Genomic DNA, 57,671 nt, shown 5'->3' on the forward strand with positions numbered 1-57,671 from the left:
CAATGGCTGATTCCTCACAAACTACCGATTCTCAGACACAGTCGCCCGTTCAGGAAGCCCAGGCCGACAAGGCCTCGCAGACGCCTGGCGCAGGTGATAAAGCACGTAACGGCACGGCACTTTAATCTACTCCTATGGCAACTCTGACGCATCACGAAAGCGTTACGGCTGAATACCTGGAGGTTTCGCCGAATGCTCGTAAGAAGTTTATCATGATCATCGTAGCCGGTGTCATTGTTCTGGCAATCGGCTTACTGCTGGCTGCTCTGGGCATTGGTGCTGAGCATCACGAAGGAACGGCCGCTGCACACGGAGCTACTAGCCATGGTGCTGGTCCCGCAGCCGGTCACCACGGTAGTCCCGCTTGGCTGAAGCGCCTGATTGTGAGCCTATGGCATAACAACGTGTTCTTCACGGGAGTGTCGGCTATCGGTACGGTGTTTATGGCTATTCAGTACGTCGCCTACGCAGGCTGGTCAGTACTGATTAAGCGCATCAACGAAGCTTTGAGTGCTTGGCTGCTTCCTGGCTTGGTAATCATGGTTGCCGTTTTTCTGGTGAGCCTGATTAACAACGACATTTTCCATTGGACCATGCCTGGTATTATGGAAAAGGGCAATGCCAACTATGACGCAATCATTGCCGGGAAATCAGGATTTTTGAATATCCCCTTCTACCTGATTCGGATGGTGCTCTTTTTGGGTCTGTGGGCATTCTTCACCAAACGCCTGCGTGATCTATCCCTTGCTGAGGACCTGAATGGTGGTACGGAGTACTTCCACAAAAGCATCAACGTATCGGCCTTGTTCTTGGTAATCTATGCCGTTACGTCCTCAATTTCTGCTTGGGACTGGGTAATGTCGGTTGACACGCACTGGTTCTCAACCATGTTTGGCTGGTACGTATTCGCCTCGTGGTGGGTATCAGGTATTGCTGCAGTAACGCTGTGCACCATTTTGCTTAAGCAAGCTGGCTACCTCCGTTTCGTAAAAGAAGGCCACCTGCACGACTTGGGTAAATTCATGTTTGGCTTCAGCATCTTCTGGACCTACGTGTGGTTCTCGCAGTTCATGCTGATTTGGTACGCTAACTTGCCCGAAGAATCGGTGTACTATAACCAGCGCTTGGGTGGGTTTAATGGCCAGTACACTTGGATGTTCTTTGCCAACCTGGTTATCAACTTCGTATTCCCCTTCCTGGTGCTGATGACTCGGGATGCCAAGCGGCAAATGATTATGCTCAAAATCGTGAGCATTGCCATCTTGATTGGCCACTGGTCGGACTTCTATCTAATGCTGATGCCCGGAACGATGAAGGCTGAAAACGGGTTTGTAATTGAGATTGGTACGGCTCTAATTTTCTTAGGAGCATTCTTGCTTCTGATGACGAAACGCCTTTCACAGGCTTCACTGGTACCGGTTCATCATCCGTTCCTGGATGAAAGCGTACACCACACCACCTGATTTCAGACGCTGAGTTGGGAGTGGTGAGGAGTAAAGCTCTTCGCTCCTCACCACTCACTCTCAGTACTCACTTCTACCTCCTGATAATGACTACTCTTGGTATTCTTCTGGTGCTGGTGTTGCTGCTGGTCGTGTTTGGCCTGCTGTTCCGCCTCCAGATTCTAACTTCTATTTTTTCGGGTAGCTCAACCCGGGAAGTAGGGGTTAGCAACCGCGTAAACGCCATTCTTTTCATCATTTTCCTAGTTGTTGGCGGAGCAGCCTTTGCTTGGTCCTTTGTTGACAACTACGACAAGATGAACCCGCCCATTGCTTCTGTGCACGGTCATGCTACCGAGCGGATGTTCTGGACCACTATGATTATTCTGGGCATTGTATTTACGCTGACTCAGATTCTGCTGTTCGTGTATTCCTACAAGTACCAGCACAAGGAAGGTCGTCGCGCCTTCTTCTTCCCGCACAACAACAAAATCGAGGTAATCTGGACGCTGATTCCTGCCATTGTAATGGCTGGTCTAGTGTTCGCCGGTTGGAAAGAGTGGACCCGCATTACTGGCCCGGCCCCGAAGGACGCCGTGGTAGTAGAGGTGATGGGTAAGCAGTTTAACTGGTTGGTTCGTTACCCCGGCCGCGACCAGAAGCTTGGCGTCGTAAACTATCGTCTGATTGACGCTACTAACGAGTTCGGCTTTGACTTAAGCGACCAGAACGGTATCGACGATTTTGTGGCACCTGAAATTCACGTTCCCAAGGGTCACCCGGTGTTGTTGAAGATTCGTTCACGCGACGTATTGCACGCTGTATACATGCCGCACTTCCGCGTGCAGATGTACGCTGTACCTGGTATGCCGACCAAATTCTGGTTCACGCCAACCATGACCACGGACGAGATGCGCGCACAAACTGGCAACCCGAAATTCACTTATGAGTTGGCTTGCAACCAGATTTGCGGTCGTGGCCACTTTGCTATGAAGCTGAACATTGTGGTGGATGAACCAGACGACTATGTTGCTTGGTTTGCTCAGCAGAAATCCTTCTCGGCGCAAAACCCGGATGTGCTGGCTAGCTTTAAACAGAAGTCGAATAAACTGGTTGAGAAAGCAACTACCCCAGCTGCCGCTGCTGTAGTTCCTGCAACAGCTAAGGCTTCGCTCTAATCTCATTTAATTGCACGCTTCTACTATGGCTGCTAATCTTCCTACTCAAGCGCAAGTGCAAGGCGGCGCCGGTGTAACCGAGCCGGGCATTTCGCATGACGAGCACGCGCACCACGACGAGCACCACGAGCAGAGCTTTCTGCAGAAGTACATCTTCAGCACTGACCATAAAGTAATTGCCAAGCAATTCCTGATTACAGGTATTATCTGGGCTATTATTGGTGGTACGCTGTCGAGCCTCTTCCGTCTGCAGTTAGGCTGGCCTGAATCCACCTTCGAATGGCTTTCGCCTTTCTTGGGTAAATGGATTGAAGCCGGTAAGCTGAACCCAGAGTTCTACTTGGCGTTGGTGACGATGCACGGCACTATCATGGTGTTCTTCGTGCTGACGGCTGGTTTGTCGGGTACATTCTCTAACTTCCTCATTCCGCTGCAAATTGGTGCCCGTGATATGGCTTCGGGCTTCATGAACATGCTCTCGTACTGGTTCTTCTTTGCTTCCAGTGTGGTTATGTTCGTTTCGCTGTTCCTGGAAACGGGTCCTGCCTCTGCTGGTTGGACAATCTATCCTCCGCTGAGCGCTTTGCCCCAGGCTATTCCCGGCTCAGGTGCTGGCCAGACGTTCTGGTTGGTGTCTATGGCGCTGTTCATTGTTTCGCAGTTGCTAGGTGGTGTTAACTACATTACCACGGTTATCAACCTGCGTACTCAAGGCATGAGCATGAGCAAATTGCCGCTCACCATCTGGGCCTTCTTCTTGACGGCTATCCTTGGGTTGCTTTCGTTCCCAGTGCTGTTCTCAGCAGCCTTGTTGCTGATCTTCGACCGTAGCTTCGGTACATCGTTCTTCCTCTCTGACATCTATATTGCTGGCCAGGCACTGCCTAACACGGGTGGTTCACCTATCTTGTTCCAGCACTTGTTCTGGTTCCTGGGTCACCCTGAGGTGTACATCGTAATCATGCCTGCCATGGGTATGGTGTCCGAAATTCTGGCTACGAATGCTCGTAAGCCTATCTTCGGCTACCGCGCTATGATTGGCTCCCTGTTGGGTATTTCGCTGCTCTCCTTCATTGTATGGGCTCACCATATGTTCGTGACGGGTATGAACCCCTTCTTGGGTTCGGTCTTCATGTTCTTGACGCTCATCATTGCTGTGCCTTCGGCCGTAAAGACCTTTAACTGGCTGGCAACTCTGTGGCGTGGTAACATCCGCTTCACGTCGGCCATGTTGTTCTCCATTGGCTTCGTGTCGCTGTTCATTGCTGGTGGTCTAACGGGTATTGTACTGGGCAATGCCGCCCTGGACATCCAGATGCACAACACGTACTTTGTGGTAGCTCACTTCCACTTAGTAATGGGTTCGTCGGCTTTCTTTGGTTTGTTCGCCGGTGTGTATCACTGGTTCCCCAAGATGTTCGGCCGCATGCTGGACGAGAAGCTGGGCTACGTACACTTCTGGTTGACTTTCCTCGGGGTATATCTGGTGTTCTTGCCGATGCACTACGTTGGTATTGCCGGTTTCCCCCGTCGTTACTACGCTTGGACGGGCTTTGATTCCTTCAGCCAGTTTGCTGACCTGAACAAGTTTATCTCGGCTGCTGCCATCATTGCCTTCTTCGCGCAGTTTGTCTTTATCTTCAACTTCTTCTACAGCATCTTCCGGGGCCGTCGGGCCACCGAGAACCCCTGGAACTCGACGACGCTAGAGTGGACGACGCCGGTAGTACCTGGCCACGGCAACTGGCCCGGCGCAATTCCGGCCGTACACCGCTGGCCCTACGACTACAGCAAGCCTGGGGCCGCTGAGGATTTCATTCCCCAGCACATACCATACTCGCAGACGCAGTCGTCGAACCTGCCGTACGAGAAAGAAATGGAATAAGTGCTTCGAGCACTAGCCTTCTAAAACGGGCCGCTGTACTAACGGCGGCCCGTTTTATTTGCCTGCAGAAAGGGAAATCCGGACCGGCCGAGCCGAGCCGAATTTCCCTTTGGCTTTTAAGCAAAAAACCGCTTCGGCGGTTTGTAAAGTAGATACTTTCGCCTAGTAACGTTGAGCATGTCAGCCCCCATATTCGTACGCCGCTTTCGCTTTGTTGGAATCCTGACGGTAGCGGCCGTGTACGTTCTAATTCTGGTTGGTGGTATTGTCCGGAGCACTGGTTCCGGCATGGGCTGCCCCGATTGGCCGAAATGCTTTGGTACCTGGGTGCCACCTACCCACATTAGCCAGCTTCCGGCCAATTATAAAGAAGTGTACACCGCCCAACGAGTCGAGAAGAACAAGAAGCTGGCGGCGAAGCTGGAACGTATGGGTTTTCACCAAGTGGCCGGCGACATTTTCGCTCATCCAACGCAGTACATCGAAACTGACTTTAACCCGGTCAAAACGTGGATCGAGTACGTAAACCGGCTGGTAGGAGCCCTAATTGGCGTGTTCGTATTCGGCACGGTGTTATTTGCCTTGCCGTACTGGCGCCGCGACCGAGCAGTTTTCTGGCTGGCATTTGCATCTTTTCTGTTAACCGGCGTGCAGGGCTGGTTGGGCTCACTGGTCGTTTCCACGAACCTGCTGCCGATTATGGTAACAATTCACATGGGTTTGGCCCTGGTAATTGTAGCCATGCTGCTGTACGCCGTTGACCGGTCGCAGCGGGGGCGGGAAGTCGTGGTTCAACCCGTGCGGGAGGTAGCAGGCCTAGCCGGCGTCTTGTGGGTGGCCGTGTTGCTTACCTTCTGCCAGATTGTGCTGGGTACGCAGGTGCGGGAGCAGATTGACTTGGTTGCTTCAGCGGCCAACTACCTAGATCGGGGCAGCTGGGTAGAACAGCTTGGTAACGTGTTCCGCTTACACCGTTCTTTTTCGGCGCTGCTGCTAGTGCTAAATCTGTATCTGGCGTATCGACTGTACACGTTGCCCTCGCGCCGTTTGCACGGTTTAGCTACGGCTATTCTGGTGTTGATAGGAGGGGAAATACTAGCGGGCGTTGTTTTAGCTTACTTCTCTTTTCCGGCTGCGGTACAGCCTATTCACCTTACGCTGGCTACCCTGCTCTTTGGCGCTCAGTTTTTAGCGGTAGTAGCGTATCGGCAGGCCACGAAGTTGCGGCGGCAGGTGGCTACTCCGGCCGTTGTTGCGTAACTTTGCGGCCCCGTTTGGCGGATTTTCTCGCCGCACACTCTGTTCCACCCGTTGATGAGTAAGGCTAGGGCTTTTTTCCAGTTACTTAAATTCCGCTTAGCGCTTACGGTGGCCTTTTCCAGCGCCATTGGCTACTTGCTGGGCGCCCACGAGCTGAACTGGGGACGAGCGGCGTTGGTGATGCTGGGGGGCCTAGCTATTACAGGGTCGGCTAATACCATCAACCAGATTTTCGAGATAGATCTGGACAAAATGATGAAGCGCACGGCCCAGCGGCCACTGCCTTTGGGAATCTTAAGCGTTCGGGAAGCCTGGGTATTCACAGTTGTCCTGGGGGTAGCAGGGCTGGCTTTGTTGGCTTACTTTTTCAATCCTGTAGCAGCTGCTCTGTCCCTGATATCCCTGATTTTATACGGTTTCATCTACACCCCCCTCAAAACCATTTCGCCTATTTGCGTGGCGGTGGGAGCCATACCAGGCGGTATGCCGCCGCTAATTGGCTGGGTGGCCGCCACGGGCTTCCTGGGCTTGGAAGGATGGATTTTGTTTGGAATCCAGTTTATGTGGCAGTTTCCGCACTTCTGGGCCATTGCCTGGGTGTTGGATGATGATTATAAAAAAGCGGGCTTCAAAATGCTGCCCACGCCCGGTAAAAAAGACCTGCGTACTGCGTTTCAAATCATGACGTACACGCTGGTATTGATTCCGCTAAGCTTACTGCCGTTCTACTTCGGTATGACCAGCACAACCTACCCCATGGTAGCGGCTATCTGTGGCGTGTTGTTTCTGATGCAAACATTTTACCTCATGCGCACCATTAGTAAGAAGGCGGCCATGAGCATCATGTTCGGCTCCTTTCTCTACCTGCCTATTGTGCAGATAGCGCTGGTGCTGGATAAGATATAATCAGGTCCAGAGTGCAAACTAAGGCATGAGAACAGGGACAAAGCAGCTCCTACTCATGTTCAGTAACTGACACTCTTTCGTCCTACAACTCACTTCTCTACTATGCATTCTTCCGAAGCATTAAACACCAAGCAGCCGGCCACGGGTATCCACCCGTTGCGGTTTGTGCTGGTGCTGATGATGGTCAGCATCTTCATGATTTTCGCGGCGTATACCAGCGCCTACATTGTGCGTCGTAACGAAGGCAACTGGCTGGAATTCGATTTGCCCTTTGGCTTTCTGATTACAACCCTGATTCTGGCCGCCAGTTCTGTAACAGTGCAGTGGGCTTGGTTTGCGGCTCGTAAGGATGAGCTCAAGCAAGTACGCACGGCCCTCATTCTGACCACCGTGTTGGGCATTGCCTTTCTGGTCGGGCAGTGGGAAATGTGGGGGTTGTTGGTGGGGCAGCGCATCTTTTTTGCGGGCGTTGATGCCAACCCTTCCGGCTCATTTCTGTATGTATTAACCGGCGTCCATGCATTTCACCTGGTTACGGGACTTATCTTTCTGCTGATCGTATTGCGTAAAAGCTTTAACTATCAGGTGCATTCCCGGCAGATGCTTTCCATTGGCAACGTCACGATCTACTGGCACTACCTCGGCGCGCTTTGGTTGTACCTGTATTTGTTCCTACTTTTGAACCACTAGAATTTCGTCAACCCCCGCACGCTATGTCCACCATTTCCACGACGCAGGTAATTTCTGATTCCGCCCTGGATAAGCCGCGCACCGGCACCTGGGACGGCGGGAACGAGCCTTTCAAAGCAAGCTACGGCAAGCTGATGATGTGGTTCTTCCTGTTGTCGGACGCCTTCACGTTCGCCGCCTTCCTGACCACCTATGGTCTGATTCGTCACCGCCACGGCGTGTACGAGGGCACGGCCGAAGCCTTCAAGTTCTCGTCCAACTACTGGCCCATCCCCGAGAAAGTATTTGATGCTTTCCCCGGCTTGCACGGTATGCACTTGCCTTTGGGTTTCGTGGCTTTAATGACGATGATTCTCATCTTCAGCTCTGTAACGATGGTACTGGCGGTAGAAGCTGGTCACCGTTTCGACAAGAAGGACGTGCAGAAATGGCTGCTGTGGACGATTCTGTTCGGGGCTACCTTCCTGAGCTGCCAGGCCTGGGAATGGAGCCACTTCATCCACGGCACTGAGGAGGGCACTTTGATGAACGACGGCACGGTATTTCACGGCGCTAATCTGGCCATGAACCAGTACGGCCCGGTGCTCTTTGCCGATTTGTTCTTCTTTATCACGGGTTTCCACGGCACCCACGTATTCTCGGGTGTTTGCCTGCTGATCTGGGCGTTCATTGCTACCACGAACGGCACGTTTGAAAAGCGCGGCCACTACGAGATGGTGGAGAAGATTGGCCTGTACTGGCACTTTGTAGATCTGGTGTGGGTGTTCGTTTTCACCTTCTTCTACCTCGTTTAATTTGATTGAGTACCGGAGCGAGCAACTGCACAAGTTGTTCGCTCCGGTGTTTACTTCCCTTAGCTACTGCACTACCATGGCTCAGCACGCAACGCACGATACTGCTCCGACGGGCGAAATTCCGAAGCCGAATACCGCCTGGATCTGGAAAACCTTCTGGATTATTTCCGCTATTACGGCCCTGGAATTTGTTATTGCCTACATCATGCCCGCCAGCACGTTCCGCAATTCCATCTTCATCATCCTGACCATCTTCAAGGCTTTCTTCATTGTGGCCGAGTTCATGCACCTGAAGCATGAGACGAAGGGGTTGATCTGGACCATTCTGATTCCCATGTCTCTGCTGATCTGGCTGCTGGTGGCCCTGATTACGGAGGGGTCTTACATTGGCGAGGCAGTTCAGAACCTAGTTAGCTAGCTGCATGCGGCCCCAACAAGTATTAGTGTTGGGCCTGATTCTGCTGGTTCCGGTTCTGGCTTTCCTGTTTCTCAAAAGCTTCGGTACCAACCGTTACGCGCTGCCAACTTTCCTGCCCGACCGAGTAGACTCTACTCAGGTGGCGGGAAGGTGGCAGCGCGATACTGTTTATCACCAAATCGGTGACTTTCGGTTAGCGTCGCAATCAGGCCGGGAAGTGACGGGGGAAGAGCTGCAGCGGAAGGGCCTGTACGTAGCCAATTTTTTCTTTACCACCTGCCCCGGCGCGTGCCCGCGTGTAACCAGCCAGTTGATGCGGGTGCAGGAGAAGTTTCGGCAGGAGCCCCGCGTAGCCCTGGCGTCATTTACCGTAGACCCTGCCCACGATTCCGTAGCAGTGGTAGCGCGCTACGCCGAGGAGTACGGCGCCATTGCGGGCAAATGGTTTTTCCTGACCGGTGACAAAACGGTTGCTACCCGGTTAGCTACGCAGGAGTTTCGCCTGGCGCCGAGCACTGACCCCGGAAGCCTGCACAGTCAGCAGGTGTTTCTGGTAGACCGCGCCGGGCACGTGCGCGGCCGCTACGACGGGGCCAGCGAGCGGGACGTGAATCGCCTCATCACCGAAATAGAAGTGTTGCTTTACACCTATGACCACCAATAATTCCGCCGTTAACCCCGGCAACTTCACCAAGTACAAAATAGCCGCTGGCATTCTGGGCGCCGTGGTGCCCCTGGCAGTGGCCGTGCTTTACTTTCTGCCGGGCGTTTTCCGCATTCCCGGCGCCAATGTGAAAATGCTGCCCGCCGTCAATGCTGTGCTTAATTCCCTCACGGCAGTTTTTCTGATGCTGGGCTACTACTTTATCCGGCGCAAGCAGGTAGCCAAGCACCGCGCCATGATGGGCATGGCCTTCTTGCTTGGTTCTTTGTTCCTGGTTTCGTACGTGGCGTACCACTCCCAGGGCATTGTAACGAAGTACGGTGGGGTAGGGCTGATGCGGGGCGTTTACTACTTCATTCTGATAACGCATATTCTGCTGGCCGCTATAACCGTGGCGCTGGTGCTGTTTACGCTGTACTTCGCCCTGACCGAGCAGTTTCAGAAGCACCGCCGGATTGCCCGCTGGACTTACCCAGTGTGGCTCTACGTTTCCATTACGGGCGTAATCGTGTATTTCATGATTTCGCCTTACTACACCTAACCCGTTCGGAAAACACCCTTCAGATAAGGTCTCTGCTAACGAACCAGGAGGTCATCCGAACGGTTATTCTAGCAACGAAATCAGTTGATATCATGAAGAAAGTAGTTTATAGTGGACTGGTAGCCTTGTTTCTGGGAGTGTTGCTGAGCGTACTGCCCCTGAGCGTGCAGGCCCAATGCACCATGTGCAAAACCCAGGTGGAAGCCTCGCGCCAGGAGAAGGACGGCTACGACACAACCGGCCTGAACAAGGGAATTCTGTATCTGATGACGATTCCCTACGTACTGATTGGAACGGTTGGTTATTTCTGGTACCGTCACAGTCAGCAAAAGAAAAAAACGGCGCATGGCTAACTCCGATTCTACCCTGGTCAGTGTTCTGCAGCAGCGCTGTCCGCGCTGCCACCAGGGGCAGTTGTTCACCCATTCGGCCTTGAATCTGGCGCATTTCACCGAGATGCCGCCCGCCTGCCCCGTGTGTGGACAAGCCTACGAACCGGAACCAGGGTTTTATTGGGGCGCCATGTACATCAGCTTCGCCTTTTCCACGGCCATTATGCTGGTAGTGGGCTTTGCGGTGTACTACCTGCTCGATGACCCGGATACTTGGGTGTACATTACGGCGGTGGCTATTTTCTCCCTGCTGCTTACGCCCGCCAGCCTGCGGTACTCCCGCACGCTGATGCTGTATCTGTTTGGGGGCGTGCACTATGATGCCCGCTACGCCGCGACGCGCCGCTAAACCTGTTCTATTATAGCCTGAGCTAGGAAATGCCGCCGTAGGGCGGCATTTTTGTTTGGTATCAAGGTTGCTACTGTCCCGATTCCATCATTTCTCCTCCCGTTGAAATTTTTCCGCTTTCCCCCGGTCTGGCTGCTGTCCCTGGCCCTGCTTTGCTTCGGGGCCGCTTACCTCAGCAACCGCTACAGTCAGAATCCGGAGGTAGTACTGCAGGCTTCCGCTACCCGCCTGCAGGAGCTGCTGATGGAGGCCGAGCTTACGGGGGAGCGGGAGTCGACGGATGTGCTGCAGCGGCTGGCAACGCGCCAGGTCAGCTTTCAGAGCCTGACCAGCCACACCACCTACCCAACCTTCATTTTCCGGGGCGAGCAGATCGTCTACTGGTCGGACCACAGCGTGCGGCCCGATCCGGAACAGGCTCTGCAGCGCTACCACGAGCGGCTGCTGGAAACCCGGTTTGGCAAGTTCTTAGTGCTGCGGCATACGGAAGGCGACTATGTCGTTCTCACGTACATTCCGCTCGAAATCAGCTACGGCATCAGCAACCGTTACCTGCGGGAGGGCAACGGCCAAGGGCTGTTCCAGGGCCAGAACGTGCGGCTGGTGGTCGAAAAGACTACCTCCACTCTCCCGCGGATAGTTTCCAACGAGGGTAATTACCTGTTCTCGGTGGAAAGCCTGCAGGCCGACCCCATTACCGGCAAGTACGTGCCGCTGCTGCTGCTGTTACTCGGGTTCGGGTTTTACGTGGCCGGGTGGAGCTACGTGGCCCGCCAGCAGTTTGCGCAAGGAAAGGCGTGGGCCGGCGCCCTGGCCGTGGTAGTGCCGTTGGTGGTGCTGCGGGCCGTGATGCTCTCCTTGGGGCTGCCGTTTTCCTTTCTGGAAGTTCGCCTGTTTGACCCGCGCGTGTACGCGGCCTCCTGGATTTCGCCTTCCCTGGGCGACTTGCTCCTGAACGCCGCGCTGTTTGTAGTGTCCTCGTACTACGTGCTGCTGCTTTTCCGGCGCTACGGCGTGCTGCGCATCACCCAACGGATTCGGCGCTGGCCCCAGCGGATTGGGGTCGGGGCCCTCACCGTGCTCGGGTTCTATGGATTGCTAGAACTGCTGTTCGACTTCTACACCAGCAGCTTCAGCAACTCCCAGCTCATCCTGGATATCACGCAGGACATTCAGGTAAGCGCCTTCAAGGCCTTACTGTTGCTGGCAATTGTGCTGCATACCGGCAGCTATTTGGTGGGGTTCTACTTGTTGTCACAGCTGTTCACTGGAATCGTCCGGCCCTCTACCCGCAATATTGGTTTGCTGCTGTTGTTCGTGACGGCGGTACTCTTTCTATCCACGGGGCTCGGGTTGGGGCAGGTACACAGCACCATTTTGGGCATTACCCTGCTGTTCTTCTTTGTGCTGCGCCTAACCGGACTGAAGTCGGCGGGTGCGGTGCTGCCCTATCAGGTCTACCTGTTTATCTTCCTGATGGTAGGGGTTAGCTCGGCAGTGGGGGCGCTGGCCTTATACGAGCACTTCAACCGCCAGCTGCAAGTCAACAAGCAAAACCTGGCGGGTAATCTGCTCACCGATAACGATTTACAAGGCGAGTACCTGTTAGTGGAGCGGGGTCAGGAAATGGCCCAGGATCCGGTATTGCGCACCATGCTGGCCAGCCCGTTCATCAACCTGGACCTGATCCGGCAGAAAATCGTCAAGTACTACCTGCGCGACTACTTCGATAAATACGAGGTGCGCGTGATTCTCTTTAACCCGGCGGGGCGGGGCGTGGCCGTGGGCGGCAGCCTGGAGCAAACGCGCGAGTTTCTACTGCAAGGCGCCACCCGCACCGACCACCCCAACATCTACCTGATCCGCGACGGAAACAATTCGTTTAGCTCGCGCCGGTACGTGGCCTTTGTGCCGGTGCCTACCCCCAACCCGGAGGTAGATGCCGGTACCAGTACCGTGGTGCTGGAGCTGACCCTGAAGAAGCTCACGGCCAACAGCGTGGTGCCGGAGCTGCTGGTCGATCAGAAATTCTTCCAGCCCCGCCTGGGCACCGAGCTCAGCTACGGCGGTTACCAGAAAGGCCAGCTGGTGTATAGCGAAGGTGACTTCGACTACATCAACCGCTTACCCGCGAGCCTGTTTCGCGACCCGCGGCTGTACACTACCGGGGTGGCGCTCGGGAGCTTCCATCACTTGGGCATTCGGGCCATGGACCGCTCCGGCCGCATGGTGATAGTTACAACGGCCACGTATTCCTTCTCCGACTGGCTGGCGAATTTTTCCGCGCTGTTTTTGCTGCACAGCTTCTGCTGGCTGCTGCTGATGGGTGCCTTCCTGCTGGCGCGGGGCCAGTACCGGGAGTTGTTGCGCACCAACTTCAGCACCAAGATTCAGCTCTTCCTCAACTTCGGCATTCTAGTGCCCCTGATTGTGGTAAGCGTAGCCATTGCCAGCCAGGTTACCAACTCCTACAAGCACGATTTGCTGCGTACCTACCAGCGTCGGGGCCAAGCGGTACAGGAAAACTTGCTTAAAAACCGCAACCTGCTCACGGAGTCGGGCAACCGGGCCGACCTGGTGGACCTGGCCGAAAACGTAGCTGCCCTGACCGAAACCGACCTGAACCTCTATGATGCGCGCGGAGAGCTGCTCGTGAGCAGCCAGCCCCTCATCTTTGAGGCCAGCCTGCTTAGTACCCTCATGAACCCCCAAGCGGTAGCCGCCCTGACCGAGGACGGACAACCCCGCATTCTGCTCACGGAACAAGCCGGTACGCTTTCCTTTAACGCCCTGTATTTGCCGCTGCGGGCCGGCGGCGTGCAGTCGGGGCGGCCGGGCGCCGTGCTGGGCTACGTGGGAATTCCCTTCTTCGACTCCGAGAAAGATCTTGACAACAAACTTACGGAGCTAGTATCCACCATTCTGAACATCTTCACCGTGATGTTCATCCTGTTCCTGGTGCTGGCCTTCCTGGCCTCCCGGATTCTGACAGAGCCCCTCAAGCTCATCACGGAAAAGCTGCGGCAAACCACCCTTACGGGCCAGAATGAGATGCTGGCCTACGAGTCGGAAGACGAAATTGGCCTGCTCGTGCGCGAGTACAACCAGATGCTGCTGAAGCTGGAGGAAAGCAAGCAGGAGCTGGCCACCCAGGAAAAGGAAGCCGCCTGGCGCGAAATGGCCCGGCAGGTAGCCCACGAAATCAAGAACCCGCTCACGCCCATGAAGCTGAGTCTGCAGTTTCTGCAGAAGGCCATCCAGGACCAGCGCCCCAACCTGGACGAGCTGATGAACAAGGTGTCGCAAACGCTGATTACGCAGATTGACGTGCTGACCGACATTGCTACCTCGTTCAGCAACTTCACCAACCTGCCTGCCATGCGTCCTGAGCGGCTGGACGTGGCGCCCATTTTGCGGCGGTGCGTGGGTTTGCACCAGGGCGGCGCGGCTGGGACGGGCATCAGGCTGGTACTACCCGAGGATGCCGACGCGGGCCGCTACGTGGTGTACGCCGATGAAAGCTTGCTGGTGCGCACGTTTAACAACCTGCTAATCAATGCCCTGCAGGCCATTCCGCCTGATCGGCGGCCCGAGGTGAAGGTGCACCTGGAGGCGCAGCCCAACAACCGCCTCCGCATCTGCATTCAAGACAACGGCACGGGCATTCCGGCCGAAGTGCAGGAAAAAGTGTTTGTTCCCAACTTTACTACCAAGGAAAAAGGCTCCGGCATTGGGCTGGCCGTGGCCCGGCGCGGCATCGAGAGTGCCGGGGGCAACATCTGGTTTGAAACCGAGGAAGGGGCCGGTACGCTGTTCTGCATTGAGCTGCCGCTGGCGGGGTAGGCGGGGAATTAAACCGGGAGAATTAAAAATTAAAAATGGCAGTTGCAGCGTTTAGAAACCAGAGTTTGTGCGGGGTAAAACCCAGCGGTAGCTTGATGCCCGTAACTATAGCTGAGCCAGTTCCACCAACTCACGGCCTCTCTTCGCTAAGGAATTTTTAATTTTTAATTCTCAATTGTTCATTCCTTGATCAGCAGCTGTACGCCCTCTTTTCTGCGCTTGTGTGGGCTGCTGATGTGCCTGTGGTGGGCTACTACAACGGCCCAGGCCCAGCAGCGGCCCGGTGCGCCGCCCACTACCCGCCGCTGCATCTGGGTGCGCCTGACTCCCAACCGGGATACGACCGAGTTCAGCCTCCGCGACTCGCTGACGGTAGTGCCGACCTCGGTAAGCGCGGATGGCCGCGCCCTGGCGTACGACGCCCGCACCAACCGCTACCGATTCGTGCGGCCCACTACCCGTTTTCCCGCGCCCGACCCGGGGCAACCCGATATTGTATTGCCCGGCGGCCCCGATTCGGTGCTGGTGTGCTACCGGGTGCTGCCGGTGCAGTTGGCTGCCGCCCGCTACCTACGGCCCGCTCGCCTCATGGACAGCGTGGATTTCTGGCGGCGGCCTTCGGTGATGGGGCTGGAGGATTTTGCGGTGAAGGAGCAGATTCTGAGCACCCCGGGCATCAACAAAACCGGCAACCTCTCGCGGGGTATTTCATTCGGCAACGCCCAGAACGTCTTCGTCAACTCCTCGCTTAACCTGCAGCTGGAAGGCCGCCTCACCGACCAGATTACGCTCACGGCGGCTATTTCCGACCAAAACGTGCCCTTCCAGCCCGAGGGTAACACCCAGCAGCTGCAGGAGTTCGACCGGATTTATATTACGCTCACGCACCCACGCTGGAACCTGACGGCCGGCGACGTAGTGCTGCGCAATAAACCTGATTACTTCCTGCGCTTTTACAAAAACATTCAGGGCGCGGCGCTGGAAACCAACTTCGGCCGCCTGCCAGCCGGTGGGTTTGGGGGGGGGAGCGGGCCCGGGGTCAGCAACCCCCAGCTGTTTCAGTATCCCAACGCCAGCGGCACCAGCACCGGTACCTTTGTAACGGTGCCGCCCACCGTGCCCCCGCCCGCCGGCTCGGGGACTACCCAAAACGGCCTGCCAACCAGCCCGAACAGCCCCATCGGCGTCACGCCCAATGGGGTAGGGCCGAACGGGGTGAGCCAGACGGTGAGCACCGCTACCAATGGCCCGCGGCGCACCGGGTTGCTTGGCTTCAAGCCCGGCGCGGCATTCGCCACTACCTCCGTGGCGGCGGGGGTAGCCAAAGGTAAGTTTGCCAGCATTGATATTGCCCCGCTGGAAAACGTGCAGGGGCCCTACCGCCTACGCGGGCCGAACGGGGAGCAGTTCATCATCATTCTGGCCAACTCTGAGCGGGTGTACCTGGATGGGCGACTGATGGTGCGCGGTTTCGATTTCGACTACGTCATCGACTACAATCAGGCTGAGCTGACGTTTTCGCCCCGCCACCTGATAACCCGCAACTCCCGCATCAAGGTTGATTTCGAGTACTCCGACTTTAACTATGCCCGCTCCCTGCTGCAGGCCAGCCACTACCAGCAGTTGGGCCGCCTGCAGGTACACGCCAACTTCTACCGCGAATCCGACAACCCCGACAACTCCCCCAACCTCAGCCTCAAAGACTCGGAAAAGCGGCTGCTGCGCTCCATCGGCGACAACGTCAGCCAGGCCGTAGTGCCCGGCGTGGACACCGTGGCCTACGATCGGCAGCAGGTGCAGTATCGCCAGGAAACCCAACTAGACCCTGCTACCCAGCAGCCGGTAACGGTGTTCGTGTACCCGCCCCAGGATACCACCCGGGCCGTGTACAATGTACGCTTTACCAACGTGGGGGCGGGCCAGGGCAGCTACAACTTGGGCACCAGCGCGGAAGATGCCCGCGCCAACGGGCGGGTGTACCAGTTTGTAGGCCGGGGGCGGGGCTCCTACGAGCCCATCCGGGTGCTGCCCACGCCCCTGCAAAAGCAAATGATGAGCGTGGGTACCAGCTACCAGCTCGATTCTACGGCCACCGTGTTCGTGGATTTGGCTGCTTCCGACCTGGATTTAAACCGCTTTTCCCCCGAATCGGCGAAGGGGCGAGCCATGCGGGTGGGCTACGTGGTGCAGGACCGGCCAGTGCGCCTGCCCGGCCTGCAGGGCTACAAGCTGCGTAGCGCCTTGGATTACGAGTACACCAGCCGCCGCTTTTCGCCCATCGACCGGTACCGCGACATTGAGTTCGACCGCAACTGGAGCACCTCTAACACCCTTGTTACCAACCAGCAGCAACCCCGCGAAGACAATATTCTGAATGCCTCGGTGGGGGTAGTGAAGGATGCCGATAACGCCCTGGGCTACCGCCTGAGCCGACGCTACCGGGCCGGGGAGGTTAGTGGGGTGCAGCACTGGGTAGATGTGGCCCGGCAGCTGGGGCCGGTGCAGGTGCGCGGCAATCTGTTTCTGCTCAACTCCGAAGCCGGCCGGCGTACCTCGCGCTGGGCCCGGGGCGAGGGCACGGCCCGCTATGTGGGTGGCCCCGTGGTGCCCGGCTACGCCTACCGCTTCGATAAAAACCGGGTGGCTAAGTCTACCGGCGACTCGCTGACCTCAGCCAATTACTTCGACGAGCACGCCCTGTTCCTGCAAAGCCGCGACTCGGCCCGCACCCGCTTCCGCCTCGACTACAGCTACCGCCGCGACCAGACCCCGAACCCCGAGCAAACCCGGCTGCAGGAGCGGGGCCGGGCCCAAACCTGGCAGGGCACGCTCGTCTCGCGCCTCAGCGCCACCCAGGACCTGGCCGTGCTGGCTACCTACCGCGACCTGGCCGCCCGCGACTCAGCGCGGCAGCGCACCGTGCTGGGCAAACTCGACTGGAACGCCAGCTTTTTCCAGCAGTTGCTGCGCTCTGAACTGAGTTACGCCGTAGCCACGGGCCGGGAGCTGAAGCGCGACTATACGTTTCTGGCCGTGCCCAACGGCCAGGGCACGCACTACTACGGCGGCGACGCCAACGGGAACAACCGCCAGGACAAGGATGAATTCTTCGAGGCCCAAACTCCGGATGCGCAGTACCGCACCCACATCAAGGTGTTCCTACCCACCGACGACTACATTCCCGCCTTTACCAACCGCTTCAGTTACCGACTGACCACTAACGCCCCGCGCGGCTGGCGGGAGCTGCCGGGTGTGCGCGGTTTTGTGGGGCGGTTTTCGGCCCTGAGCACCATTACCCTGGACCGCCGCACCACGGAAAATACGCTTTCCTCGCGCCTGAACCCGTTTGCTTTCCAAACCGCCGACTCCTTGCTGCTGAGTTTGAATAAGCTGCTGCGCAACACGCTCTACTTCAACCGGTCCAATCCCATCTTTGGGGCCGAATTCACGGTGCAGCAAACCCAGCAGAAGGTGCTGCTCACTCAGGGCTCTGACACGCGCAACCTGGCCAACCAGACCTTGCTACTGCGCCGGACGCTGGCGCAGTCGTTTACGGGACGCTTCACGGCCTCCCGCAGCATCCGCGAGAACCTCTCGAACTACCTGGAAGCCCGCAATTTCCGGGTATTGCAGTACGAGCTGGCGCCCGAAATCAGCTACCAACCCACCAACGTGCTGCGCCTGACCGGTACCTACCTGCGCACCACCAAACAAAACACCAACGGCCCCGACGAAGATGCGGAAGGTACCTTCGATGAGCTGGGGGTGGAAACCCGCGTCAGCCAAGTCGGTAAGCGCACCCTGTCGGCTACCACCCGCTACGTGCGCGTGGCTTTCGAGGGCGACCAGGGCTCTTTGGTTGGGCTGGAAATCCTGAATGCCCTGCGCCCCGGCAGCAACTTTACCTGGAACCTGAACCTGGAGCAGCGCCTCAGCAACGGCCTCAACGTCACGCTGGCCTACGACGGCCGCAAAGCCAACGGCCTCAACGCCGTGCACACCGGCCGTATGCAGGTGTCGGTGCTGTTTTAAAGGTGAGATGGTGAAATAGTGAAATGGTGAGTTTGCTGTTCGATAGGCGCTATCTGCGCGGGTTGAACAGCAAACTCACCATTTCACTAGCTCACCAGCTCCCTACTTCGCTTCCACCAGCCGCCGGATAGCGGGCACTACGGCCAACTCCGTTTGGCCGGCGGGGGCTTTGGCGGCGTCGAGCTGCTTGAGGGCGTTGGCTTGCCAGGCGGGGGAGGGGGCCTGGCCCTTTTCCAGCATTTTCAGGCGCTCCAGGCCCAGGGTGGCAATGGTTTTTAGACGGACGGAATGCGGTGCGTACTCCTGCAGGCTGGAGTTTTGCTTTAGTAGGGGCTGCAGCAACGCGTCGTTGGCCTGCCAGTATTCCAGCTCATTGCTGAGGTAGGCGACCAGGGCCTTGCCGGGCTGCCCCCGGAAACGGTTGGTGCTGCCGGCGGCGGTACGCCCGTAGGCCAGCAGGCCGTCCACAGCCACGCCAAACTGCCGGGCCTCCTCCGATTCAGCCGGGGCCGCATCCACCAGACGGTTCAAGGGAGTTTGGGTAGTGTACTTGAAGCCCTGAAAGTGACGCTTGTACTCCTTTACTGGCTCCAGCACCTGGGCCAGGGTGCGCAGGGGCGCCACGGCTGTCTGCCGGCCGCCGACCAGGTGGGTCAGGAGCTGCTCCGGGGCCCGGCGGTGCTGCAGCCCCAGGCTTTCCAGCTGCTGGCTCACCAGCCCGAGACGACGGTACATATCGGGTACGTCGCGAACGGTGCTGGCGCTCCAGAGCCGCTCGGCGACGGCCGCGGTGCGGGGCCAGATGCGCGAGTCCACGATGACGGAGTCGGCAAACTCGCTCCACATGGTGGCCTCGCCACCGAGCACCAGCTTTTGCTGCGCGGGCGTTAGGGGAGCATCCTGCGGGAGGGGGTCAGGGGCGTAGTGGGAGGCGGCCGTGAGGTTCAGGTCGATGTAGTAGCCATTGGAAAGCAGGGTGGGGTGGCCACTCTTCGCCGCCTCATAAAGACCCTTTTTGCCGCGCCAGCTCTGAATTACCGCTTCCGGCGCCAGGCCCGGACCCAGAATCTCGTCCCAGCCCACCATGGTTTTCTGGTAGCGGGTCAGCATTTCCAGCACCCGGCGGTTGTAGTAGGTTTGCAGGGCGTGCTTATCGGGCTGGCCTTTAGCATCCACAAAGCCTTGCTGCTTCATGAAGGCCACGATGCGGGGGTTGCGCTTCCACTGCCGCCCGTCATTTTCGTCGCCCCCAATGTGAAAGTATGGGTCCGGAAACAGCTGGGTCATTTCGCTCAGCAAGGAGTCGATAAGGCTGTAGGTGGTTTCCTTGGTGGGGTCCATGGCAATGTTGAGCACGCCCCACTTGCGCGCTACGCCATAGATGGAATCATTGGAGGCTAGGCGGGGGTAGGCCGCCAGCCAAGCCGTGGCGTGACCAGGCATATCAAACTCCGGAATCACTCGAATGCCGCGCCGGGCCGCGTACCGAATCACCTCGCGCACTTGGCTTTGGGTGTAGAACTGGCCCTCGCCGCCTACTGTGTGCAGGCGTGGCAACAGCTTGCTTTCCACCCGGAAGCCCTGGTCATCGGAGAGGTGCCAGTGCAGCACGTTAAGCTTGGTAGCCCACATGCCGTTGAGGTTGCGCTTGAGTACGGAAACAGGCATGAAGTGGCGGGCCGGGTCAATCAGTAGCCCCCGCCACGGAAAACGCGGGGCATCCAGCACATCTACCTCCGGCAGCCACACCATCTTTTTCTCAGCGGTAGCCAACTGCCGCAGCGTGGCTAGTCCGCGCAAAATGCCCAGGTGAGTAGGCGCGTTCAGGGCCACGCCCATGGGCGTCACGCGCAGGGTATACGACTCGTCCTCGCCCAGCTTCAGCAGATCGGCGGGGCGGCTGTACTGCAGCACCAGGCTGGCCGTGGGTAGGGGCGAGGCCTGCCGCCGCGACGCCGCCAGCCCGATGCGGCCGGGCAGCAGCACCGGCAACACCAACTGCTCCACGGCTTCGGTCACGGCAGAATCGGCGGCCTGGGCCGCTGGCGTTTGGGCGGGCGTAAACACCTGCCACGACAAATCCGGCTTGATGGTAAAGCGGCTCGCGCCCCAGGTAGCCTGGGTTGGTACCGGCAGCAACGTGCGGGTATCGGGCGTTTGGGCGGCGAGCGGGTAAGCCAGAAGTAGCAGCAGGTAAAGCAGGAAGGAACGCGTCATCGGGAAAGGAAGAAGGGCAGGAGGGTAGCGCCCCGAAGGTAGCAAGCCCCGGGCCAGAAGTAGCAGGCGCTAGAATGGGTTAGTCTCTACCAAGGCCCGCTGTCGTGAGTTTAACTCACGACAGCGGGCCTTGGTAACTACTCGTCTTGCTGTTAAATCAGCCCGCGGGCCTTGAACTCCAGGTACTTGTTGATGGTGTTTACCGTCAGGTTCTGGGGGGCGGTGAGCAGGGCGTGGATGCCGTAGCGGTTTAGCTCCCGCACAATCTGCCGTTTTTCCTGCGCGAATTTCTCGGCTACCGTTTGGTTGTATACGTCCTGGGTAGTGCTGGTCGGGCCATCGAGATAGGCGCGCAGTTCGGTGTTCTCGAAGAATACAACCAGCAACAGGTGCTCTTTGGCAAGCCGGCGTAGGTAGGGCAATTGGCGCTGCATGCCATAAAGCGTCTCGAAGTTGGTAAACAGAATCAGCAGGCTACGTTGCTTAATCTGGGTCCGGACCGACACGTAAAGCCGTTCATAGTCGGTTTCGAGGTACTTGGTTTTCTGGCGGTAAAGCACTTCCAGCAGCTTGCGCAGGTGGCCGCTGCGGCGGTCGGCAGGCACTAGGGTGCCGGGCTGGTTGGAAAACGTGAGCAGTCCGGCCTTATCGTGCTTGAGCAAGGCAATGTTGCTGACCACCAGCGTGGCATTGATGGCATAGTCCAGCAAACTCAGGCCCTCGAAGGGCATGCGCATCACCCGGCCCTTGTCAATAAGGCAGTACACCTGCTGGGCCCGCTCGTCCTGGTAATGATTGACGACGAGGGCATCGGCCGCGTGCGGGGTAGTAGCGCGACGGGCAGTGGCTTTCCAGTTGATGGCCCGCGGATCGTCGCCGGGTACGTAGGGTCGCACCTGCTCAAACTCCATGCTGTGGCCCACCCGCCGGATGCGCTTCACGCCGGCCTCCGTCAGGCGGTTATGGATGGCCAACAGCTCATACTGGCGCATCTGCAGAAACGATGGGTACACGGGCACTACCTGGCTCTGCTCAAACCGAAACCGCCGCCGCACCAGGCCCAGTGGCGAGGCCACGTACACGTTCAGGGCTCCAAACTCGTACTCCCCGCGCTTGGTGGGCCGCAGCTGGTAGCGGATGATGTTTGTTTCGGCGGGCTGGATGCGGGCCTGAAACAGCACGTCGCGGCGCTGAAACTGGTGCGGAATCTCATCAATGGTTTGCGTGCTGATCGGAAAGCGGTAGCGGTTCTCGACGTAAATAGCCACGCCGTTGTCGGAGCCGTTAGCCAGCTTATCGCCCAGTACCCGCCGCCCAAACGCGCCCCCGCCCGCTGCCGCTGTGCCGTAAAGCAGCACCAGGTCCAACAGCGTCAGTACCACCAGAATGCCCAGCGCCAGCTGCACCGGTAGCAGCCAGCCCGGCAGGAAAAACGCTACCACCAGCCCCGCAATCAGAGCTACCACGAGCAGAAAGAAGCGGCGAGTAAGAAATAAGGACTTCACAATGAGCTGGTTAATTTGTCTCGCACCTCCATCAAGGCAAAGCCCAGTAGATTTTCGCCCTGCCATTGCTCGGGGTTTTCTACGTGGGGTGCATCGGCGGCCAAGCCTATACCCCAGATGGGGTCTACGGGGCTTGCTTCTACCAAAACACGGTCGTTGGTAGCCAGCAGAAATGCGCGTAAATCCGTGTTCTGGCTGAACTTGTGCTGATTGCCTGTTTTAACAATGGCGTATTTCTGCGCTTCCCAGATCAGCGGGTCAAAACCATGAACTTCCCGCCCTAGCTTTTTGGCTTCGGCCGGGCTTTGCACTGCTAATATCCGGGCTAGCGTAGCCACATCGTTAAACAGGCGGGCCTTTTCAGCCATCATCCACTGTTCGGCCGAGCGGTAGGTAAGGCCGTGTACCACGAAATCGGCCAGCCACCACTGGCTAAGGCAGCTTTTCGTGACTTCGCCGTTTCGGGCGGGCTGATTTCCCCAGAAGAACAGGTACTTAACCCGCTGCCCGTGCGCTAGCTGGTCAAGTAGCCAAGTAGTGGAATAGCGCATTTACCGCGGGACTTCAATCTGCTGCAGAATTTGCTTGACGATGTCGTCGGGGGTACCGCCTTCCATTTCGCGCTCCGGGGTAAGCTGTATGCGGTGGCGCAGCACCATGGGGGCCAGATACTGAATGTCTTCGGGCGTCACAAAGTCGCGGCCCCGCAGGGCGGCCAGGGCTTTGGCGCCGTTGAGTAAGGCCAGTGAGGCCCGCGGCGAGGCACCCAGGTAAAGGCCCTTGTGGGCACGCGTCTGGCCCACGAGGCGGGCAATGTATTCGAGGAGCTTGGGCTCCACGTGCTGGCGGCGCACCTGCTCCCGCAGCTGCTGCAAGTCCTCGGCCGATACGACAGCTTGCACGGCTTCCAGGGGTGTGCCCCCAAAACCAGCGTGGTGGCCCTGCAGAATGGCAACCTCCTCTTCCACCGTGGGGTAGCCCACGCTCAGCTTGAACAGGAACCGGTCGAGCTGAGCTTCGGGTAGGCGGTAGGTGCCTTCCTGCTCAATGGGGTTCTGGGTAGCCAGCACCACGAAGGGCGCGGGCATGGGGTAGCGGGTGCCGTCCTGGGTTACCTGCCGCTCCTCCATCACCTCAAACAGCGCCGACTGCGTTTTGGCCGGGGCGCGGTTGATTTCATCAATCAAGACAATGCTGGCGAAAATGGGACCAGGCCGAAACTCAAACTCTGACTTGTTGGGCCGAAATACGGAGGTGCCCAGCACATCGGAAGGCATGAGGTCGGGGGTGAACTGCAGGCGGCTGAAGGGCACGCTCAGGGTGCGCGCCAGTAGCTTGGCGGTAAGCGTTTTGGCTACCCCCGGCACCCCTTCCAATAGCACGTGGCCATCGGCTAGCAGAGCCGTGAGCAGCAGCTCCGCCAAAGCTTGCTGCCCCACAATCACCTTGCCCAACTCCCGCCGAATAGCCTCGGCGTGGCGGCTGAGCTGGCTGAAGTCAGTGCGTGGGGCTTCAAGCCCGGCGGCAGACAGAGCCGCCCTAGTTTCCGCCGTGGGCAGTGGAGAAGCAGTATTTGTAGCGAAAGAATCTGGAGTATTTTCCATCTTACAGAAGTGAGAAACGACGAAAGGCGTAAGCTATAGTTCAATCTGACCCACTATATATAGCAAGCATTTTTGCTTTACAGAATACTAAAACGCATAACGGAATAGTTATAAAATGGCAAAGTGCAATTACTGACCATAATGCAATTTTTAGGCAGCGGCGGTACGAAACTGGTTGATGGCGCGGTTTAGCTCTAGTAATTCTACCTCCGACACCTGCCGGGCCGTTAACACCAAGTTGATCCGCCGTACCAACGCATCCACCTCCGGGCGAGGTAGCCCCGACTTTTGGGCAATTCGCTCCCGGGTGGCCTCGTCCGTCAGGTCCAGGGTGGGCTCGTGGTAACGGGTGCGCAGATATTCCTGGAATAGCCCGATTTTCTTTTCCGCAATTAGGGCGTGGTTGGAGCCTTGGCGGTAAAGCCCCGCCACCGTGCGCGTAAACAGCAGGGTGGTATTGGGCAATGGCTTGAGAATGGGAATGATGCGCTGGCGTCGGCGAGCCTCAAACACCACGAAAAGCACGGCTCCCAGCAACCCCAGCCACAGAGCCCAGCGCAGGGCCTCGTGCTGCTTTATCACTCGCAGCAAGGACTGCTCGCCCAAGGGCCCCTGCTTCTGGTACTCGTCCCAGAAAACGGGACGCCCAGCTGGCAGCCCCGACAGAGCCGCGAAGGCAAAGCCAGCCGTAGCAGGCCGCAGCAGCAGTAGGTTGCTGAAGGCAGCCGGGGTAGTACTCAGCAGCAGGCTTCCCCGGCCCACGGGCACCCACACCAGCACCGGTCGCCGACGCTCATCGTGGGCCAGCACGGTGGCCCGGGACCCTTTGCGGGCCCGGAAATAGGCGGGCACTTCGCTTTGCGGAAACCGGTAGCGCTGGGCCGCGCCCCGGGGCGGGTTTACCAGCGTAAGCGTGGTGGTAGCGCGGCTCAGGCCGTGGTTGCCCTGGGCCCGGCTCAGCAGTAGGCTGTCCAAATCCAGCACCGGTGCAATATCCAGGCGCAAGGTGTCCAGTAGCTGGTCGGTGATGCGCTCAGCGGCAATAAACGCCTGATTACCGCGCCCCAGATACCGCAGCAGCGCATCCCGGTCGAGACGGGAGCACACGAACTGGTCGTTGACAAAAAGGTAGGTAGCGGCCTCCCGGCGCAGGGCGGGGCCGTGGGCTGCCAGGGCTGAGTCACGGTCCACATCATCCCCGAGGGTAGGCAGGAGCTGGTTGGCAATGGGCCGGCGAACAGCGGTAATCGGCTGACCCGGAAAAAGGGTAGGCAACTGATCATACAGCACGTAAGTGCCGTAGGGAATTTTGTCGCGGTTGATGAAGGTAGGCGACCAGTCCGTGGGTTGGGGCCGGAAGTACTCTACCGCAATAAAGGCCGCAAACAGCAGCCCCAAGCCCAGCAGAAAAGCACGAAAACGAGTCATGGCAGGCAACTAAGCTCAGGCCGCAGCGCGGGTAAGGTGGCGAATAAATTCCTGGCGAGCCTGGCGCAGGGCAGGGTAGGCCGGGGCAGTAAGCAGGGCCTCGCCGTACCACACGTACTCAAACTGGCGGGTTAGCTCCTGGAACTCGGTAAACCAGGGTGTATCGCGCAGCTCGCGCAGGTAATCGTGGTTGGTTTTGTCGGGCTGCCACCGGATCAGGCCCCGCTCCGTGAGGTGGCGCAGGCTGAGCAGGTAGCCCAGCCGGACCGCCAGCCGGTAGTTGCCAGTGGCTTCCGCCTCGGCAAGCGCCCCCTCAAAGTCAACGCCGTGAATTTGTTCCCCGGCCGTGTCGTAGGGCAAGGCTACTACTTTGCCCGGGCGCCGAAACAAGCCAGTCAAATCAAGGCGCAGCAACCGTAGCACCACGTAGAGAAAAGCCGCCCCAAAAAGCGCATACACCACGTAGCGCCCGCCGTGCTCGTAACCCGGCCCCGAAAACAGGCCCAGAAACCACTGGACCAGCCGCCACCAAAACCGTGACCAGAGGCTGCTACCACTGCCCGGCTCCGGCGTTTCGGGTTCGGCGTACTGGAATTCGCGCTGCCCGCGCAACTGCCGCAGCCGGGCCGCTTGCGGAACACGTACCGGGCCGACGGGCCGGGTGTCGGCAGGTAGCGTTACAAAACTAGAGCGGGCTGCCGCGGTTGCCAGCGTGTCGGGTGGGGGCGGGGCCAGAACGGGCTTGGGCGGCTGGCTGGCGCGGGCCGCACCTACCATACCGGCCAGCAGCAGCCCGGCCAGGAGCGCCGAGCTGCTGCGTCGCAAGCCCACATAATGCCGGTTAGTATTCACCTTCGTCGTCGGGGCGCAGGGCTTGCGGGGCAGCGGTGGGGGCAGTTTGGCCAATGGAGTCAACCAGCAACCGGGTGCCCTCGCCATCCCGGCGCTCTACCAGGTTAAAGTACTGGAAGCAGATGGCAATCATGATCAGCGGGTAAAATACTAGTGAAATCAGCGTCTGGATGGCGGAATAGACAATTAACAGCACCCGTACGAGGGGCGAAAAATCGGTGGCGCGCCCACTCAGTAGATCCGTAAACGGCAGGCCTACCGTAGATAGGGCCACCAGCACCAGCACCATAATCAGCCACAGCATCAGGAACATAACCATGATCAGGCCAAACGTGGACCACCATTTGCCCCAAACCAACTGGAAGCAGCGCTGAATCGAGCCAAAAAAACCGCGGCCTTCGCGCAGCCACACCACAAAGTATAGGCTCAGTGCTACCATGGCGTAAATCATAAAGAAATAGAGGCTCAGCACAGTAGCAATGCCAACCCAGGCTCCTGCCACCGCTGCCAGCGCAACGCCAACAATGCTCATGACGAAACCAATGAGCATCGTGCCCGCAATAAAAACGAATACGAGCCCTATAAAAGAGCCAATCATGCCCAGGAAGCGGCTTTTCACCAGAGCCCAGACCTCGGCGGGCGTCACCGGCGCGTCGGGGTCAGCTTTACCGGCGCGCAACACCACGTAGCCGTACACCACCAAGTGCAGCACCACGAGCAGCAGCAGGCCGCCCAGCATGGTTATCCAGAGGCTAGGCGAAGTGAAAATGGGCGGGAGAATGTCGCGGGGCAACCCCTGCCGGGCCTGGCGGGCCATGTCGCCGAAAGTGGACAGCATCTGCCCTTGCAGCAGCCCAACCCCGATGCCGGTAACCAAGGCCAAGGGAAGCACCAGCGTGGCTAGTACCCGCCCCAGCGGGGTAGCATGCACGCGAATGAAGTCGAAGGTGGCTTCAATTTTTTGGCTGAAATCCCGCTCGCGCAGAAAATCAGTGGGTTTAGTAAACGCGAGGTGGCGCATGAAAAAAGGTAAAATGGAGGCCAGTAAGCAAGCGGAAAAATGTAGAAAATCAGGCGGCCGGGCGCTGGTGGTGCAGCCACCACGGATACGCCACGAAATAGCCCAGAATAAAAGCCCCCGATACGCCAATAATGCTCAGGCTGGCGTACAGCGGCATTTCGGTATGGCGCGTAACAAAGCCTTCGAGAAAGCCTGCTACCACGAAAATCGGGACCAAACTCAGCACCAGCTTCATGCCGTCGCGGGCCCCGCGCCGCAGGGAGTCGCGGCGGGAATAGGTGCCCGGAAACAGTAGGCTCTGGGCCATGACGGCACCCGCCCCGCCCGCCAGCACAATGGCCGATATTTCCAGGGTGCCGTGAATCCAGATGGTAAGCACCGAGGGCAGCAGCACCCCTTTCTGATAGAAAAAATACTGGAAGGAACCCAGCATCACCCCATTTTTAAATAGCATAACCAGCGTAAGCAACCCACCGGTAATGCCTCCGGCAAAGGCGTAGAGAGCCACTTTCACGTTGTTGAGCGTGATTTGCAGAAACATTACGGTTTCTTCCTCGCCCTTATAAATGGCCATGGGGTCGCCCTTCTCAATGTTGGCCAAGGTCTGGTTCACGTAGTTGTCGCCGAGCACCACGCGCACAAAGGTCTCATCGCGGGCCGCCGACAATGCTCCCATGAAGGTTGCCAGCACGAAAAAGGCTAGCGTACCCAGCAGCACCCGATGGTGGCGGATCAGCAGCTCGGGTAGTTCGTAGCGCCAGAAGTGGCCCAGGCGGTTCGTCTCCTGCTTTTTGTTTTTATAGAGGGCCTGGTGTAGCTTGCCCGTTAAGCTATTGAGGTAGCTGGTGGTAGCCGAGTCCGGATAAAAGGTGCGGGCGTACGACAAGTCGTCGGTCAGCTCCACGTAGCGCCGGGCCAGCTCATCGGGGCCGGCCGGCGGCATTGCCTCGTACTGTTGCCACCGGGCCTGGTTCAGGCGTAAGAATACCGTTTCGCGCATAACTAACATTCTGCCTCCGCGGCAGCTATAAGCCCTGGCCCGCGGGGCGCGCCGGGCTAAATATACAGGATTCAGGCCGCCCTTGGCGGGGCATTTTCTTACTTTATGAGCACGATTCGCATTCACACTACCCAAAACGTTGTTCTGGAATATGAAGCCGCCAGCGTGGGCGACCGGGTAGTAGCCCAGGTGCTGGACTTGCTGGTCATGGGCCTCTGGGCACTGGTAATCGGGTTTCTGATTGAGCAGCTCACTACTTCTTCGGATGAGCAGCGGATTCTGTACTACGTGCTCATCTCGGCGCCCTTGCTGGTGTATCATCCCATTTGCGAGGCTTTTTTCAACGGGCAGAGCCTGGGCAAGCAGCTGCGCCACCTCAAGGTAGCCCGCCTCGATGGCAGCCGCCCCGGCCTCGGCGACTACCTGCTGCGCTGGCTGATTGGGCTAATAGAAATTGGGCTGACCCTGGGCTCCCTGGCTCTGGTAGCTACCCTACTGAACGGCCGGGGCCAGCGCCTGGGCGACCTGGCTGCCGGTACCACCGTAGTCAGCCTGCGCCCGCGTACGCCCGATGTGCAAGCCATTACGGCCGAAACCCAGGTACCACTCGGCTACCAGCCGGTGTTTCAGCAGGCCGCCCTGCTTTCTGACCACGATGTAACGCTGGTGCGCCGGCTGCTGCACCAAGCCACCCGGCGCGACGATTTCGTGCTGCTTAACGAGGTAGCCGGCAAAGTAAAAGGCGTCACCGGCATCCAGACCGACCTGCACGATGAGCCCTTTCTGCGCACCATTCTGCGCGACCATGCCTATTTCGCCGCCCGCGACAGTGCCCACGGCTAACCAGCGCGGAATTCTGAGTAACAGCGCACAAAAAAGAGCCCCGCTACCTTAGGTAGCGGGGCTCTTTTTTGTGGTAGGCGCAGCTTATTGAACTACTACGCGCTGGGTGCCAGCCGACTGGCCATCTACGGTCAAACGCAGGAAGTACACGCCAGGGCGGTGGTTGGCAGGCTTCCAATCCAGCGTGTGGGCGCCGGCATTCAGCGTTCCGGCGGCTTTGCGCTCTACCGTTCGGCCCAAGGCATCAACGAGTGTCAGTTCAGCTTGGCCAGCACGGGGCAGGCGGAAGCTCAACTGCGAAGTAGCGCTTACGGGGTTAGGGTAGAGCGAGAAGCCCGTAGCAACTTCGGCACGACGGGTGCCGGTAGTTACGCCGGCCGCGCCGGCAATGGCAAGGTCGCGCACGGCAATGCCGTTACCAATCAGCATGGGAGCCGTGGCCGCGCCCGAGGTCAGGTTCAGGGAATACAGGCTGGAGTTGGTGGAAGCACCGGTAGCAGCCACCAGGTACGCCGTATTTACGTTTTCAGCCGTGCTGAAAATATCCATGTCCACGTTCGCACCGGCCGTAACCGTTACGCCCGAAGCGCCAACGGTATTCAGGGTGCCATCATTTGGCGGGGCCTGGCGTACCAGCACGTTCAGAACCTCATCATACCCGAAAAGGGTAGTGGTGCGGGGGGTAGCAGTAGTACCAACGCCGCCGGGGTAGCTATTGGTGTAAGCTACCGAGCCAATGGCCGGGGTAGCAGCGGCATTCGCGTCGCCGGTGGCGTAGTTGAGCATCATATCCACCGTAGGAGCGGCAGATGCATCATTGGGGTTGATGCGGAAGTTGGCGCGGTTTACGCCTTCCACCCGAATCCGGTCAACGGTGGGGTTGAAGTCAAACGCCACGCTGCCCGTGCCCAGGGGCAGCGCCAGGGCGCTACCCAAAACGGTGGCTACTCCGGTAGTTGCGTTGATGGTATAGAGCTGGCCGGTTTGCGCCGTGGCGTCGTAGCCCAGGGCGTACAGGGCATTGTTCAGGGGGCGCACATCCATGCCCACAATCGTCTGGGTAGCGGCTACCCCCGTAATGGCCACCGAAGTCCGGATGGTGCCGGGCATGGCGGTGTCGAAGGTAACCAGGTTGTTGTTGCTGGTCAGGGCGTAGGCCAGCTGGCCCGTTACCGCCGGCAGGGTAGCCGGGCGGCTAATCTGGAAGGAAATATCCGTGACGTTAACCAGGGCGCCGGTGCCAATAGCACCAACCGAGGTAGCCGCGCCCGTAGTCAGATCTACCGTGTAGAGAGTGGTAGTGGCGGCCGTGGCACTGGCATTATTGGCTACGGTCAGGTAGGCGGTGTTCGTGCGCGTGGTGGGGTTGAAATAGATATCAAGATCTGACACCTGGGTGGCAGCATTCAGGCTTACACCCAGCGTACCCGCACCAACGGTGTTGAGTGTGCCGTTGTTTGGCGGATTCTGTATAACCAAACGGCCGTTGGCTTCGTCGAGGTTATAAAGGGTAGTACCGGTAGCGCCAATGTAGCTATTGGTGTACGCCGAAGAGCCAATGCCCGGCGTCTGGGCCGCATTGGCGTCAGCGGTGGCGTAGGTCAGTTGCCCGTCGGTGGCGGCCAGCGCGCCGTTGTTGGGGTTCAGCCGGTAGTTGGTGCGGTTGCCGGCCGTAACCCGGATGCGGTCAACGGTAGGGTTAAAATCGAAGCCAATACGGTTAGGGTTAGTACCCAAATCGAGGGTAAGAGCAGCACCTACTGTGGTAGCAGCGCCCGTAGTGGTGTTGATGATGTACAGCTGAGCTACCGTGCCAGTGGGGTTATAACCCAGTGCGAATAGCTCACCCGTGTTCGGGCGGGAATCAATACCTACCAGCGTTTGGCCAGCTGTGATACCCGTGATGGGCAGGGCCGCCGTAAGCGTGCCGGGAGTTGCAATGTCAAAGGAGACTAAGCTGGTTACTGCGGGTGTGCTGGTAACAGACAGACCATAAACTGTTTGGGCTTGCGCAGTACCCACGGTGGCAGCCAGGGCCATAACGCCCAACAGGAAGCCGCCCCGACGGGCTGCCTTCCGGCGAGTAGAATGTGTAAACATGGAATAAGTAGAAGTGGTGAATGAATGAAGGCGTAAGGTGGAAAGCCTATATAGGCTGGTATAGATACGGCGTTGAGCAAATTCTGGCTTTACACCCAGCTGTAATTAATTTGTTTTTAATTCTATTCGCCTAAAAAGCCGGCTTCAGCGCTTAAAAGCCAAAAAGCTATACTCTTAGCAAACAACAAAACGGCCTGTCAATATGCTTGACAGGCCGTTAGAAACAGGAAGTGCTTTGCTGCTGACGGGCAGATGATTAGCCCGCTGCTACCGCTTTACGGCGGCTGGTGCTTTTGGGGGCGCGCTCCTCACCCTGAGCCAGTAGCTCGTCGTCGCGCTCGGTTTTCTTGGCCCAGCTCAGCGAGTACAAGTCTTTGCGCCGGTCGCGGAGGTTGCGCACGGCCCCGCTGGTGTTCAGGTCCTTGAGCAGGTCCAGGTCCAGGTCGGCAATCAGGGTCATTTCCGTATTCGGCGTCGCTTCAGCCACTATGGCGTCGTGAGGGAAGGCAAAATCCGAAGGACTGAATACAGCCGACTGCGAGTACTGAATGTCCATGTTCTCGACGCGGGGCAGGTTGCCCACCGAGCCGGTAATGGCCACGTAGCACTCGTTTTCGATGGCCCGGGCCTGGGCGCACAGGCGCACGCGCTGGTAGGCGTTCTTAGTATCGGTCCAGAAAGGCACGAACAGAATCTTCATGCCCTCATCCGAGAGCATGCGGGAGAGTTCGGGAAACTCTACGTCGTAGCAAATCAGGATGCCGATTTTGCCGAAATCCGTGTCGAAGCAACGCAGCTTATCGCCGCCGCGCATGCCCCAGTAGCTGGCCTCGTCGGGCGTGACGTGCAGCTTGTACTGCTCGTCCACGGTACCGTCGCGGCGGCAGAGGTAGCTCACGTTGTAGAGCTTGCCATCATCATAAAGCGGCATGGAGCCGGCAATGACGTTGATGTTATAGCTCACGGCCAGCTCCATCATCTTGGTTTTGATGGGCTCGGTGAAGGCCGCCATCGAGCGAATAGCCACCGAAGGCGACTCCTCGTTGGTGAGGGCCATCATGGGCGCGTTGAAGAACTCCGGGAACAGCACGCAGTCGGCCTTGTAGCCCGACACAGTGTCCACGAAAAACTCCATCTGCTGGAAGAAGTCCTCCAGGTTTTTGGTGGCCCGCATCTGCCACTGCACAATGCCAATGCGCACGTTCGACTTCTGGTTGCCGATCAGCTTGTCGGATTCCTCGTCGTAGTACACGTTAATCCACTCCAGCAGGGTAGCGTAGGCCTTGGACTCGGAGTCGTAGGGCAGGTACCCGCGGATGATTTTGCGGACGTGAAACTCGTTGGAAAGCTGGAAGGTGAGAATGGGGTCGGTAATTTCCTTGGCCCGTACCATCTCCACGTATTTGGCCGGCGTCATTTCGTTGGCGTAGGCCGCGTAACCCGGAATCCGGCCGCCGGCTACCATGGCGCGCAGGTTCAGGTTTTCGCAGAGTTCCTTGCGGGCGTCGTAGAGGCGGCGGCCCAGGCGCAGGGAGCGGTACTCAGGGTCCACGAACACGTCCACGCCGTAGAGCGTGTCGCCGTCGGGGTTGTGGGTGTTGAACTTGCCGTGGCCGGTAATCTTGGCGTAGGTGTGCCGGTCGCCGAAGTCGGAATACTGCACGATGATGGCCAGGGCCGCGGCCACTACCTGCCCGTTGTCTTCGATGCAAATCTGGCCCTCCGGAAATTTTTTGAGCAGGGCGTTGTACTCGTCCTGCGACCAGGAGCCCTCCATGTTGGAGTACACCTTGTCCATGATTTCCTTCACGGCTTTGAAATCGCCGCGCTTCAGCGTGCGCAGCACCAGCTTGTGGGCCGGAATGGCCGTGGGCGTTAGCAGCTCCGGGTTTTGGGGCATGCCGGGTAAGGTTTGTTTTTTGGCGTGGCTGCCACCAGCCTTGCCGTTTGAACTCGTTGCCATATAACTGTCAGAGGAGAATGTCGGAGGAAGAAGCGCAAAGATACCGCCCGGTTTGCCGAGCGCGGCGCTTGTCTTACGACGGCATAACAAGTTTAGTGGTAAAAAGACTCATTTACGCCCTTGGCAGAAACGCAGCACGGGTTACCGTAGCCCCAACGGAAGGAGGATAAGCGCGGGTAGGATGCCACTACCCCGGCCTTGGCCAACGTTGCTTCGCGTCCCCATCCGCCGGTATCGTCGTACCTTGCCGTATGCTACCGCCCGAAGAACGACGTCTGCAAACCTTGGAGCGCATCTTGCGGGCTCCGGAGGCGTTTCCGCCCACGGCCTGGCTGTGCGCCCCGCCCGATACTACGCGCTGGGCCCCGGAAAGCCCCGCGGCCGTGCTGCTGACCGCCGTAGCAGGCCAAGCCGTACCCGCCCCGCACGGCCTGGCTCGCACCATGTTCATGGATGAAGTGCAGCTGCTCATGGACCGGCTGCTGCGGCAAGTTCCGGGTGCTACCTCAGGGCTGCGGGTACAGATTCTGAGCCGCTATAAAGACCACCACGAGTTTCCCGCCTTAACTGGCCAACCCGACACGCTGGCCTTGTACCTTGCTGAAGCCGTACGAGCCGGTGGCCTCACCCCGCCGGAGGCGCTAAATCACTTCCGTCGCCACTTTTCCCACTTTACCCTGGAAGCCGCCAAGCACATCATGGCCAAGGCGTTTTTCAACTCGCAGTAGGTAAGGGCAGAAGCAGGAAAAGAAAAACCGTCTGGCATCCTGAGCATGGCGAAGGACCTTATCCCGTTAGCAAGACAATCGTTAAGACGACTCGTTCCGGCGTGGCAAGGTTCTTCGCGATGCTCAGGATGACAAACGGTTTTACGTGTTACCGCGCTACCTACACCCCGGTCATTTCCGGTACCTCATCGGGCACGACCAGCTTGCCCGCGGTGGCGGCTTTAATCTGCTCCACCGTTACGCCGGGGGCCCGTTCGCGCAGCACAAAGCCGTCGGGCGTAACATCCAGCACGGCCAGCTCCGTCACAATTTTCTTCACGCAACGCAGGCCCGTAATGGGTAGGGTGCAAGCCGGTAGCAGCTTGCTGGAGCCATCCTTGGCTACGTGCTGCATGGCCACGATGATGTTCTTGGCCGAGGCCACCAGGTCCATGGCGCCGCCCATGCCCTTCACCATTTTGCCCGGAATTTTCCAGTTGGCAATGTCGCCGGTTTCCGAAACTTCCATGGCGCCCAGAATGGTCAGGTCCACGTGCTCGCCACGAATCATGGCGAAGGAGTCGGCGGAGCTGAAGAGGCTGGAGCCGGGTAGGGTAGTTACCGTTTGCTTACCGGCGTTGATCAGGTCGGGGTCTACCTGGTCGTCGGTGGGGAAGGGGCCCATGCCCAGCAACCCGTTTTCCGACTGTAGCTCCACGTTGATGCCTGCCGGAATATAGTTGGCAACCAGCGTGGGAATACCAATGCCGAGGTTGACGTAGGAGTTGTTTTCTACTTCTTGCGCAATGCGCCGGGCAATGCCGTGTTTATCTAACATGGTAAGGAAGTGAAAGGTGATGAAGTGATGAGGTTAAAAAGGACTCAGGGGAAAGGCAGGGTGCAGTTACTGCTTGGTGCCTTTCCCCTCATCACCTCATTACCCCTGCCGGACCGTGCGCTGCTCGATGCGCTTTTCGTAGTTCTGGCCCTGGTAAATGCGCTGCACATAGATGCCGGGCGTGTGAATCTGGTTGGGGTCCAGCTCACCGGCGGGTACCAGCTCTTCTACTTCCGCCACCGTAATTTTGCCGGCCGTGGCCATCATGGGGTTGAAATTCCGGGCCGTGCCTTTGTAGATGAGGTTGCCGGCCGTGTCGCCCTTCCAGGCTTTCACGAAGGCATAATCGGCGTGCAGGGCGGTTTCCAGCAAATACATTTTGCCGTTGAACTCGCGGGCTTCCTTGCCCTGGCCTACCTCCGTGCCGTAGCCGGCCGGGGTGTAAAAGGCCGGAATGCCCGCGCCGCCGGCCCGGCACCGCTCGGCCAGCGTACCCTGCGGAATCAGCTCTACTTCCAGCTCACCCGAGAGCAGCTGGCGCTCAAACTCGGCGTTTTCGCCCACGTAGCTGGAAATCATCTTGCGCACCTGCTTGGTCTGGAGCAGACGGCCAATGCCGAAATCATCGACGCCGGCATTGTTGCTGATGCAGGTGAGGCCTCGCACGCCCAGGCGCAGAATTTCCTGGATAGAGTTTTCGGGGATGCCGCACAGGCCGAAGCCGCCCAGCATCAGGGTCATGCCGTCGGTGAGGCCCCGCAGGGCTTCGGCCGGACCGGCTACTACTTTGTTAATCATAGGGTGGGAAAGTGTTGGGGCAGCAAGATACGGAAGCGGGAGGGTTGGTAAGGCGGGACGAGGTAACAGGAAAAAAGAACGTCATTCCGAACGGAATGAGAAACCTCGCGTGCTGTCAGCCCTATTATTGGCCGACATCAGCACGCGAGATTCCGCACTCCGTTCGGAATGACGTTCCTCCTTGTATGCTGTGGCTACCCCAGTGCCAGCCGGGCCGCCTCGGCATCCTGAGCCAATTGGGCTTTCAGGGCATCGAGGCCGTTGAACTTCTGCTCCTCGCGCAGACGGGCAACAAACTCTACCCTCAGATTCTGGTCGTACAGGTCGCCTTCGAAGCCCAGCAGGTGAGCTTCTACCGTTTGGTCGAGGCCACCGGCCACGGTGGGGCGCACCCCAATGTTGAGCATGGCGGGGTAAGTCACACCGGCCGCCGTGGTGGCGCGCACAGCGTACACGCCCCGGGCCGGAATCAGCTTCAGCGGCTCGGGGCAGACGATATTCGCCGTAGGCCAGCCGATGGTGCGGCCCAGCTGTCGGCCTTTCACGACCAGGCCCGTGAGAGGGTAGGCATAGCCCAGGTAACGGTTGGCCGTCTGCACGTCGCCGGCCTCCAGGGCCCGGCGGATGCGGGTGCTGCTCACGCCCACGGCGTCCACATCCTCGCGCGGAATTTCCTCCACGCTCATGCCGTAGCGGTCAGAGTGCTGACTTAAGTACTCAAAGCCGCCCTCCCGGTTTTTACCGAATCGGTGGTCGTAGCCAATCACCAACGTGCGGGCGCCCACCGTGCGCAGCAGAATGTTCTGGATGTACTGCTCGGAGGTCCAGGCCGCAAACTCGCGGGTGAAGGGGATAATCAGCAGGTAATCAACGCCGAGCTCGGCCAGCTTGGCGCTGCGCTCCTCCAAGGTATTGAGCAGGTAGAGGTCCAGGGGTTCGGGGTGGGAGGGCGGTGGAGCCAGCACTAGGCGGGGGTGGGGCCAGTACGTGATAACCACCGTGGGGCCGCCGGTGTGCTGCCCTACCTCGTGCAGGCGCCGCAGAATTTGCTGGTGCCCCACATGAACCCCGTCGAAGGTGCCGCTGGTAACCACGGCATTGCCAAGGTGCGGAAACTGCGTGGGGTCCTGGATGATGTGCATCAGCGGTAAGATGGTGAAGGTAGTAAGGTAGGGAGCCGTACGGCGTTAGGGTGTACTGGCTACGGCCTACTCGGGTTCGTTGGCGGCGGGAGCGTGGGTGGCGTTGAAGTAATCGAGGCCGGCCCGGCGCTCCGGCTGCCGCTGCCGCCGGGGGCGCTCCGGGCGCTCGGCTTCGCCGGCCGGGCGCGGGGGGCGCAGGGCCTGGAGGGCCTCCATGGTCAGGGCATCGGCCAGGCGGTACTCCCCAATGCGGGTGCGCACCAGCTTGGTCAGGTGGGCGCCGGAGCCCAGGGCCGCGCCGTAGTCGCGGGCCAGGCTGCGGATGTAAGTGCCCTTGGAGCACACCACCCGGAAGTCAACCTCGGGCAAGGCTATGCGCGTTAACTCGAACGCCCGAATGGTAATCTGCTTGCTCTTGATTTCCGCCTCGCCGCCCCGGCGCGCCACTTCGTAGGCCCGCTCTCCGTTGATCTTCACCGCTGAAAACAGCGGCGGCGTCTGCTCAATTAGCCCAATGAAAGGTAGCAGGGCAGCCCGCAACTGCTCCTCAGTCAGCTGCTGGTAAGGCAGTTCCTGATCCACGGGCGTTTCCAGATCGAAGCTGGGGGTTGTCTGGCCCAGGCGGAACGTGCCGGTGTACTCCTTTTCCTGGGCCTGAATCTGGTCGATTTCCTTGGTTTTCTTGCCCGTGCACAAAATCAGCAGGCCGGTGGCCAGGGGGTCGAGCGTACCCGCGTGCCCGATTTTCTTGATGCGCAGCGTGTTCTTCACCTTGCGCACCACGTCGAAGGAAGACCAAGTCAGGGGCTTGTCTACCAAGAGGACTTCCCCGGCTTCAAAGTCGAAGGCCGGAAGCGAGGTAGCGGCCCCCTCGGAAGGCAGGGGCGCGGCAGGTTGTTCGGGGTGTTCCATAGAAAAAGACGGGGTAGGAGCGCTGGCTACTCCCTTAACAATCAGCTAGGTGCGCTTCCGCCGCAGAGGAGCTGGGTTTGCCTACATGCCTGAACCCAAATTCCTTTTGCGCCGGAAGCACAACCGGAAGTACTTAGATAATCTGCAGGGGAATGCCGAGGGCCAGCATCACCAGAATGGTAACTCCTACCACAATGCGGTACAGGCCAAAAGCCCGGAACCCGAAGCGCGACACAAAATCAACGAAGGACTTGACGGCCAGTAGGGCAACAATGAAGGCTATGGCATTGCCGAAAAGCAGCACTTTAATATCCTGGGCGCCCGGGGCTGCTACCTTAAACGTCTTGTAGAGCTGGTAGGCCGTAATAACGAACATGGTGGGCACGGCCAGCAGAAAAGAGAAATCAGCCGCCGAACGCCGGTCGAAGCCCTGAGCCAGGCCGCCCACAATCGTAGCGGCCGAGCGCGACACACCCGGAATCAGGGCAATGCACTGAAACAGGCCAATGCGCACGGCCTGGGCGAAGCTGGGCGTGGTAACCTGTTTCCGCTCCCCCGTAAAAAGCCGGTCGATAAAAAGCAGCACCACGCCGCCCAGCACCAAGGACCAGGCCACCACGGCTACGTTCTTGAGCAGCGCCTCAATGACGTCTTTGAGCAGAAAACCCAGGATGCCGAAGGGAATAAAGGCCGCCGCCAGCTTCAGGTAAAAGTCAACGCTCTGCAGAAAGCGCCGCCAGTAGAGCACGACTACCGAGAGAATAGCGCCAAACTGAATGGACGTAATGAAAGTATCGGTGAAGGACAGCTGCCCGATGCCGAGCAAGTTGGCGACGATAATCATGTGTCCCGTGCTGGAAACGGGCAGAAACTCGGTCAGACCTTCCACAATAGCCAGCAGCAAGGCGTGCCAGTACGACATACGGTATGCAATAGGGGGCTTGGGGGATTCGGACTTTCGGGTCTTGGTCGACGGCCAACGACAACACGCAAACGCTGTCTAACCATCAACCAAGGCCCGAAGCCCCCAAGACCCAAGTAAATTAACGCTTGTAAGTAGGAGCTTGTGGGGGCACTACGGGCGCCACCGGCGCGGCCGGTACGGGCTGGGAGGGCACGGTAGTGGTGGTAGTGGCATCCAGCGCCGCCGGGGCCGTGTTGCCCGGGCGCGTCATGATGGCCCAAAACTCAATCACGAAGCCGATGGCCAGCAAAATAGGCCCCAGCGTGATGCCCAGAAACCCTTCGCCGTAATCTTCCGAGTCCAGCATCATCGTAATGAAGCCCGCGGCCAACACGGCCAGCCCAATAAACATCAGCCGGTAATTGCGCGGCCCGAAAGCAAAGCGAGGAGTTGTGTTCGGTTCCATAGGGCAAAGGTAGGGAATGTGAAATAGTGAGTTGGTGAAATGGTAACTTAGTAACGTGTTGTTATGGAGAGGAAGCGGGCCTGCGCCAGCCGTCCTCACGGCTGGGAGAAACCTGCTATTCTGACGAGCCTTCCTGCTGGCGCGGCCGTCGAGGGCTTGTCAGGTCGTCAGGTAGCGGGCAAAAAAGCGGATGGCTTCGGTTTTGCCTCGCCATAATAGGTTACTTCGGTACTCATTCACTACTCTCTGGGCTCTAGTATAATTCATCGAGCGACATGCCCGTGTACTTGCGTACGGCGCGCCAGGAGCTCAGAAAGCCAATGCCCATGCCCAGTACAATAAGGGCCGCCACCAACACGCCAATTAGTTGCTCGTCGCGGAAGAGGCGTAGCTCCTCCAGTTGCAAGTAGGCGTATTGCAGCAGGGCCAGCAGCAGCAGACCGGCCAGCACGCCGCTTACCAGGCCCTGCCACACGGCTCGCCGCAGGAAGGGCCACTGGATAAAGGAAGAGGTAGCGCCCACCAGCTGCATGCTCCGGATCAGGAAGCGTTGCGAGAACAGGGCTAGCTTAATGGTGTTGTTGATAAGCACCACCACCACAAAGGTCAGCACCGCCGCGAAGCCCAGCAGCACCAGGCTTACATTGCGCAGGTTTTTATTGACGGAAGTGATTAGGCTTTCCACGTACTCCACCTCGAATACGCCCGGCTCCTGCTTCAGCTCCTGTTTAATGCGGGCCAGGTTTTGAGCATCAGCGTAATCAGCGTTGATTTTCAAGAGGTAGGCATCACGCAGGGGGTTGTCGCCGAGGAACTGCTGAAAGTCCTCGCCGGTCTGGTCGATGAGCTGCTTGGCGCCTTCTTCCTTGGAAAGGAAGCGCACCTGGGGCTGCCGGGCTTTCACGGCGACGTAGGGCTTGCGGGAGAGGTCCTGTTGGAGGCGCAGTAGCTGAGTTTCGGGCAGGCCGCGCTCCAGGTACACCTGCATTTCCAGGTTCTCCTTGACCAGCGTGGAAATCTTGTGGGCATGAATCAGCAGCAGCCCGAACAAGCCAATCACCAGCAGGGCCAGCGTAATGCTGAACACCACCATGGTGTGCGGGTAGCTGCCCAGCTTCTTCTTGCGGGTGGGTCGGTTCATAGGGTGAAATAGTGAGGTGGTGAAATAGTGAGTTTGGTGTTCTGGCGGCGCTATCGGTGCAGGTGGTGCAGTTTGAACAACAAACTCACCATTTCACCACCTCACTATTTCACAATACAGTTCTTGGGTCGTCGTCGATTTGAAGTTCGCGGGCTTTGCGGGCGTTCTGGTCGCGGCGGCGCAGGCGCTTGCGCGCCACCAGCTCCCGGAACGAGTCGAACTGCTCGGTGTGCAGCAGCGAGACGCCGGCGCGGGTCTGGTTGGCCTGGCTCAGGCCGGTCAGGTCGCGCGGGGTCGTCTCGTAGCGCAGCTTGGCCCGGAATTTCCCGTCGGGGCGCAGGTAGTACTCCAGGCTCAGGTCGCCGAGCAGGGAGCTTTGAGCGTTGGCAATGGGCTGAGTGCCGTCGCCGCCGGCTACGCCGTTGCCCACGTTGCTGCCCAGGCTGCCTTCGCGGGTAACGCGCAGGCGGCCGTTCAAAAAGGAGTAGCTCAGGCGCAGCTGCAGGGCCTGCAAATCCTCGGCCGTCAACCCGTTGAGGTTAAAGCTGATTTCCAGGTTGGGGTCAATCTGGGAGGTAAGCAGGCCCAGCTGGGTGGAAATAATCTGGCCCAAACTGTTGCCCAGGGCATTGTTGCCACCTTCCAGTCGGGTTACGGCCAGGGAGCCTACCGGCGTCAGCTGCCGGAACACTACCAGGCTGAACACCTGTCGGTTTAGCTCCTGCTCATCGTTGCGGATGGCGGAGAGGAAGGGTGCCAGGTCGCCTTCCAGGGAGGAAGGAATGTCGTTAAACTCCAGATTAAGCCGGATAATGGGCTGCAGCAGGGGCCCCGTCAGGTTCATCACGGCCGTCACGGGCACCACGGCCGCGTTGGTGGGGCCGCTGCCGGTGTTAAATACGATGGGAGCCAGGGAAGCCCGTTGGGTGTAGGTGGCCGTTACGTTCATTTCCCCCGCCAGCGGGTCGCCGTTCCAGGATATGGTGCCGCCGGGGCGCACCACAAACTCCTTGTTCACCAACCCCTGCAGGGTGAAGTTGTAGGCCCCGCGCACAATCTCGACCTGCCCGTACATGTTGAAGTCGCCGCGGGTGTCGATGTTCAGGCGCAGCTGCCCGGCGGCCGTACCCCGGATAATGTCGCCGGTGCTTTCATCCAGCAGCAGCTCCACGTAGGCATCGGGCGTAATGTCCAGGTTCATGTTCAGCCGGATACCCGAGAGGTCGGTGGTGCCGGCTACTTCTACCCGGGCGGTGCGGGCCGTATCGGGCAGGTTACGGTTCACGAACTTGATGTACTTGGCCTGCTCGGCCTTGGCGGTGTTATCGAAGGGTAGCGAAACGCGGGTACCCGCTTCAGATCGGGCCGTCACGTTCATAAACAGGTTGTCGGCGGGGCCGCGCACGATGGCCGTGCCCGTGGCGTAGGCTTGGCCGAAATACAGCTCGTTGTCCTTGCGGGTAGTATTGAGCACCTGCAGCTTGCGGAACGAGGCGTTCAAATCCAGGCGCATGTCCTGGAAGCCCCGCTGGAAAATGCTGCCGTTTACTACCCCCGTGTTGCCCTGCGGGTCGCGGACGGCAATGTTCTGCAGGGCAATCCGGTCTTCCAGGAAGCGAATCCGGTCGGCAAAGGTGTAGGTAGTGCCCAGGTAGATGAAGGTCAGCTGCCCGTCCGTGACGTCGAGGTTGCCGGTGAGAACCGGGGCGGAAAGCTTGCCGTTCAGGCGCAGGGTGCCCACGGCCGTGCCCTGCAAATCCCGGAACAACGTGTTCAGGAAAGGCTCGGCCAGCTTGATCGGCGCATTATCGAGCACGCCGGTCAGGTTGAGCTGCTGGGTTTCGGCGCTGGGCGTGTAGGTGCCCGTTACGGTAACAGCCCGCTGCTGGTCCCGCTCCACGTCCAGGTTCACGGCTAGGCGCTTGGCGCCGTTGTCCCAGTCGCCGCGGCCTTGCACGTTGCCGATGAGCACGTTATCCATGCGCAAGGAATCGACTTTTAGCGAGGAGTTGATAACCAGAGGCCCGTACACGCCGCTAATAGTTCCCAAGGCATTTACCCGGCCCGCAAACTTCTGCCCGCCCGTCAGCCCGTTCAGGGTCGAGAGCTCAAAGTCTTTGACGGTAAGGGCCAGCGGCTTGTTCGGGTTTTGGGACAGAAAGCCCTGGGCGCTAATGCTTTGACTGCCGTTGCTCAGGGTCACGTTTTGAAAGTCAAACTCCTTGCCGCCCCCCGAAATCAGCAGGGAGTTATCCGGGGCAATGGCCCATTCCTTGCCCAGCACGTTTACGCCCGACTGCCGGAAAGTAATCTTGACGGCGTCCTCCAGGAAGGCCAGCGCGCCGTTGATCTGGGCTTTGTTGGTGGTGCCGGTCTGGGCCAGGGAGGTAGAGAAGTTGATCTGCTCCTGGTCCCAGACGCCTTCCACGTAGAACTTCTCGGTAGCGCCCAGCCCCGGTACCCGTTGCCGGGCCGAGGTAATGTTGGCCTGGGCCAGCACCTCGGGCTGGTAGGGCAGCTTGGAAGTGTTGAGTTCAAAGTCGCTGTCCAGGAGCTGCAGGCTGTCGTAGCGGAAATTATCCACGTGGCCCCCGAGCTGAAAAATAGACGTTTGCCCGTTGCGGAAGGAGCCGTCGATGCGGGTAGAGTCTGAAATGAACAGCTGGGGCATGAACAAGCGCACGACCGGGTTCGGGCGCTTCAGGTACAGGTTCAGGGCAATCTGGTAGTCGGGGAGGGGGCGCTGGCGCTTGCGGCGGTAGTAGGCGGCAATGTCGGCGTCGTGGCTCTGGAAGTTGAGGCGGTACTCCGTCACCAGCGTGGTCACGTCGCGAATAACGGTGGTAGGCGTGAAGTTGCCGGCCAAATCCAGGTTCAGCACCTCGGAGCGCACCGTAAGCCGGCGCTGCCCGCCCCCGTAGCGGCTGATGATGTCGAGGGTGTCGACGGGCACGGTGCGGCCGGCGTAGCTCAGGCGCGAGTTGCGTAACCGCGCGTAGCCCAGCAAGTTGTCCAGCTTCAGGCCCTGAAACTTTACGTCGGCGGTAGTGGCTACCGTTACGCTTTGCCTGGTCAGGCCCAGGGCCCGCAAATCGGCGCGGCGCACCCGGGCCCGCAGGTCGAAAGCCTGCCGGGCCCTGTTCAGGTCAATGGTACCGTCGGCATCAAACTGCAGGCTGGGGTCGTTGGCGGCCAGGGTACCCGTGAACGACTCGCGGCTGAACTTGCCGTTGGTGGTAATGTTGCGGTAGCGGTAGCCATTGAGCCAGATGCTTTGCACGGTGGCATTGGCCGTCAGGCGGGCCGTGCGCGCATCAAAGCCTACGCCGGCTACCTTGCCGTTCATGGTGATGTCGCGCACCAAGCTTTCATCCCCCAGCAGCTTGCCCAGCTGGAAGCCCGTGGTGCGCACCTGGCCCTCGTAGCTGGAGAAGCGTGGGTCGTCCTTAAACTTCAGGTTCACGTCGGATACCACCGAGCCCAGGGCCGTCTGGAAGGAGCCGTTGGCCACGAAGTCGTTGTAGAACCCCAGGAACTGGCCTTTCAGCCGCACTGTGCCCAGGCGCTGCACGTAGGGCCAGCCCGAAGCCGGAATGTAGCGCCGAATGTCACGGCCATCGACCACGGAAGGCTGCAGGCGCATTTCTATAAAGCTCTCCTTGAAATTCGGCAGCCCTTCCACGTTAATGTCGCCCTTCACCCGGGAGTTGCGCCCGTACTGGATGTCGAGGTTTTTGGTGGTGAAGTTGCGCACGTAGCCCTTGGCCTGGCCCGAAATCAGCACGGTTTCGTTTAGCTCCCGCATGAATTTCTGGGGCGCAAACTTGGCAATGTCGTCGGAATAAACGCGGCTGGGCTGCAGGCGGGCAATGACTTTTACGGAGTCGTTGAAGTCGGTGAAGTTGAGGAAATGGTCGTACTCGAAGCGGAGGTAGTCGTGGAGTTGGCTGTTTTGCACCCGCAGCATCAGCTGGTCAAACTCCCAGAACTTGCCGGCATAGGTCATGTTCGAGGTCAGCTCACGCAGGCGGGTGCCGCTGGGCGTATCCACGGTGCGCAGCCCCCGGATGTTGGCGTGAATCGTGTCGCCCTTAAACCAGAGCTGGTCGGCATCGGCGTAGATGCTGTCCAGTTGCATGTGGGCGTAGTCCATAGTACGGCCGTACTCCGGGATGCGGGGCACGTCGTGGCGCTCCAGCACAAAGCGGCCGTTGCGCAGGCCAATGGCCTCAATCTTGAAATCGAAGGGCTTGCTGACCTTGGTCGTGTCCGGCGGACCCAGCAGGCGCTTGATGGAGCTGATGAACTGGGTAAGGGTAGTAGAGTCGGGCTGGTCCTTGTACGTTACGAGGTTGAAGCGCGGCTCTTCCAGCGTGAGCTTGCCCACGTGCAAGTGGCTGGGGTCGAAAACGGTAAACAGGCGAATATCCGCGTCGGCCCGACCAATGTTGAACAACTCGTTGCCGCGCCTGTCCAGCACCCGCACGCCTTCCAGCAGCACCCGCGAGAACGGGCGCACATCTACCCGGCCCACAATTACCTGCTGGCCGAGCTTGTCGGTAAGGATGCTGGCAGCCCGCTTGGCCAGGTTGGTTTGCACGCTGGGCACGCGCAACGCCACCAAGGCACCCACCACCGCCAGCATAACCAGCAGGAGCAGGGCAAACAGAACCTTGAGCGTTACGGACAGAAAACGAGGCACGGACAGGCGAAACAGGGGAAGCGGCAGGCAGCCCGAAGCAAAGATACAGGGTTCACCCCGACCGTTGCCTGGCAAATCAGCCCCGCGCAAAAACGTTACCAGCGGGGCCAGGGTTAACGGAAAACGCCGGAAAGCGGCAATGTGGTGTTTTGCCCCGACCTTTGTTGCCCGGAAGCTAGGAGGTAGAAGCTAGAAGTTAGAATTTGTTCTACCCTCTCAGAGGCTACTCTCTGGCTTGCTGCTGCCTCCTAGCTTTCACCTCCTAGCTCCTAGCTTCTCAAAAGATGCATCCCGTCATTCTCGCCATTGAGTCTTCCTGCGACGATACGTCGGCGGCCGTACTGGCCGGCGGCGAAATCCGCTCTAACGTGGTGGCTACCCAGCAAGTACACGAGCAGTACGGTGGGGTAGTACCGGAGCTGGCCTCCCGGGCCCACCAACAGCACCTGATTCCGGTGGTGGAAGCGGCCCTGCAGAAAGCGGGCATCCGCAAGCAAGACCTCGATGCCGTAGCCTTCACCCAAGGACCGGGTTTGCTGGGCTCCTTGCTGGTAGGGGGCATGTTCGCCAAAACCCTGGCCCTGGCCCTGGGCAAACCGCTGATTGCCGTGAATCACATGCGGGCCCACATTCTGGCCCACTTTATTGACGCGCCCCGGCCCGTATTTCCTTTTCTGTGCCTGACCGTCAGCGGCGGCCACACCCAGCTGGTGGTGGTGCGCAGCGCCCTGGACATGGAAATCATCGGCCAGACTATTGACGACGCCGCCGGTGAGGCCTTCGACAAAACCGCCAAGCTGCTCGGCCTGCCTTACCCCGGCGGGCCGCACTTAGATAAGCTGGCCCGCGCAGGAAACCCAACGCGCTTTCCATTTCCGGTTGGGGCCATGCCCGGCTACGATTTCTCGTTTAGCGGGCTGAAAACGGCGGTGCTCTACTTCCTGAAAAAAGAAACTGCGCAGAACCCCACTTTCATCCAGGAAAACCTCCCGGACCTGTGCGCCAGCATTCAGCACACCATCATCCAAACCTTGCTGCGCCAGCTGCGCCGCGCCGCTCACGACCAGGGCCTGACCCAGATTGCCCTGGCCGGTGGGGTAGCCGCCAACAGCGGCCTGCGCCAGGCTCTGCAGGACGAGGCCCAGGCTCAGGGTTGGCAAGTATTTATTCCGGCCTTCCAGTATTGCACCGACAACGCGGGCATGGTGGCCATGACGGCTCAGTTTCAGTACCAGGCCGGCGACTTTGCCGATCAGCTCGTCAGCTCCGACCCGCGCCTGAAGCTGGCCTAGCGCAGCGGCTTTTCTACTACCCTCTGTTATTATTCGCAACCTTGCCCCGCGCATTTGCGAATCTTGCTTACACCGCTCTTACAGCGGCCCTTTTCCATGGCCAAACAAAAAGACGATACGCCCAAGCGTGTCAATATTCTCAACCGCCGCGCCAGCCACGAGTATGCTTTCCTGGTAAAGTACGACGCGGGCATTATGCTGCAAGGCACTGAAATCAAGAGCATCCGGGAGGGCAGCGTCCAGATTCAGGACGGTTTCTGCACCTTCCACCCCGACGGCAGCCTGTGGGTGCACAACCTGACCATTGCCAAGTACACCGAGGGCACCTACAACAACCACGAGCCCACCCGCGCCCGCAAGCTTCTGCTCAACAAGCGCGAACTAAAGCAGCTAGCCAACAAAAACCAGGAGCAGGGCCTGACCATCATTCCCATCCGCATGTTCGTGAACGAGCGGGGCTTTGCCAAGCTGGAAATTGCCCTGGCCAAAGGCAAAAAGCTCTTCGACAAGCGCGACGACCTCAAAGCCAAGGACCAGAAGCGCGAAATGGACCGCGCCCGGGACTATTAGGCGAGAGGGTGAAATGGTGATTTAGTGAGTTTTCGGGCAGATGTTTGGCTGGTTGCCGATTAAGCGGGAGCTTCGCGTACGTATATTAGCAGCCGACTACCTACGTAGGTAGTCTACTTCTGCGCATGGTGAACAGCAACTCACCATTTCACCATCTCACCAGTTCACCGTCTTGGATTACGGAATCTGCGCCCTGAGCGCCGTGCCGGTACGAGCCGAACCTTCCGATAAGGCCGAAATTGTCACCCAGCTTATCTTCGGAGAGTGCTATACCATTCTGCGCGCCCAGGAGCAGTGGCGCCAGATTAAACTCGCCGCCGACCAGTACGTGGGCTGGATTGATGGCAAGCAGCACCTGCCCGTCACGGCCGAGTACCTGCAGGCCTGGCAGGCCCAGGACCACCCCCGCACCCTGGATGTGGTGCAGATGGTCAGCGACGAGGCCACCCGCATTCCGGTGACGCTAGGTACGCGCTTGCCTTTCTTCGACGGCATGACCCTGCGCCTGGGCGAGCGGCAGCTGTTCTATAACGGGGCCGCCACCAACCCCCAGAACGGGCACGGCCCCCACGGCCCCGCCGACCAGCGCCTGCGGCTGCTGCAGAAAATGGCCCTGACGTTTCTAAAGTCGCCCTACCTGTGGGGCGGCAAAACCCTGTTTGGCATCGACTGCTCGGGGCTGATGCAGCAACTCTACGGCCTGATTGGGGTGCAGCTCCCGCGCGATGCCCACCAGCAAATCAACCTGGGGCAGCCCGTGCATTTCGTGGCCCAAACCCGCCCCGGCGACCTGGCTTTCTTTGATAACGCCGAGGGCCGCATCATTCACGTGGGCCTGCTGCTAGATGACCAACAGATTATTCACGCCAGCGGGGAAGTACGCATCGACCCTTTGGACCACAACGGCATCTTCCGCCGCGACCAGCAGAAGTACAGCCACAAGCTGCGCCTGATTAAGCGAATTTTACCCGACGAATAGCCCGGTTGGTTGTCCGGTTTCACCTACCGAACTAAACCGGGTAGCTATTGTTAATACGCTAAGAATCATCTAGCTTTCTGCCAGACCAGATTCCTTTTTCTTAGCGTGTATGGACCAAAAAGTGCTTGTGTTGAACGGTGACTACACGGCTATTACGCTGTGCAGTGTACAGAAGGCCTTCGTACTTCTGTTTTTAGAAAAAGCCGAACTGATTGCCAAGTCGGAAAACGGCGTGTTGCGCACGGTAAGCAAGGCGTTTCCCAAGCCCAGCATTATTCGGTTGCAGCGCTACGTGCGGGTGCCTTACAAGGGCATTGCCCTGAGCCGGCACAACGTTATGAAGCGGGACCATTTCGAGTGCCAGTACTGCGGCTCCACGAAAAACCTGACCCTGGACCACGTACTGCCCCGAAGTAGGGGCGGCGACTCGAGTTGGGCTAACTTGCTCACGGCTTGCGCGCGGTGCAACCACGCCAAGGGCCACCGCACCCCCCAGGAAGCCGGCCTCACCATCAGGCAGCAGCCCAAAAAGCCTACCCTCACGGGTTTTCTCAAACTTAGCGCCGGCACTCTCGACCAGAACTGGCACCCCTATCTTCACTAACCATACCGGCAGCCCAACGGCTGGCCGGTTTTTTTGTGCTCGGCAGCGTTGCTACCGCTGTGCTCGGCATGATGTTCCTGTGGTTATTGACCTACAATCTCTGTGGTAGAGCCTCTGCTTATGAACGGCCTACTGCTGGGTGGAGAAATGCCAAAGCGCTCCTGGCTGGTTGCCAAGGGCGCTTTGGTGTAATTACGGTCGGAAACGAAGCCTAGTACTGGTCAGATGTGCCGCCTACAGTACCCCCGCTGACAAAGGCTAATAGGTCGCGGTTCAGGCGTTCCTTTTCAGTCACGAAAAGTCCGTGCGGAGCGCCGCCGTATTCCACGAACTGGGCATGCGGTACATATTGGGTCATCCGCTCGCCGCTGTTTTTCGGCGGCACGGTTTCGTCGCTGCTGCCGTGAATAACGAGAGTAGGCACCTTTAGCGAAGCCAAATCCTGGCGGAAGTCGGTGGCGGCAAAGGCGTATACGCATTGCTCCGTAGCACGGGGCGAGGCCAGTTGGCACATAGCCTGCATCCAGTCAAGGGTAGCCTGGCTAACGGGGTGTTTAATCACGCCCACACCGAAGAACTTCTTACCAAAGCTTTGCAGGAAATCGAACCGGTCGTTGCGGATGTTCTCCACCATATCGTCGAACACCGACTTGTCGGCTCCGTCGGGGTTGTCGTCGGTTTTGAGTAGGAAGGGGGTTACGGCCGCCACGAAGGCTACGCGCGCTACCCGGGCTCCGCCGTAGCGGCTCATGTAGCGGGCCACTTCGCCCCCGCCCATAGAAAAACCCACGAGCGTTACGTTCTGCAAGTCCAGGGTTTCCAGCACCGCGTTCAGGTCGTCGGCAAATGTGTCGTAATCGTTGCCCTCCCAGGTTTTGGAGGAGTTGCCGAACCCGCGGCGGGTGTAGGCCACTACCCGGTTGCCGTGCTTGGGCAGCTCGGCCAGCTGGTACTCCCACATTTCGTAGGTGGCGGGCCACCCGTGAATCAGCACGATGGGGTTGCCCTGGCCCTGGTCAATGTAGTGTAGTTTAACGTCCTCGCCATTGGTGTCTTGGCCTGCTTTGATGTAGCTCATAAGAAAGAAGGTAAAAGGTGTTTGGAACAGCGTACAAAGGATACAATGTCTGTACATACGCTTGGGCTTACCCAAGGATAGACGGATGCCAAGATGTTGCACAGCAGCACAGAAAGAGCCTGAATTCTGCGTTCTTTGGCCCAATGAACCTCTCCTTTGTTTCGTGCCAGCAGGCCCCTGTGCGGCTGCTACTTTCCGCCGCTGCTACCCTGGCATTACTGCTAAGCGGCTGCAATTCCAGCCCGGATACTTCCGCCGCCCAGTCTGCCACTGCCAAGGCGCCCGTAGCGGCCAGTGGCGCCCAACTCACCGACTCGCCGGGCACTTGGTACTGGCAATACCGGAGCGTGCTGCCGGGCTCTCCTGACAGCATCACTCTGCACCTACAGTGCTTGCCTGAGGGCCTGGGAGAAGCCTCGCCGGGGCGGCTTGTCGGCTTTTATACTGCCGCCGATGGACACCCGTATGAAGTGATGGGGAACCTGTCGGCCGGCACTGATAGCCTCATTCTGCGGGATGTACGTACTGACGCAGTAGCGCAACAGCAGAATGGCCCGCGCTGGCTTCTTGCCCTGCACGGCTCCAACTTACTAGGCACCCGCGCTGGAAAAGCCATGGTGCTGCGCCGGGTACACGTGCCCGCAGGTATCGAGTTGGTTTCGCGCAGCTTCACAGCCACCGTGCCCGCCCGCCCCAATCATCCGCAGGACACTATAGCCGGTAGGGTAGGGCTGCACGCCTTGCTGCCCGCTGGTGAGGGTAGCAAGGCTACGCTGCAGGCCAACCTGCTGCGAACCTTGCGGGGCGACTCACTAGCTACCCGCCCGGCGCCTACCCTGGACGCATTTTGGAAAGAACAACTCAGCAGCTTCACCAAGGATTATCAGCAGGAAGCTGGCCCCATGCTAACCGAGTTGGACGAAGATACCAGCAGCTACCGCCCCCTTGCCACCCTACGCTACGAGCAGCAGACCAGCACCTACGTGCTCTGGAACGAGGGAAGTTTACTGAGCATCGGGTATTTCAACTATGACTATAGCGGTGGTGCCCATGGCAACTACGGCACCACCGTTTGTAGCTACGATACCCGCACGGGCCGTGTCCTCCGCTACCCCGATATTTTTCGCGCCGGTTCCGAGGCCCAACTCGAGCAGCTACTGGGACGTTACGCACGCCCGGTTCTGGGCCTGCAACCCGAGCAGCCGCTTTCTGATGCGCTATTCGAAAATACGTTGCCAGTTACCCGCAACGTGTACCTAACCAGCGGGGGAGCTGTGTTCGTGTACTCGCCCTATGAAGTAGCTTCTTTTGCCCAAGGAGAAATCCGGGTGTTCGTGCCGGTGTCGGGGTTGCGGCCCCTGCTGAAGCCAGATTTACCACTTGCCGGTGGAGCAGAGGTGGTGCAGAAATGAACGAAGCGCGGCTGCTTGGGCTTACAGAGGTGGCCCGGCCCTTCATGGCTGGCGAAATCGACGAAGGTGGCCGCCTGGTTCTGGCAAACGGGCCAGCCTGGGCGGTGCAAAATCCCGCCTTTCCTACCCCAAACGCCAAAGAGGAAACCTGAACCGGTATCTTTGTCTTAGTTCTTCTTGACCACCCCCTATGCAAGCACCCAAATTCGCGGCTTCCCGCTCCTTTCATCAGGAGTTGAAGCGCCGCACCAACGCCTATTTTGCCGAAGCCGGCAAATCAACCACGGGGGGTAAAGCCCTGTTCTTCAAAGCACTGCTGCTAACGGCCGCCTTTGTCGCCGTGTACCTGCACCTCGTGTTCTGGACGCCTACCGCTTGGGTGGGCGTGGCCGAATGTGCTCTGCTGGGATTTATTGGCGCTGCCATCGGCTTCAACGTCATGCACGATGGGGCCCACGGCTCGTTCAGCAAGAAGAAGTGGATGAACCAGTTTGCCGCCTTTACCCTGAACGTGATGGGCGGCAACTCCTACATGTGGAATGCCAAGCACAACCTTATCCACCACATGTACACCAACGTGGAAGGCGTGGACGATGACCTCGACGCCCAGCCCTGGCTGCGCCTGAGCCCGGAGCAGCCCCGCCGCAAGCTCCACCGCTTCCAGCACCTGTACTTCTGGTTTTTCTACGCTCTGCTGTTCATCGCCTGGATTTTCTACATGGACTACCAGAAGTATTTCCGCGGTAAAATCGGGGAGATGCCCATCAAGAAGATGACGGCCTCCGACCAGGGCGTATTCTGGGGTTTTAAAGTGCTGCACCTCGGCCTGTTCGTGGCCCTGCCCATTTATATGGTTGGTGTAGTAAGCTGGTTGGTCGGTTTCCTGGTGTTCATGGCCGTAGCCGGCTTCACGCTAAGCATTGTGTTCCAGTTGGCCCACACCGTGGAGCACACCAGCTTCGTGGTGCCTCACGAAACCACCCGCAAGATTGAGGACGAGTGGGCCATCCACCAGATTAAAACCACCGCCAACTTCGCTACCGATAACAAGCTCATTAGCTGGCTGGTAGGCGGCCTGAACTTCCAGGTCGAGCACCACCTCTTCCCCAACATCTCCCACGTGCACTACCCCGCCCTGAACAAAATCATCCGCCAGATGTGCGCGGAGTTCGGCGTGGAGTACAACGAGTACCCCAAGATGCGCTACGCCGTAGCTTCGCACGTAGCCCACTTGCGCGAGTTGGGGCGGGCATAGAATAAACAAGCTACTGCAACGAAAGAGGGACTGCCGCAAATGTGGCAGTCCCTCTTTCGTTGCAGTAGGCAGCCACTATTTTTAGAATCGATGGAAAAGACAGAATTGGTACTTGAATTTGCTATCCAAGAGTATCCGGACGAAAGCCAACGGAATTATTGGGTAGATTACCTAGAAGGAGAATTGACAATCAGGATTAACGGCCGCATATTTTTTCATGAGTCAAATATGTTGTTGGCCGAGTTTGGGCTGGCGCTGAGAAAGTGGCTTGGTGCGGTGGCTGAATTAGGCCTGGGGTGCCCATGCACTACTTTACCAGGGATCATGACGAGCAAGAAGGAGCAATCCTAGCGTTAGAGCCGGCGGGCAGTAACCGTTACCGGATTCACTCCATCTGGCAAGCATTTAGCTGTCATGCGTGCATTGATGAATAGGAACTGATGGCGGCTGCTACACTATTTATGGAGAAATTAGACCGAGAGTTAGGCAGAGAAAGACTGCTTGGCCTGTCTGGCAAGTTGCGAGGAACAGAATAAAGTAGATGGGTAATAACGCTCTATAGCTGTAGCAAATAGCCCCTAAACTCCGTATCTTTGCCGCCCCGCCAGGGTGGCGAGGCCGGCGTAATTGCGCTGTGTATCAAACAAAAACGCGTTCCGGAGGCGGGCCCTGCGCCGGACGTGTACACGAGGGCCACTGCATCATATCATGGCAGAAGTAGTAGACAACTTCGACTGGGACAACGTTGGAGCCAACAGCTTCGGTGGCAACTACTCCGCTGAGCAGCGCGCTGAGATGGAGCAGATGTACAGCGAAACGCTGACCACTGTTCAGGAAGAAGAAGTAATCAAAGGCACCGTGGTGGGCATCACTGACCGCGACGTAATCCTGAACATCGGCTTCAAATCCGATGGTCTGGTGCCCCTCTCCGAATTCCGCGACCTGCCCGAGCTAAAAGTAGGCGACGAGGTTGAGGTGTTCATTGAGGACCAGGAAGACCAGAACGGTCAGCTGATCCTGAGCCGCAAGAAGGCTAAGATCAAGCAGGCTTGGAAAGCTATTTACGACGCGCTGGAGAACGACACCGTTCTGGAAGGGGTAGTAAAGCGCCGCACCAAAGGTGGTCTGATCATGGATCTGGACGGCGTTGAAGCCTTCCTGCCCGGCTCGCAGATTGACGTGAAGCCCATCCGTGACTTCGACATCTATGTTGGTCGTCGCATGGAAGTGAAAGTGGTGAAAATCAACGCCGCTTTCGACAACGTGGTAGTTTCGCACAAAGTCCTGATCGAGAAAGACCTCGAGAAGCAGCGCGAAGCCATCCTCAACAACCTGGAAAAAGGCCAGATCCTCGAGGGCGTTATCAAGAACATGACCAACTTCGGCGTGTTCATCGACCTGGGTGGCGTCGACGGTCTGCTGCACATCACCGACATCTCGTGGGGCCGTATCGCTCACCCGAGCGAAGTGCTGCAGCTCGACCAGAAGCTGAACATCGTCGTGCTGGACTTCGACGAAGCCAAGAAGCGTATCAGCCTGGGCCTGAAGCAGCTGACCCCGCACCCATGGGATTCGCTGCCCGCCGACATGGGCGTAGGCTCGAAAGTGAAAGGCCGCATCGTGAACGTAGCCGACTACGGCGCGTTCATGGAAATCATCCCCGGCGTAGAAGGCCTGATCCACGTTTCAGAAATGAGCTGGAGCCAGCACCTGCGTAACCCGCAGGACTTCATCAAGCAGGGCGACGTAGTAGAGGCGCAGATCCTGACCCTCGACCGCGAAGACCGCAAGATGAGCCTGGGCATCAAGCAACTGAGCGAAGATCCCTGGACCCGCGGCGACTTCGCTACGAAGTACGCCGTAGGTACCAACCACAACGGTCTGGTGCGCAACCTGACCAATTTCGGCCTGTTCGTTGAGCTGGAAGAAGGTGTAGACGGCCTCGTGCACGTTTCGGACCTGTCGTGGACCAAGAAGATCAAGCATCCTTCGGAAGTAGTGAAGGTGGGCGACCGTCTGGACGTGGTAGTTCTGGAACTGGACGTAGCTAACCGTCGTCTGGCCCTGGGCCACAAGCAGCTGGAAGAAAACCCCTGGGATACGTTCCAGACGGTATTCACCCCCGGCTCGGTGCACAAGGCTACCATCACCGAGAAAAACGACCGTGGTGCGGTTCTCGAGTTGCCTTACGGCATCGAAGGCTTCGCCTACCCCAAGTCGCTGGTGAAGGAAGACAACAGCAACGCTGAAAACGGCGAAACCCTGGACTTCCGCGTGGTGGAGTTCTCGAAGGATGACCGTCGCATCGTGCTGTCGCACACCGCGGTGTTCAACCAGGCGCAGGAAGAAGATTCCCGCGCTTCGAAGTTCACCAAGAAGAAGCCTGCTACGGGTGCCGCTGCCGGCGCTCAAGGCGAAGGCAAACTGAGCGACCTGAAGAAGCCCGCCACGGCTGAGAAGTCGACCCTCGGTGACCTGGATGCCCTGTCCGCTCTGCGCGACAAGATGCTGGGCAACGAGCAAGGCGGCGAGTAATTTCGCTGGTCAATTAGCTTGTAAACAAGAGGCCCCGAAGCAATTCGGGGCCTTTTTTGTTGCCGTAGCAGGTTACCACTCCGCCTGAGGGAGAACAAGCAGGTTGGCGCATTGCTTATCACTTCCAATGCCTACTACCCTGTAAGGAGTATGGCTATTTTTGCAGGCAAAAGAAGAGGCCATAAAATTTCCTGCACTAATCCAGTTACTTACCTGGGTTGCCAGCGAAAAAACGCTAGTCAGCTTGGCAGAAGTCGGATTAAGGCGTATGTTTGCATCCTCAAAACCACTGGTGACGTGACCGAGTGGCTAGGTAGAGGTCTGCAAAACCTCCTACAGCGGTTCGAATCCGCTCGTCACCTCTTTTTCCCTGTTTTCAGAGTGCCTAGTGCCCCGGTCGATTAGCCCCGACCGGGGTTTTTGCATTTAACGGTCTTACGGTAAGCATTGGTCCGCTACAAGACAAGCTCAATATCACTCAGCAAAGAAAAGGGAGCTTATCAGAAATTAATATATCGGTAAATGCTGCTGCTGCGCGGATTATTGGCTTAGCACGCCAAAAATGATTACAACGGCATTATCCCTACATTTCATTCCCGCGTAGAGAAGCGTACATCCTTATTCCCTTTTCATCTTTTCCCCATGAAGATTATTGACCTCCGCACAATGCGCGGCCCCAGCTACTGGTCTGTTAAACATCACAAGCTGATTGTGATGAAAGTGGACCTGCAGGATCTGGCCGATACGTGGTCGAACAGCGTGCCGGCCCTGGCTGAGCAGCTGCCGAAGCTGTTGCCGGAACTGGCGCAACCGCAGACTGGCGACTTAGAAAAGTCGTCGACGAAAAACCCACCGCTTACCGAGGAGCAGCTTGCCGACGGCGAACCACTGAGCCACGTAATTCTGCAGGTGGCACTGGCATTGCAGCGCACGGCCGGTATGCCCGTAATCTGGGGTAAGTCGTACCCGGCTCACCAGGAAGGCGTCGATTTTGTGGTGTTCTGCTACCAGGAGGAGCGGGCAGGGCGCGTGGCCGCGGAGGCTGCCGTGCAACTAGTGGATGACCTGTGCCACGGACAGCCCGTCAACCTGAAGCCGATTATCGACGAGCTGCACGAAATCCGGGAAGAGGAGTTTTTTGGTCCCAGTACCTACAGCATTGTGGCCGAAGCGGCTTCGCGCAATATTCCCTACATCCAACTCAAGAACAGCAATATTATCCAGCTGGGTTACGGAGTAAACCAGAAGCGCATCTGGGCTACCACTACCAGCTACACTTCCCACGCGGGCGTGGAGGTGGCGGGCAATAAAAACCGCACCAAGGCCATGCTAAAGGACGCGGGCGTGCCCGTGCCCTACGGTACCACGGTGTACTCGGAGCAGGGCTTACGCGACGCGGTGGAAGAACTGGGCTTTCCCATCGTGACCAAGCCCTTGGATGGCAACCACGGCAAAGGCGCTACCATCCGCATCATGAACTGGGAGGACGCCGTGGAAGGATTGCAAGCGGCCCAGAAATACTCCCGGGCCGTTATTGTGGAGCAATTCGTCGAAGGTCACGACTACCGGCTGCTAGTAGTCAACGGCAAGCTGATTGCCGCCGCTAAACGTACTCCTGCGGCCGTAGTAGGCGACGGCGTCAGCACCATTCAGCAGCTGATTGATAAGATTAACGAGGACCCGCGCCGCGGCATCGGCCACGAGAAGGAGCTTACCAGCATCAAGGCCGACCAACACACGCTGGACATTCTGCGCGTGCAGGACTTAACCATTGATTCGGTGCTACCCCCGGGCAAAGAACTCTACTTAAAGAGCACTGCCAACATCAGCACCGGCGGTACCGCTACGGACGTCACTGACTTGGTGCACCCGTACAACGTGTTGCTGGCGGAACGAGTAGCCGGCATCATTGGCCTGGATATTTGTGGTATCGACCTGCTCACCTCCGACATTGCCATTCCGCTGAATGAGACGCGCGGGGCCGTAATCGAGGTTAATGCGGCGCCTGGTTTCCGCATGCACATTGCGCCCACCGAGGGCCTGCCCCGCAACGTAGCCGCTCCGGTAGTAGACATGCTGTTTCCGGCCGGCAGCACGGCTCGGATTCCCATTTTTGCCGTTACTGGCACCAACGGAAAAACCACCACTACCCAATTGCTTTCCCACATAGTAGCTTCCAAGGGCTACAAAGTAGGGCACACCACGACCAGCGGCATCTATATCCAGGGAGTGCAGCTGCAGAGCGGGGACTGCACCGGGGGCCAAAGTGCGGAGTTCGTTCTTAAAGACCCAACGGTGAACTTTGCCGTGCTGGAAACGGCTCGTGGCGGCATGCTTCGCTCCGGATTGGGCTTCCACACCTGCGACGTGGCCATCGTAACCAACGTCGCGGCCGACCACCTGGGGATGCGCGACATTTATACGGTGGAAGAAATGGCAGCCGTGAAAGGGGTGCTGCCGCGCACCGTGCGCAAAAACGGCTGGGCCGTCCTTAACGCCGACGATGACCTGGTGTACGCCATGCGCGAAAAGCTGGAGTGCCGGGTGGCCCTGTTCAGCATGAACGAGCACAGCCCCCGCATTCGGGAGCACGCGGAAAGCGGCGGATTGGCCGCCGTGTACGAGGAAGGTTACATCACCATTTACAAGAACAGCTACAAGCTGCGCATCGACCGGGCTTCGGAGTTTCCCATCACGTTTGGGGGTAGGGCCACGTTCAACATCGAAAACGCGTTGGCGGCCGCTCTGGCGTGCTATTGCTACGGCTTCGATAAAGACGATATTAAGCAGGCGCTGCGCACGTTTGTGCCCTCGGCCGCCAAAACGCCGGGCCGCATGAACGTGTACAAGTTTCCCACTTTCGAGGTGATTGTGGACTACGCCCACAACACGCACGGCATCGAGAAATTTGCCGAGTTTCTGAATGCTACGGAGGCCACCCGCAAGGTAGGAGTGGTGTCGGGCCTGGGCGACCGGCGCGACGAGGACACGCTGAGCTTTGCCCGGGTAGCCGGTCGTATTTTCGATGAGGTGGTGTTGCGGCAGGACCGGGACTTGCGTGGTAAAACCGCCGAGGAGCTGCACGAAATCATGACCCGCGGCCTGCGCCTGGACAACCCGGAGCTGCCGATTACCTATATCGAAAACGAAATGGATGCCATTGACCACGTGCTCAACACGGCCCAACCCGGCTCGGTAGTCGTGCTGTTCACGGAAAACATCAAGGCCACGCTCAAGAAGCTGGACGACCTCGAATCACGGATTTAGACGGATTTTTCGGATTACACGGATTCGTTGTGATGAGGTAAGCGTGAGCGGGGAACTGCTGACCGACCACCGCTGGCAACAAAAAAGGACAACCCAGGTGGGTTGTCCTTTTTTGTTACTCGGTTAAAGCGAATGTCTCGGA

The 57,671-nt window shown here is 58.6% G+C and carries 46 protein-coding genes and 1 tRNA gene (1 of these 47 only partly in view); 28 read left to right on the forward strand and 19 right to left on the reverse strand.

What is annotated here, in order from left to right; all coding sequences use genetic code 11:
- The 15 genes from IEW18_RS17430 to IEW18_RS17500 form a co-directional block, all read left to right on the forward strand.
- Window positions 1-125 carry the final stretch of a c-type cytochrome gene (locus IEW18_RS17430; RefSeq protein WP_188559158.1) on the forward strand. The gene continues 619 nt to the left of window position 1, outside the view, so 125 of the gene's 744 nt are visible here — the last part of the coding sequence; its start codon lies beyond the left edge, outside the window; its stop codon occupies window positions 123-125.
- A 9-nt stretch (window positions 126-134) separates the two neighbouring features.
- Window positions 135-1,463, forward strand: coding sequence for a quinol:cytochrome C oxidoreductase (locus tag IEW18_RS17435; RefSeq protein ID WP_229728814.1), 1,329 nt, complete (start codon window positions 135-137; stop codon window positions 1,461-1,463).
- 86 nt (window positions 1,464-1,549) lie between these two features.
- Window positions 1,550-2,620 carry a cytochrome c oxidase subunit II gene (locus IEW18_RS17440; RefSeq protein ID WP_188559159.1) on the forward strand — a complete coding sequence of 357 codons (1,071 nt, stop codon included), beginning with the start codon at window positions 1,550-1,552 and terminating at the stop codon, window positions 2,618-2,620.
- 25 nt (window positions 2,621-2,645) lie between these two features.
- Window positions 2,646-4,505, forward strand: coding sequence for a cytochrome c oxidase subunit I (locus IEW18_RS17445; protein WP_229728815.1), 1,860 nt, complete (start codon window positions 2,646-2,648; stop codon window positions 4,503-4,505).
- 177 nt (window positions 4,506-4,682) lie between these two features.
- Window positions 4,683-5,765: a COX15/CtaA family protein gene (locus tag IEW18_RS17450; protein WP_188559160.1), complete on the forward strand. Its 1,083-nt coding sequence runs from the start codon at window positions 4,683-4,685 to the stop codon at window positions 5,763-5,765.
- 54 nt (window positions 5,766-5,819) lie between these two features.
- Window positions 5,820-6,671 (forward strand): heme o synthase, encoded by an 852-nt coding sequence (cyoE, locus tag IEW18_RS17455; RefSeq protein ID WP_188559161.1) that lies wholly within the window; start codon window positions 5,820-5,822, stop codon window positions 6,669-6,671.
- Between the two features lie 102 nt (window positions 6,672-6,773).
- A complete protein-coding gene (locus IEW18_RS17460) occupies window positions 6,774-7,361 on the forward strand; it encodes a cytochrome c oxidase subunit 3 (protein WP_188559162.1) in 588 nt (195 codons plus the stop codon).
- Window positions 7,362-7,384: 23 nt separating this feature from the next.
- Window positions 7,385-8,155, forward strand: coding sequence for a cytochrome c oxidase subunit 3 (locus IEW18_RS17465; protein WP_188559163.1), 771 nt, complete (start codon window positions 7,385-7,387; stop codon window positions 8,153-8,155).
- Window positions 8,156-8,231: 76 nt separating this feature from the next.
- Window positions 8,232-8,573 carry a cytochrome C oxidase subunit IV family protein gene (locus tag IEW18_RS17470; RefSeq protein ID WP_188559164.1) on the forward strand — a complete coding sequence of 114 codons (342 nt, stop codon included), beginning with the start codon at window positions 8,232-8,234 and terminating at the stop codon, window positions 8,571-8,573.
- A 4-nt stretch (window positions 8,574-8,577) separates the two neighbouring features.
- Window positions 8,578-9,237: an SCO family protein gene (locus IEW18_RS17475; RefSeq protein ID WP_188559165.1), complete on the forward strand. Its 660-nt coding sequence runs from the start codon at window positions 8,578-8,580 to the stop codon at window positions 9,235-9,237.
- Complete coding sequence (locus IEW18_RS17480; protein ID WP_188559166.1) at window positions 9,224-9,778, forward strand: DUF420 domain-containing protein; 555 nt, start codon at window positions 9,224-9,226, stop codon at window positions 9,776-9,778. The genes IEW18_RS17475 and IEW18_RS17480 overlap by 14 nt, the downstream gene beginning before the upstream one ends.
- A 92-nt stretch (window positions 9,779-9,870) precedes the next feature.
- On the forward strand, window positions 9,871-10,131 hold the full coding sequence (locus tag IEW18_RS17485) for a CAMCR motif-containing small membrane protein (RefSeq protein ID WP_188559167.1): 261 nt from the start codon (window positions 9,871-9,873) through the stop codon (window positions 10,129-10,131).
- Window positions 10,124-10,519 carry a DUF983 domain-containing protein gene (locus IEW18_RS17490; RefSeq protein ID WP_229728816.1) on the forward strand — a complete coding sequence of 132 codons (396 nt, stop codon included), beginning with the start codon at window positions 10,124-10,126 and terminating at the stop codon, window positions 10,517-10,519. Before IEW18_RS17485 ends, IEW18_RS17490 begins: the two co-directional genes overlap by 8 nt.
- A gap of 102 nt (window positions 10,520-10,621) precedes the next feature.
- A complete protein-coding gene (locus tag IEW18_RS17495; protein ID WP_188559168.1) occupies window positions 10,622-14,362 on the forward strand; it encodes a sensor histidine kinase in 3,741 nt (1,246 codons plus the stop codon).
- Between the two features lie 186 nt (window positions 14,363-14,548).
- Window positions 14,549-18,394 carry a DUF8818 domain-containing protein gene (locus tag IEW18_RS17500; protein ID WP_188559169.1) on the forward strand — a complete coding sequence of 1,282 codons (3,846 nt, stop codon included), beginning with the start codon at window positions 14,549-14,551 and terminating at the stop codon, window positions 18,392-18,394.
- Window positions 18,395-18,496: 102 nt separating this feature from the next.
- On the opposite strand, the gene IEW18_RS17505 is transcribed toward IEW18_RS17500, so the two are convergent.
- The 8 genes from IEW18_RS17505 to IEW18_RS17540 all read right to left on the reverse strand — a co-directional run bounded on the left by IEW18_RS17505 (window position 18,497) and on the right by IEW18_RS17540 (window position 28,021).
- A complete protein-coding gene (locus IEW18_RS17505) occupies window positions 18,497-20,611 on the reverse strand; it encodes a beta-N-acetylhexosaminidase (protein WP_188559170.1) in 2,115 nt (704 codons plus the stop codon).
- Window positions 20,612-20,763: 152 nt separating this feature from the next.
- Window positions 20,764-22,116: a DUF58 domain-containing protein gene (locus IEW18_RS17510; RefSeq protein WP_373285748.1), complete on the reverse strand. Its 1,353-nt coding sequence runs from the start codon at window positions 22,114-22,116 to the stop codon at window positions 20,764-20,766.
- Window positions 22,113-22,667 carry a riboflavin biosynthesis intermediates N-glycosidase gene (gene ybiA / locus IEW18_RS17515; protein ID WP_188559172.1) on the reverse strand — a complete coding sequence of 185 codons (555 nt, stop codon included), beginning with the start codon at window positions 22,665-22,667 and terminating at the stop codon, window positions 22,113-22,115. Before ybiA ends, IEW18_RS17510 begins: the two co-directional genes overlap by 4 nt.
- Window positions 22,668-23,561, reverse strand: a complete 894-nt coding sequence (locus IEW18_RS17520; RefSeq protein ID WP_229728832.1) for an AAA family ATPase — start codon at window positions 23,559-23,561, stop codon at window positions 22,668-22,670.
- 309 nt (window positions 23,562-23,870) lie between these two features.
- Window positions 23,871-25,148, reverse strand: a complete 1,278-nt coding sequence (locus IEW18_RS17525; protein ID WP_188559173.1) for a DUF4350 domain-containing protein — start codon at window positions 25,146-25,148, stop codon at window positions 23,871-23,873.
- Between the two features lie 15 nt (window positions 25,149-25,163).
- Complete coding sequence (locus IEW18_RS17530) at window positions 25,164-25,979, reverse strand: DUF4129 domain-containing protein (RefSeq protein ID WP_188559174.1); 816 nt, start codon at window positions 25,977-25,979, stop codon at window positions 25,164-25,166.
- A 10-nt stretch (window positions 25,980-25,989) separates the two neighbouring features.
- Window positions 25,990-27,021, reverse strand: coding sequence for a hypothetical protein (locus tag IEW18_RS17535; protein WP_188559175.1), 1,032 nt, complete (start codon window positions 27,019-27,021; stop codon window positions 25,990-25,992).
- 49 nt (window positions 27,022-27,070) lie between these two features.
- On the reverse strand, window positions 27,071-28,021 hold the full coding sequence (locus tag IEW18_RS17540) for a stage II sporulation protein M (protein ID WP_188559280.1): 951 nt from the start codon (window positions 28,019-28,021) through the stop codon (window positions 27,071-27,073).
- A gap of 105 nt (window positions 28,022-28,126) precedes the next feature.
- On the opposite strand from IEW18_RS17540, the gene IEW18_RS17545 reads away from it, so the two are divergent.
- Entirely contained in the window at window positions 28,127-28,864 is a 738-nt protein-coding gene (locus tag IEW18_RS17545; protein WP_188559176.1) for an RDD family protein, read from the forward strand.
- A gap of 84 nt (window positions 28,865-28,948) precedes the next feature.
- Here IEW18_RS17545 and IEW18_RS17550 read toward each other — a convergent pair whose 3' ends face one another.
- On the reverse strand, window positions 28,949-30,964 hold the full coding sequence (locus tag IEW18_RS17550; protein WP_188559177.1) for a DUF4394 domain-containing protein: 2,016 nt from the start codon (window positions 30,962-30,964) through the stop codon (window positions 28,949-28,951).
- A 256-nt stretch (window positions 30,965-31,220) separates the two neighbouring features.
- Complete coding sequence (locus IEW18_RS17555) at window positions 31,221-32,864, reverse strand: bifunctional GNAT family N-acetyltransferase/carbon-nitrogen hydrolase family protein (protein WP_229728833.1); 1,644 nt, start codon at window positions 32,862-32,864, stop codon at window positions 31,221-31,223.
- 314 nt (window positions 32,865-33,178) lie between these two features.
- On the opposite strand from IEW18_RS17555, the gene IEW18_RS17560 reads away from it, so the two are divergent.
- On the forward strand, window positions 33,179-33,655 hold the full coding sequence (locus tag IEW18_RS17560; RefSeq protein ID WP_188559179.1) for a hypothetical protein: 477 nt from the start codon (window positions 33,179-33,181) through the stop codon (window positions 33,653-33,655).
- Between the two features lie 160 nt (window positions 33,656-33,815).
- Here IEW18_RS17560 and IEW18_RS17565 read toward each other — a convergent pair whose 3' ends face one another.
- The 8 genes from IEW18_RS17565 to IEW18_RS17600 form a co-directional block, all read right to left on the reverse strand.
- On the reverse strand, window positions 33,816-34,472 hold the full coding sequence (locus tag IEW18_RS17565; RefSeq protein WP_188559180.1) for a 3-oxoacid CoA-transferase subunit B: 657 nt from the start codon (window positions 34,470-34,472) through the stop codon (window positions 33,816-33,818).
- A 99-nt stretch (window positions 34,473-34,571) separates the two neighbouring features.
- Window positions 34,572-35,270, reverse strand: a complete 699-nt coding sequence (locus IEW18_RS17570) for a CoA transferase subunit A (RefSeq protein ID WP_188559181.1) — start codon at window positions 35,268-35,270, stop codon at window positions 34,572-34,574.
- Window positions 35,271-35,464: 194 nt separating this feature from the next.
- A complete protein-coding gene (locus IEW18_RS17575; protein WP_188559182.1) occupies window positions 35,465-36,412 on the reverse strand; it encodes a bifunctional riboflavin kinase/FAD synthetase in 948 nt (315 codons plus the stop codon).
- A gap of 66 nt (window positions 36,413-36,478) precedes the next feature.
- Entirely contained in the window at window positions 36,479-37,324 is an 846-nt protein-coding gene (gene truB, locus IEW18_RS17580) for a tRNA pseudouridine(55) synthase TruB (RefSeq protein WP_188559183.1), read from the reverse strand.
- A gap of 133 nt (window positions 37,325-37,457) precedes the next feature.
- Window positions 37,458-38,246, reverse strand: a complete 789-nt coding sequence (locus IEW18_RS17585) for an undecaprenyl-diphosphate phosphatase (RefSeq protein WP_188559184.1) — start codon at window positions 38,244-38,246, stop codon at window positions 37,458-37,460.
- 121 nt (window positions 38,247-38,367) lie between these two features.
- A complete protein-coding gene (locus tag IEW18_RS17590; RefSeq protein ID WP_188559185.1) occupies window positions 38,368-38,694 on the reverse strand; it encodes a DUF3098 domain-containing protein in 327 nt (108 codons plus the stop codon).
- Window positions 38,695-38,947: 253 nt separating this feature from the next.
- Window positions 38,948-39,835, reverse strand: a complete 888-nt coding sequence (locus IEW18_RS17595) for a cell division protein FtsX (protein ID WP_188559186.1) — start codon at window positions 39,833-39,835, stop codon at window positions 38,948-38,950.
- Window positions 39,836-39,944: 109 nt separating this feature from the next.
- Window positions 39,945-44,537, reverse strand: coding sequence for a translocation/assembly module TamB domain-containing protein (locus tag IEW18_RS17600; RefSeq protein WP_188559187.1), 4,593 nt, complete (start codon window positions 44,535-44,537; stop codon window positions 39,945-39,947).
- Between the two features lie 284 nt (window positions 44,538-44,821).
- Here IEW18_RS17600 and tsaD point away from each other — a divergent pair, with 284 nt between their 5' ends.
- The 4 genes from tsaD to IEW18_RS17620 all read left to right on the forward strand — a co-directional run bounded on the left by tsaD (window position 44,822) and on the right by IEW18_RS17620 (window position 47,982).
- Entirely contained in the window at window positions 44,822-45,829 is a 1,008-nt protein-coding gene (gene tsaD / locus IEW18_RS17605; protein ID WP_188559188.1) for a tRNA (adenosine(37)-N6)-threonylcarbamoyltransferase complex transferase subunit TsaD, read from the forward strand.
- 96 nt (window positions 45,830-45,925) lie between these two features.
- On the forward strand, window positions 45,926-46,399 hold the full coding sequence (gene smpB / locus IEW18_RS17610) for an SsrA-binding protein SmpB (RefSeq protein WP_188559189.1): 474 nt from the start codon (window positions 45,926-45,928) through the stop codon (window positions 46,397-46,399).
- Window positions 46,400-46,571: 172 nt separating this feature from the next.
- On the forward strand, window positions 46,572-47,378 hold the full coding sequence (locus IEW18_RS17615; RefSeq protein ID WP_229728817.1) for a C40 family peptidase: 807 nt from the start codon (window positions 46,572-46,574) through the stop codon (window positions 47,376-47,378).
- 109 nt (window positions 47,379-47,487) lie between these two features.
- Window positions 47,488-47,982: an HNH endonuclease gene (locus IEW18_RS17620; RefSeq protein ID WP_188559190.1), complete on the forward strand. Its 495-nt coding sequence runs from the start codon at window positions 47,488-47,490 to the stop codon at window positions 47,980-47,982.
- 211 nt (window positions 47,983-48,193) lie between these two features.
- Here IEW18_RS17620 and IEW18_RS17625 read toward each other — a convergent pair whose 3' ends face one another.
- Complete coding sequence (locus IEW18_RS17625; RefSeq protein ID WP_188559191.1) at window positions 48,194-49,060, reverse strand: alpha/beta fold hydrolase; 867 nt, start codon at window positions 49,058-49,060, stop codon at window positions 48,194-48,196.
- 143 nt (window positions 49,061-49,203) lie between these two features.
- On the opposite strand from IEW18_RS17625, the gene IEW18_RS17630 reads away from it, so the two are divergent.
- The 7 genes from IEW18_RS17630 to cphA all read left to right on the forward strand — a co-directional run bounded on the left by IEW18_RS17630 (window position 49,204) and on the right by cphA (window position 57,529).
- The gene (locus IEW18_RS17630; protein WP_188559192.1) at window positions 49,204-50,472 is read left to right on the forward strand and encodes a DUF3298 and DUF4163 domain-containing protein; all 1,269 of its coding nucleotides are present in this window, start codon (window positions 49,204-49,206) and stop codon (window positions 50,470-50,472) included.
- Window positions 50,473-50,662: 190 nt separating this feature from the next.
- Entirely contained in the window at window positions 50,663-51,727 is a 1,065-nt protein-coding gene (locus IEW18_RS17635; RefSeq protein WP_188559193.1) for a fatty acid desaturase family protein, read from the forward strand.
- Window positions 51,728-51,817: 90 nt separating this feature from the next.
- Window positions 51,818-52,078: a DUF7878 domain-containing protein gene (locus IEW18_RS17640; RefSeq protein WP_188559194.1), complete on the forward strand. Its 261-nt coding sequence runs from the start codon at window positions 51,818-51,820 to the stop codon at window positions 52,076-52,078.
- A complete protein-coding gene (locus IEW18_RS22080) occupies window positions 52,030-52,161 on the forward strand; it encodes a DUF7878 domain-containing protein (protein ID WP_444542866.1) in 132 nt (43 codons plus the stop codon). The genes IEW18_RS17640 and IEW18_RS22080 overlap by 49 nt, the downstream gene beginning before the upstream one ends.
- Window positions 52,162-52,435: 274 nt before the next feature.
- Window positions 52,436-54,262 (forward strand): 30S ribosomal protein S1, encoded by a 1,827-nt coding sequence (gene rpsA / locus IEW18_RS17645; RefSeq protein WP_188559195.1) that lies wholly within the window; start codon window positions 52,436-52,438, stop codon window positions 54,260-54,262.
- Between the two features lie 291 nt (window positions 54,263-54,553).
- Window positions 54,554-54,624: transfer RNA gene (locus IEW18_RS17650), tRNA-Cys, on the forward strand.
- Window positions 54,625-54,904: 280 nt separating this feature from the next.
- A complete protein-coding gene (cphA, locus tag IEW18_RS17655; protein ID WP_188559196.1) occupies window positions 54,905-57,529 on the forward strand; it encodes a cyanophycin synthetase in 2,625 nt (874 codons plus the stop codon).
- Window positions 57,530-57,671 lie beyond the last annotated feature (142 nt).

It is taken from the genome of Hymenobacter glacieicola (assembly GCF_014640315.1).
In the GTDB taxonomy this organism is placed as follows: Bacteria; Bacteroidota; Bacteroidia; order Cytophagales; family Hymenobacteraceae; genus Hymenobacter; species Hymenobacter glacieicola.

Coding starts and splice junctions, on each gene's coding strand:
- IEW18_RS17480 (WP_188559166.1), top strand. CDS start 9,224: ATGACCACCAATAATTCCGCCGTTAACCCCGGCAACTTCACCAAGTAC.
- rpsA (WP_188559195.1), top strand. CDS start 52,436: ATGGCAGAAGTAGTAGACAACTTCGACTGGGACAACGTTGGAGCCAAC.
- cyoE (WP_188559161.1), top strand. CDS start 5,820: ATGAGTAAGGCTAGGGCTTTTTTCCAGTTACTTAAATTCCGCTTAGCG.
- IEW18_RS17540 (WP_188559280.1), bottom strand. CDS start 28,021: ATGCGCGAAACGGTATTCTTACGCCTGAACCAGGCCCGGTGGCAACAG.
- IEW18_RS17475 (WP_188559165.1), top strand. CDS start 8,578: ATGCGGCCCCAACAAGTATTAGTGTTGGGCCTGATTCTGCTGGTTCCG.
- IEW18_RS17630 (WP_188559192.1), top strand. CDS start 49,204: ATGAACCTCTCCTTTGTTTCGTGCCAGCAGGCCCCTGTGCGGCTGCTA.
- IEW18_RS17640 (WP_188559194.1), top strand. CDS start 51,818: ATGGAAAAGACAGAATTGGTACTTGAATTTGCTATCCAAGAGTATCCG.
- IEW18_RS17535 (WP_188559175.1), bottom strand. CDS start 27,021: ATGCGCCACCTCGCGTTTACTAAACCCACTGATTTTCTGCGCGAGCGG.
- ybiA (WP_188559172.1), bottom strand. CDS start 22,667: ATGCGCTATTCCACTACTTGGCTACTTGACCAGCTAGCGCACGGGCAG.
- IEW18_RS17470 (WP_188559164.1), top strand. CDS start 8,232: ATGGCTCAGCACGCAACGCACGATACTGCTCCGACGGGCGAAATTCCG.
- IEW18_RS17565 (WP_188559180.1), bottom strand. CDS start 34,472: ATGTTAGATAAACACGGCATTGCCCGGCGCATTGCGCAAGAAGTAGAA.
- IEW18_RS22080 (WP_444542866.1), top strand. CDS start 52,030: ATGCACTACTTTACCAGGGATCATGACGAGCAAGAAGGAGCAATCCTA.
- IEW18_RS17575 (WP_188559182.1), bottom strand. CDS start 36,412: ATGCACATCATCCAGGACCCCACGCAGTTTCCGCACCTTGGCAATGCC.
- IEW18_RS17450 (WP_188559160.1), top strand. CDS start 4,683: ATGTCAGCCCCCATATTCGTACGCCGCTTTCGCTTTGTTGGAATCCTG.
- IEW18_RS17525 (WP_188559173.1), bottom strand. CDS start 25,148: ATGACTCGTTTTCGTGCTTTTCTGCTGGGCTTGGGGCTGCTGTTTGCG.
- IEW18_RS17625 (WP_188559191.1), bottom strand. CDS start 49,060: ATGAGCTACATCAAAGCAGGCCAAGACACCAATGGCGAGGACGTTAAA.
- IEW18_RS17505 (WP_188559170.1), bottom strand. CDS start 20,611: ATGACGCGTTCCTTCCTGCTTTACCTGCTGCTACTTCTGGCTTACCCG.
- IEW18_RS17545 (WP_188559176.1), top strand. CDS start 28,127: ATGAGCACGATTCGCATTCACACTACCCAAAACGTTGTTCTGGAATAT.
- IEW18_RS17465 (WP_188559163.1), top strand. CDS start 7,385: ATGTCCACCATTTCCACGACGCAGGTAATTTCTGATTCCGCCCTGGAT.
- IEW18_RS17485 (WP_188559167.1), top strand. CDS start 9,871: ATGAAGAAAGTAGTTTATAGTGGACTGGTAGCCTTGTTTCTGGGAGTG.
- cphA (WP_188559196.1), top strand. CDS start 54,905: ATGAAGATTATTGACCTCCGCACAATGCGCGGCCCCAGCTACTGGTCT.
- IEW18_RS17490 (WP_229728816.1), top strand. CDS start 10,124: ATGGCTAACTCCGATTCTACCCTGGTCAGTGTTCTGCAGCAGCGCTGT.
- smpB (WP_188559189.1), top strand. CDS start 45,926: ATGGCCAAACAAAAAGACGATACGCCCAAGCGTGTCAATATTCTCAAC.
- tsaD (WP_188559188.1), top strand. CDS start 44,822: ATGCATCCCGTCATTCTCGCCATTGAGTCTTCCTGCGACGATACGTCG.
- truB (WP_188559183.1), bottom strand. CDS start 37,324: ATGGAACACCCCGAACAACCTGCCGCGCCCCTGCCTTCCGAGGGGGCC.
- IEW18_RS17460 (WP_188559162.1), top strand. CDS start 6,774: ATGCATTCTTCCGAAGCATTAAACACCAAGCAGCCGGCCACGGGTATC.
- IEW18_RS17620 (WP_188559190.1), top strand. CDS start 47,488: ATGGACCAAAAAGTGCTTGTGTTGAACGGTGACTACACGGCTATTACG.
- IEW18_RS17435 (WP_229728814.1), top strand. CDS start 135: ATGGCAACTCTGACGCATCACGAAAGCGTTACGGCTGAATACCTGGAG.
- IEW18_RS17440 (WP_188559159.1), top strand. CDS start 1,550: ATGACTACTCTTGGTATTCTTCTGGTGCTGGTGTTGCTGCTGGTCGTG.
- IEW18_RS17570 (WP_188559181.1), bottom strand. CDS start 35,270: ATGATTAACAAAGTAGTAGCCGGTCCGGCCGAAGCCCTGCGGGGCCTC.
- IEW18_RS17445 (WP_229728815.1), top strand. CDS start 2,646: ATGGCTGCTAATCTTCCTACTCAAGCGCAAGTGCAAGGCGGCGCCGGT.
- IEW18_RS17585 (WP_188559184.1), bottom strand. CDS start 38,246: ATGTCGTACTGGCACGCCTTGCTGCTGGCTATTGTGGAAGGTCTGACC.
- IEW18_RS17635 (WP_188559193.1), top strand. CDS start 50,663: ATGCAAGCACCCAAATTCGCGGCTTCCCGCTCCTTTCATCAGGAGTTG.
- IEW18_RS17590 (WP_188559185.1), bottom strand. CDS start 38,694: ATGGAACCGAACACAACTCCTCGCTTTGCTTTCGGGCCGCGCAATTAC.
- IEW18_RS17555 (WP_229728833.1), bottom strand. CDS start 32,864: ATGCCCCAAAACCCGGAGCTGCTAACGCCCACGGCCATTCCGGCCCAC.
- IEW18_RS17550 (WP_188559177.1), bottom strand. CDS start 30,964: ATGTTTACACATTCTACTCGCCGGAAGGCAGCCCGTCGGGGCGGCTTC.
- IEW18_RS17560 (WP_188559179.1), top strand. CDS start 33,179: ATGCTACCGCCCGAAGAACGACGTCTGCAAACCTTGGAGCGCATCTTG.
- IEW18_RS17595 (WP_188559186.1), bottom strand. CDS start 39,835: ATGAACCGACCCACCCGCAAGAAGAAGCTGGGCAGCTACCCGCACACC.